This window comes from Aestuariimicrobium sp. p3-SID1156 (genome assembly GCF_025144225.1).
GTDB lineage: Bacteria > Actinomycetota > Actinomycetes > Propionibacteriales > Propionibacteriaceae > Aestuariimicrobium.
In genome coordinates this window covers 1-56,376 of record NZ_JALXXB010000006.1, presented here as the reverse complement: position 1 = coordinate 56,376, position 56,376 = coordinate 1, and the positions used below count along the sequence as shown (strand labels likewise).

The window sequence follows — 56,376 nt, the reverse complement described above, 5'->3', positions numbered from 1 at the left end:
CGCTGGCGCACGTCATCACCGGCCCGGTGCTGGACGAGCCCGGACTCCTGGAGGAATAGGCTTCTCCGCATGATGTGGATCCTTGGCCTGATCGCGGTGGGCATCATCGCCACCGGAGCCTTCCTTGCCTCCGGGAAGTTCGGCGAGATGCCCGACCTCGTCGACGACCACCCGGTACCACGCCTGCCCGAGGGCGAGTTCACTGCCGCGGACGTCCAGGGGTTGCACTTCGGTCGGGCCCTGCGCGGCTACGCACCCCACGAGGTCGACGAGCTGATGGCGCGGGTCGCGCGAAGCCTGACCCAGGACGCCTCCGGGCGTCCAGTACCGGTGACCCCTGCTGAGCTGCACGCTGCGACCTTCGAGGTCGTCACCAGCGGCTACCACATGGGGCAGGTGGACCTGGTCGTGGAGCGGCTGGCCGACCAGCTCGCCGGTGCCACACGACGCGCGAGTTGGAATGATACGGAATAATGGGAGCTGATCGATCTTCGGCTGAAGCAAGGAGTGTGTCCACATGGCAGCAATGAAGCCCCGTACCGGTGATGGCCCGATGGAGGTCACCAAGGAAGGTCGCGGCATCATCATGCGCGTCCCCGTCGACGGAGGCGGGCGGCTCGTGGTGGAGCTCAATGCCGAGGAGGCCACCGCACTCCTGACCTGCCTCAAGGACCCGGAGCTCAAGCTCCCTCAGTGATCTGCACCCACTGACAACAGGTACACGGCGCCGACCATTGCGGTCGGCGCCGTGTCGTGTCCCCGCGCAACCCACGTCAGGCGCGAGTGCGCTTCTGGTGGCGCGCCATGGCGGCCTGGTAGACCTCGACGGTCTGCTGGGCGATCTTCTCCCAGCTGAACTCGGCGATGCAGCGCTCGCGCCCGGCGCGACCCATCTGGTCAGCCCGCTCGGCATCTGTGGTCAGCTCGTTGATGGCGGCGGCGAATCGGCTCTCGAAGTCGGCGACGTAGGCGGCGTCCTCGGCCTTGGCCGGGGTGTACTCGATCAGGCGTCCGGTCTCACCGTCCACCACGACCTCGGGGATCCCGCCGACCGCAGACGCGACGACCGCAGTCTGGCAGGCCATGGCCTCCAGGTTCACGATGCCCAGCGGCTCGTAGACCGACGGGCAGGCGAAAACGGTGGCGTGGCTCAACACCTGGCGTACCGAGCGACGGGGGAGCATCTCCTGCACCCAGACGACATTTCCTCCACGTTCGGCCTTCAGGTCGTCGAAGGCGAGGTGGAACTCCTGGGCGATCTCAGGGGTGTCGGGGGCGCCGGCGAGCAGGATCAGCTGGGTCTTCGGGTCGAACTGGCGCGCAGCCCGGACGAGGTGGATGAGCCCCTTCTGGCGGGTGATGCGACCCACGAAAACGACGCTGGGACGGCTCGGGTCCATCCCGATCTCCTCCAGGACGTCGGTGCCGGTGTCCGGCTGGAACTCCTCGGTGTCGATGCCATTGCGCACCACATGCATCTTGGTGGGGTCCAGGTCGGGGTAGGACGCAAGCACGTCCCGCTTCATGCCCTCACTCACCGCGATCACGGCATCAGCGCCGTCGTAGGCGGTCTTCTCCGCCCAGGAGGACAGGTGGTAGCCACCGCCGAGCTGCTCGGCCTTCCAGGGCCGGTGGGGCTCGAGCGAGTGTGCCGAGACGACGTGGGGGATCGAGCGGAACAGTCCGCCGAGGTGGCCGGCCAGGTTCGCGTACCAGGTATGGGAATGCACCAGGTCGAGCTCCTCGGGGAGGGAGGCGACCATGGACAGGTCAGCACCGAAGACTCGCAGCGCGGGATTGGCTCCCGAGGGGAAGTCCTCGGGGTGGGCAGTGGCACCCTCGCGCGGCTCGCCCATGCACTGCACATCAACCTCGACGAGCTTGCGGAGCTGAGGAACGAGCTGGGCCACATGGACTCCGGCGCCGCCGTAGATGCTCGGCGGGTACTCACGGGTGAGGATCGAAACCTTCATGCCCTGATCGTTCCACACCCGAGCCCGCAGGGGAGGGGGTCAGGGACGACGAAGGGCCCGGGCCGGTGGCCGCGGACCCTGCGTCCAGCGAGCGGGCGCCAGGACTTGCACCCAGTTCTCCCCACGGGAAGTGGGGCGCCTCACTCATAGGCCTCACCCGCATGCGTCACACAGCTGCGACTCCTGTCCACTGTACCTGATACAGGAGGACAGGAGGAGTCCGCGCCTGATCAGGGCAGGACTGAGACGCACGTCATCCCAGCGTGCCGGAGATCTCGTTGGGGGCATGGGGCAGCGTGCCGGTGGTCATGACCTTGTTCACACTGAGCTCGATCGCGTGGACCTTCTTGGTGGCGGGGTCGGTGACGTAGACCCAGTGGCCCTGGGCGTGGATGGTGGGGGAAGGCTTTTCCCACTCCTCCGGCTCGGTGAAGGGCTTGAGGACCTTGATCGACTTGTGGATGTCACCGTGCTCGGGGTCGATCACGTGCAGGGTGCCGTCCTGGGTGAGAACAAGGCCGTGGCCGTCGGCGCTGAACTCGATACCGCGCCAGGCGTAGTGGGTGGGCATGGTGATGACCTTCATGGTGCCGGCCTCGGTGTCGATGACGGCGACCTTCTTGGCCAGGTCCTTCTCGGAGGTCTTGTAGTCGGAGAAGACGTACTTGGAGTCCTTGTGGCCGTACTGGTTGCCCATGCGCGCGAACCCGTCCTTGGCCTTGATCTTGGTGATCGTGTCGCCCTTGATCAGCAGGGTGCCGTCCTCGCAGCCGAAGGTCATCGCCCCGCCCTTGGCCACGGCAGCACCGTGGGTGCCGGGGCAGTCGGTGGACTCGGCCAGCTTCTTGCCATCCCTGTCGATCACGCGGACGCCGTGGGCGCCGTCCTTGCCGGGGATGGTGTGGACGATGTTGCCGCCCTCGAGCATGTAGGCATTGCCGTGGTGGGCCGCGAGCTGGACGGTCTTCTCGGGCTTGGCGTCCTTCTCGAACATGTGCTCGGTGGCGTACACGTCCACGGAGCCGTCACCGTCGTCGAAGACCAAGGTGTGATCGGCGTTGGGGGAGACATGGCCAGCCTTCTTCACGTCGAACTTCTGGCCGGTGAGGGAGGGTTGGAGAACCTTGGAGTGGCCATGGTCGCCGTGGGCCCTGGTGTAGGAGCCGAGGTCGAGGGTCTCCAGGCCGTTGCCGGAGTCCAGCAGCAGGTAGCGGTGCTCGCCGGACTCGCGCAGGCGCAGGTGCTTCGCGGGGTGGGGGATGTCCTTGATCAGCTTCAGGGTCTCGGCGTTGACGACCATGACCCCGCCCTCATAGGTGATGGCCAGGCGGGGCTCGCGCTTGCCGACCTCCTTGCCCTCACCGGGCACCTCGTGGTCATGGTCGTGCTCATGCTTCGAGCTGGCGGCGTGGCTGGGGGAGCTGGAGCCACCCGGCGCGGTGGCCCGGTCCTGAGCGCAGGCGCTCATCACGAGCGCGAGGGCGGCCAAGGAGGCAAGGGTGCGGTAGCGAATGTTCATGATGAGAATCATTATCAAACAATGCCGGTCAGTCAACTCGCCGACAGTGGATCTCGAGCCGGCTGCTGTTCAGGTCACCCCGTCCAGGGGGCCACGATGACGTGTTGGCGAAGAATTGTTGCCCTCCCTTCCCGCAGCACCCTTGCGGTCGGTAGGTTCATGACATGCAGAGTCGCCCGAAGGTCCTGTCGATGGTGCTGGCCGGGGGCGAGGGCAAGCGACTGATGCCCTTGACCGCCGATCGAGCCAAGCCAGCCGTGCCGTTTGGCGGCACCTACCGCCTGATCGATTTCGTCCTGTCCAACCTCGCCAACTCCGAGCTCCGACAGATTGCGGTCCTCACCCAGTACAAGTCCCATTCGCTGGATCGTCACATCTCGCTGACCTGGCGCATGTCAACCCTGCTGGGCAACTACGTCACCCCGGTGCCTGCCCAGCAGCGCCTCGGGCCGCAGTGGTACCAGGGTTCTGCGGACGCGATCCACCAGTCGATGAACCTGGTGCGCGACGAGGACCCGGACTACATCATCGTCTTCGGAGCCGACAACATCTACCGCATGGACGTGGGTGCGATGCTGCAGGCCCACATCGACTCCGGCCTCTCGGCCACCATCGCGGGTATTCGCGTCCCGCGCAGGGAGGCCTCCGCCTTCGGCATCATCGACGCCGACTCCTCGGCGAAGATCAACCAGTTCCTGGAGAAGCCGGCCGACCCGCCAGGTCTGCCCGACTCCCCCGACGAGTCCTTCGCGTCGATGGGCAACTACATCTTCACCCGCAAGGCCTTCGTCGAAGCCCTGGAGGCCGACGCCGCCGACCCGGAGTCCAAGCGCGACATGGGGGGCAACATCGTTCCCTGGTTCGTGCGCAAGGGGCAGGCGCAGGTCTATGACTTCACGCTGAACAATGTCCCGGGCTCCACGGAGAAGGACCGCAACTACTGGCGCGACGTGGGCACCATCGACGCCTACCACGAGGCGCACATGGACCTGGTCAGCGTGAACCCGGAGTTCAACCTCTACAACCCGGAGTGGCCGATCTGGACCCAGCAGGTCCAGGCACCGGGTGCCAAGTTCACCCTGCGCGGTACCGCGGAGGATTCGATCGTCTCCAGTGGCTGCATCATCTCCGGTGCTGATGTGGACCGCGCCGTCCTCAGTCCGAATGTGCGCTGCCAGAAGTACTCCAAGGTCGAGGGTTCGATCCTCATGAACAATGTCGAGATCGGACGCGGTGCGCGGGTCTGCAATGCGATTCTCGACAAGGGCGTCACCCTCGCTGAGGGTGCCGAGGTCGGCCTGGACAAGGACCATGACCGGGCTCGCGGCTTCCACGTCTCCCAGAACGGCATCACCGTGGTGGGCAAAGGAGTGCACGTCCTCGCCGACTGACTCCCATGGCACAGCACAACGCCCGCCCCGTGGGGCGGGCGTTGTCGTTGGTGGTCAGGCCTTGATGGCTGCCAGCAGGCCGGCGCCGACCGGCAGCAGGGCGGAGGTGAACTCCTCGGTGTCCAGGATCGCACCCAGAGCCTCCCGGATGATCACGGCCTCGTCATCCTCATTCTCGGGGTCGGCGACCTTGTTGTCCCACAGGGCATCGTTGAGCACCACCATGCCGCCGTGGCGCAGAAGCCTCAGGGCCTGGGCGACGTATTCGACGTATTCCAGCTTGTCGCCGTTGATGAAGACCATGTCGTAGGCGCCGTCGCGCAGCTTCGGCAGGACGTCCAGGGGCAGGCTGGCAATGAGACGGAAACGCGAGGTCGCGATGCCGGCGGCCATGAAGGCCTTGCGGGCGGCGTCCTGACGATCGGCCTCGGCATCCACGCTGGTCAGGATGCCGTCAGAGACCATGCCTTCGAAGAGCGCAAGGCCGCTGGTGCCCGACCCGGTGCCGACCTCGACGACGTGCTTGGCCGATATGGCGCGCGCCAGGAAACGCAACGCCGTCGCGGTGCCGGTCGACAGCGGGCTGACCCCCAGGTCGGAGGCGGCCTGGCGGCTGGTCGCGATGGAGTCGCCGGGCTCGATGAAATCCTCGGCGTAGCCCCAGGAGCGCTGGTCTGGTCCTTCTGCGGCGGTCTGTGGTGAGCTCACGAGCCCAAGCCTACCGTTAGCATGATCCCCATGACCCATGCCGTCACCGCCGAGATTGTCGCCACCGTCCTGTCCGTTGACGTGGAGGTGGGCGCCACTGTGGGGCCGCTGGACGCCGTGATCGTGCTGGAGTCCATGAAGATGGAGATCCCGGTGCTGGCGGACGTGAGCGGCACCGTGGTCGAGATCTCGGTCAAGCCCGGAGACGTGGTCCACGACGGTGACCCGATGATGATGATCGAGGAAGCATGACATCTCCCCGACTCGGCCGACTGGTCACCGCGATGGTGACCCCCTTCACCCCTGATGGCGCCCTTGACCTGAAGCGCGCCGGCGAACTCGCCACCCGCCTGGTGGACGAGCAGGCCAATGACGCGATCGTTGTCAACGGCACCACCGGTGAATCACCGACCACCACCGAGGACGAGAAGTTCAAGGTCGTGGAGGCAGCCCTCGGGGCCGTCGATGATCGCGCCACCGTCATCGCTGGCGTGGGCAGCTTCGACACCGCCCACACCGTGCGGATGGCCCGCCGAGCAGCCGACACCGGTGCCCACGCCCTGTTGGTGGTCTGCCCCTACTACTCCCGCCCCACCCAGCAGGGAATCGTCGCCCACTTCCGCGCCGTCGCGGAGGCCACCGACCTGCCGGTGATGGTCTACGACATCCCGCACCGCACCGGTGTCTCGATGTCGAGCGAGACCCTGCTCGAACTGGCCGAACTGCCCACCATCGTCGCGGTGAAGGACGCCAAGGGCGACCTGGTGGCATCCAGCCAGGTGATGGCCGAGGTGGCCGCCGCCGGGCTCGAACTGGACTACTACTCCGGGGACGACGCGATCACCCTGCCCCTGCTGAGCGTTGGCGGGGTTGGGGTGGTCGGCACCTCGACCCACTTCAGTGGCCGCGCCATGAAGCAGATCATCGAGCTGGCGGTGCGGGGTGACTTCGCGGGAGCACTCGAAGTCCAGCGTCGATGGCTGCCGGTGTTCACCGGCGTCTTCGCTGCTCCCGGCTGTGCCACCGTCAAGGGCGCACTGGCTGCCGAAGGCTTTGACGTCGGCCCGCTCCGGCTGCCGATGGTCGCCCCCGACGACGTGGTGGTGCAGGGCTTCTGCCAGAAGCTGCGGACCGCGCGTTCCTGAGTCGCGTCCCGCCCATGGCACACTGGGAGCCATGGCGATGGAGGGCAACGACGGCGACGGTTGGGTCGCCCCGACCTGGGAGGAGCTGGTCCGCGACCACTCCGACATGGTCTACCGGGTTGCCTTCCGGCTCACCGGCAACCGCCCGGACGCCGAGGACCTCACCCAGGACGTGTTCGTTCGCGCCTTCAGGTCGATCCACTCCTTCGAGCCGGGGACCTTGACCGGCTGGTTGCACCGCATCACCACCAACCTCTTCCTCGACCAGGCTCGCCGTCGCAAGCGCCTGAGTTTTGACCCGATGGCCGAGGCCGCCGAGAACGTCAAGTCGCGTCATCGCGAGCCCGGCGACGAGATGGTCGACCAATCCCTTGACCACGATGTCGCCCGGGCACTGGCGAGCCTGCCGCCCGACCAGCGCGTGGCGGTCGTCCTGTGTGACATCGAGGGTCTCAGCTACGACGAGATCGCCGACATCCTCGACGTCAAGCTCGGTGCCGTGCGGTCCAGGATCCATCGTGGACGCGAGCGGCTGCGGCGATCCCTGGCCCATCGCAAGCCCGCCGAGGGCCATGGACGCCTGCTCGGTGCTCCGGATGAGCTCCCGGGCCAGGCCGTCGACATTGCGCCAGATCCGACCCTGCAGCAGGTCCTCAAGAGATGATCAGCCGGGACCTGCCCGCTGCCTGCCGGCGGGCTCGCGACCTCGTCGATCAACGCCTGGAAGGCGATCTCGACGCGACCTGCGCCGAGGAACTGAACCGCCACCTGACCGCCTGTGCGTCCTGCCGCGCCCACCAGGAGGGCACCGAATCGGTCGTGGGGCTGTTGCGCCACTGCGCACCGCAGTGCGCAGCCTCGGAGCGGCTGACCCGCCAGTTGCAGGCCATCGCGGGTGATGAGGCCCGTGCACCCCTGTGGATGTCAGCCCAGGAGACGGGCCACCTGCCCAGCCGTCGTCGTCGTCGCCAGCGCCTGGCCGTCGCCGGGTCGATGGCCCTGGTGGCGACCGTGGGCATGCTGTTCACCCTGGGGCTGATCATGGCGCCCCACGTGCCGGTGGTGGCGAACGCACCCCAGACCGGTCACCGTGAGCACGACCTGCGGCTGGGCATTGGTCCGGGCGCGCAGGCGGTGAACGCCGTCCTGGCCAGCGACCAGCAGTCCCGATTGCCGCGCAGCCGGGTTATCGAGCGTCCACAGTTGCTGACGGGGATGCAACCTGCCGACATCAGTCGGTCGGACGCGATGGAACTGCTGGAAGGTGCCCTCTCGCCCCTGGTGGCCTACTCCGGGGTGCAGCGAGTCACGCTGGCCGGGAGGCGCGACCACCTGGTCGCCGAGGTCCGCGTCCAGCAGAAGCCCGGCCACTCGGTTGCCGTCGCCGTGCTGGATCGCTCCGGCCAGGTGATCAGCTCCGGTCTGCTCCCGGTGCGCACCACACCGCTGGGGGTGATGCCGCCTGCGGCAACAACCTTCACCCGGGTCCCCGGCGGCGTGATTGCGGGGCATTCCACGGAACTGCTGGAGGCCAAGCGTTCCGACCGGAGCCTGGTGGCTCGCTGGTGGCTGGTCCCTGAGCTCGGCCTGGTGGCCTGGAACGAGACCTTCGACAGCGCCGGGCGCCTGGTGCGCTCGGCCGGTTTCACCAGCCTGGCGGTGACCTCACCGGCCAGCAGTGGACGCACCCAGCAGGTGCCACTCCAGCTGTCGAGCGCCCCCGCAGTCAGTGCCCCGACCCGGGCGATGTGCGGGGGAGGATTCAACTGCTCCGCCCGGCTGGCCGGTTTCAGGCTCGTGCAGATCAGCACCGATTCCCCGACCCGACCCACCGTGGTCCACGCCGTCTACGCCCGCGGAGATGTCTGGGTGACTGTGATGCAGCAGCGTGGCCGGCTCGGATCCACCGATGGTGCCGGCTATGGGGTGTCCCCTGATCGCTGTTCGCTGGTCTGGCAGTCCGGTGATGTCGTCTACACCGTCACCACCGATGCCGGTCCCTCCGTGGGAGCCAGGGTGGCGGCCGACCTGCCGCACCATGAGCCTGCCGGGTCCGGTCCGATAAGCCGTTCGTGGGCGGGTTTGTCCCGTCTGGTCGGGCGTTGAGAACGCGCTAGGGTGTGACTCGTGGACCTGGGATTCGGCGAGATCGCGATGCTGCTGGTGCTCGGCGTCGTCATGTTCGGCCCCGAGAAAATCCCTCCGCTGGCCCGCAAGGCCGCGCGTGTGGTCCACTTCCTGCGAGGTATCGCCAATGACGCCCAGAATCAGCTTCGCAGCGAGCTCGGCCCGGAGTACGCCGATCTGGAGCTGCGCGATCTGAACCCGCGGGTCTTCGTCAAGAAGCACCTGCTGGGCAGCCTGCAGGAGGATCTGGACGACATCAAGACCGATCTCGAGGGGATCAAGGACGATCTCGCCGCCGAGGGGCGCGACCTCAAGGAGATCGAGAACGCCATCCGCAACACCGAGGGTGCGATCGAGCGGACCGAGGACGCCATGGATGAGACGGTCGGGAACTACTGGACGTCCGCCCCCTTCGACGTCGAGGCCACCTAGATCAGACCGGATTGACGCCCAGCTGCATGCCGGCCAGCCCGCGCTTGCGCTCGTCGACCGTCTTCGCCAGCCCCATCAGCGCCTGCGCGGCGCCGCTCTGTGGATGGCTCTGCACCACCGGGACACCGCTGTCACCGCCGGTGCGCAGGTCGGTCTCCAGTGGGATCTGGGCCAGCAGCGGGATGTCGTAGCCGAGGCGCTCGGTGAGCACCCTGGAGACCTGCTCGCCGCCGCCGGACCCGAAGATGTCAACGCGGTGAGCCTTCTCGCAATGGGGGCAGACGGCCTCGTACCACGCCATGTTCTCCACGACACCGATGACGCGCTGCTGCATGATGGCAGCCATGGTCCCGGCGCGCTCGGCGACCTCGGCAGCGGCCTGCTGCGGGGTGGTGACCACGATCACCTCCGAGTTGGGGATCTTCTGGCCCAGGCTCATCGCCACATCACCGGTGCCCGGCGGGAGGTCGAGGATCAGGTAGTCCAGATCTCCCCAGTAGACATCGGCCAGGAGCTGGGTGAGCGCCCGATCCAGAATCGGCCCGCGCCAGGCGATGACCTGGTCGCGGCTGGGCTTGAGCATGCCAACGCTGATGACCTTCAGGTCGCCGGCGGGGACCGGCATGATCATGTCGTCGAGGGGGGTGGGACGCTGGTCGCCGATCCCCAGCATGTCGGGGACTGAGTGGCCGTAGATGTCGGCGTCGAGCAGGCCGACCTTGCGTCCCATCTCGGAGAGGGCGATGGCCAGGTTGACCGTCACGGAGGACTTGCCCACACCACCCTTGCCGGAGGCCACGGCGATCACCTTGGTGGTGTTGCCGGGCTCGGCGAAGCGGATCGTGCGCTCCGGAACTCCGCCACGCAGCAGGGTACGCAGCGCGGCGCGCTGCTCGTCGTTCATCACGCCAAGGTTCACCACGACGCCGCGGACGCCCTCGACGGCCTCCACCGCCTTCGTGACGTCCTCGCGAATGGGGCCCTTGAGGGGGCAGCCCTCGGTGGTCAGCAGGACAGCGATCGTCACATTGCCCTCGTCATCGACCGCGACGTCGTCAACCATTCCCAGCTCGGTGATGGGACGCTTGATCTCGGGGTCGATGACCTCATGCAGGGCAGCACGGATCCTGGGCAGCAGCGGGTGCTCGTCGGTCATGCCCTCAGGTCTAGGGCCTTTTGAGCCGAGATTCAACTCGAGGGGCGATCCCGGCGCAGTGCGGGACGCTCCAGGTCCTCCTCGCGCCGGTCCAGTTCGGCCAGCAGGTCGCGCAGTTCCGCACGAATTTCCGAACGGATGTAGTCGCGGGTGGCCAGATCACCAATACTCAGCCGGATGCTGGCGATCTCCCGGGCCAGATAGTCGGTGTCCGCCCGGGACTGGGCAGCGACGCGACGGTCCTCCTCCAGGCCCAATCGGTCGCGGGCCTCCTGTCTGTTCTGCGCGAGAAGGATCAGCGGGGCCGAGTACGAGGCCTGGGTGGAGAAGGCCAGATTCAGCAGGATGAACGGGTAGGGGTCCCACTTGTAGCCGAAAAGTCCAATGACGTTGAGCGAGATCCAGGCGATCACGAAGACCGTCATCCAGAGAAGGAAGGTCGGCGTGCCCATGAACCGGGCGACGAACTCGGCGAACCTGCCGAAGGACTCCTCACCCAGCCGGACCTTCGGGAAGCGCCGGACGCTACGTTCCGCGGGCTGGTCGAGCCTGATCTCAGCCATTGGTCTCCGCCTCCATCTGGTCCTCGCGCCAGTCGGTGGGCAGCATGTGGTCCAGGACGTCGTCGACGGTCACCGCGCCGACCAGGCGCTGCTGGTCATCGACCACCGGCGCCACGACCAGGTTGTAGATCGCGAAGTAGCGACTCACCTCCGCCAGTGAGGTGTCGGGGGTGATCGGCTCCAGCTTGGCGTCCACCATCCCGGCCACCGAGACCGAGGGTGGTTCGCGCAGCAGCCGTTGGATGTGGACAGCCCCCAGGTACCGCCCCGAGGGCGTGTCCAGCGGTGAGCGACAGACGAAGACCATGGACGCCAGGGCCGGGGTGAGTTCCTCGTGTCGCACGCGGGCCAGAGCGTCGGCGACGGTGTCATCCACGCCCAGGATCACCGGCTCCGGGGTCATCATGGCGCCCGCCGTGGATTCGGCGTAGACCAGCAGCGAACGGACGTCACGGGCCTCCTCGGCATCCATGCGCTGCAGCAGGTCCTCAGCCAGGTCGGTGGGCAGCTCCCGGATGAGGTCGGCGGCGTCGTCGGGGTCCATCTCCTCCAAAACGTCGGCGGCGCGCTCGGTGTCCAGCTGGCTGAGCAGCTCGACCTGCTCGTCCTCCGGCAGTTCCTCGAGGGCGTCGGCGAGCTGGTCGTCATCCAGGGCCTGGGCAACCTCCATGCGTCGCTCGGGCTCCATGTCGTAGAGCTCGCGGGCGACGTCGGCAGGCTTCATGTCCGACATGGCTGCCACCAGGTGGGAGGTGTCGCGATCCTCGGCACCAGTGATGGCGGCACCGACCTCCGACCAGTTGACGGTGTAGCTGTGCAGGCGCCGGCGCCCGATGCGAAACCGTCCCGCCGCCTGGCTCTCGACCACCGCCACCTCGGCCAGCTCCCAGTCCCGGTTGCGGACCTGGCGCATGGACACGTCCATGATCGACACCTGCTGGCCATTCGGGCCGGCGATGATGCGGTCGAAGAGGTCCTCGATCACCAGGGTTTCGGAGGGACGCTGGATGAAGCGCCGCGTGTCGACGGCGCCGGCGATGACCACCTGCCCGGGGTCGATGGCGTGCACCCGGATCATGGGCACGAAGATGCGTTTGCGAGCGAGCAACTCGACCACGAGGCCGCGGCATTTCGGCGCGCGGCGGCCCTCACGTTCCTGGACGACGACATCGCGCACCTTGCCGATGGAGTCGCCGAACCCGTCCACGACGGGCATGCCCTGGAGCCGGGCGATGAAGATCGAAGAGGCGCTCACAGGGGCAATCTACCGGCCCCTACGCTGGATGCATGAGTCTGAGCCGATCCGCTTCCCCTCGCCCCCAGCGTGCACGTCGCACCGTCCTGGCCGTTCCCGGTTCCAGTGATCGATTCATCGCCAAGGCCCGGGGGCTGGAGGCGGACTGCCTCTTCCTGGACCTGGAGGATGCGGTCGCTCCCGGCGAGAAGGAGGCGGCCCGGCACCGCATCGTCGACGCCCTGAACGCTCCCGAGGGCTGGACCCCGCGTACCCTGACCGTGCGCGTCAACGACTGGACCACCCCCTGGACCACGATGGACACCTGGACGGTGGTGACAGGTGCCGGCGCCCACATCGACTGCCTCGTCCTGCCCAAGGCCACCTGCGCCGCCGACGTGCAGGCCCTGGACCGCGTCCTCACCCAGGCCGAGCAGGCAGCCGGCCTCGACGTGGGCCAGATCGGGCTGGAACTCCAGATCGAGGAGGCCCGCGGCGTGCTCAACGTCGCCGAGATTGCCGCCGCCAGCCCGCGCACCGAGACGCTGGTCTTCGGGCCCGGGGACTACATGGCGTCCATGGGGATGGCCTCGCTGAGCGTTGCCTCCCAGATCCCCGGATATCCCGGGGACCACTTCCACCACGCCTTCTCCGCGATCCTCGTCGCAGCGAGGGCCCACGGGCTGCAGGCGATCGATGGGCCCTATGTCAGCATCCGCGATGTCGAGGGATTCACCGAATCCGCCCGCAAGGTGGCGGCGCTCGGGTACGACGGGAAGTGGGTGCTGCACCCCGACCAGATCGCCGCCGGCAATGCGGTGTTCACCCCCTCGGCGGAGACCCTCGAGCGAGCCCGTCGCATCGTGACTGCCTATGAGGAGGCCACGGGCCTTGCCCAGGGGGCGCGGGGTGCGATCGTCGTGGACGACGAGATGGTGGACGAGGCCGGCCTGAAAGTGGCCCGGGCGCAACTGGCCCGCGTGGGGGGGTAGGACTGGTTAGGCTGTTCGGGTCCGAAGGAGGCAGCATGTCCGTTCCCCCGAATCGCCCTGACCTGAGGCGTGCCCTGATGCTGGAATACCCCCAGCACATTGCCGTCTATGACACCTATGAGGAGGCGGAGAAGGCGGTCGACCACCTGGCCGACAACGACTTCCCGGTCGCCAACCTGTGCATCGTGGGCACCGACCTGAAAACGATCGAACGGGTCCAGGGCCGCAAGACCTGGGGGACCGTGCTCGTCAGCGGGCTGGTCTCGGGCATCTTCACCGGTGTCTTCATCGGCCTGATGCTCGGCCTGTTCAGTCAGGGGGGACTGACCGAGATGTTGCTGGTCGGCATCGTGCTGGGTGCCGGCTTCGGCATCCTGCAAGCCGTCCTGTCCTACGCCGTCGGTGGACGGCATCGTGACTTCAACTCCATCACCCAGACGGTGGCGAGCCGCTACGAGGTGCTCGGCGAGCACAAGGTCGCCCAGCAGGCGCGGGACCTCTTGCAACAGATGCCCGGGGAGCGCGCCCGACTCTGGAACCAGCCCGCCAGCCAGACCACCCCCACGCGTGATCGATGAGCACGGCGATCGAGTGGGATGACCGCTACGACCACCCCAACCACCTGTACGGCTACAAGCCGAACGACTTCCTCAAGGAGCAGGAGATCATGCTACGGCGTGGCTCCCGCGTGCTGTGTCTGGGTGATGGTGAGGGGCGCAATGGCGTCTGGCTTGCCCAGCGCGGGCATCGGGTGACCACTGTGGACTTCTCCGCTGTGGCAGTGCGGAAGGCCCAGGCATGGGCGGCGGAGAAGGGCGTCCAGATCGATGCGCGATGTGCTGACCTGACCGAATGGATCCATGCCCCGGCAGCGAACGGTCCCTGGGATGCGATTGTGTCGATCTTCTGCCACCTGCCCCAGCCGTTGCGGGGGACAGTGAGCCAGTCGCTGGTTCGGCGGATGGCGCCGGGCGCGCGGCTGATCCTGGAGGCCTACACGCCCGCCCAGCTCCAGCTGGGGACCGGCGGCCCGAAGCGGGAGGACGTGCTGATGACGCGCGAACGCGTCCTCAATGACTGGTCAGGACTGGTGCTGGACGTCCGGCTCGTGGAGCGGCGCATCTTCGAGGGCATGGGCCACCAAGGGCTGTCCAGCGTGGTGCAGGTGCTGGGGCAGAAGCGCTAGAGCCACTTGTTGCGGCGGAAGGCGATGAACAGGAACACCATCGTCGTCAGCATCACGCCGAGCACGACGAAGTAGCTGTAGCGCCATCCGAGCTCGGGCATGTACTCGAAGTTCATGCCCCAGATGGCTCCCAGGGTGGTGGGCACCGCCAGGATCGCCACCGCCGCCGAGATCTTGCGCATGTCCTGGTTGTCCTTCATCGACAGGCGCGCCAGGCCCGCCTGGAGGAGGTTGGTCAGGACGTCATCGAAGGAGGCCACCGCCTCACGGATCTCGGTGTGGTGGTCGGCGACCTCCCGGAAGTAGGCCTGTGCCTTGGCTGGTATGCCCGGCATCGATCGGCTGGCCAGGTGCGTCAGCGGCAGCGCCAGGGGGGTCAGCGCCCGACGGAACTCGATGATCTCGCGCTTGAGCTGGTACACCTGCCCCAGCTCGTTGGTGCCGCGCGGGGCGAAAACCGCTTCCTCGATCTCGTTGAGGTCCTCCTCCATGTCGGCGACGACCTGCTGGTAGTCGTCAACGACGCTGTCCAGCACGGCGTAGAGCACGATATGGGGGCCGCGGCTGAGGAACTTGGGTCTCTGCTCGAGGGACGCCCGCAGGTTCTGCAGCGGGGACTGCTCCCCGCGGCGCACCGTCAGGACGAAGTTGGACCCGACGAAGACCATGATCTGGCCGGTGGACACGACCTCGGCGGTTTCGGTGAGTTGATCATGTTCCACATAGGCGATCGTCGAGATGACCATGAACAAGGTGTTGTCGTCGAAGACTTCAAGCTTGCTGCGGGTGTGGCCCTCGACAGCGTCCTCGATCGCGAGCGGGTGCAGGTCGAACTGACGGGCGAAGTGGGCCATGTCGTCATTGGTGGGGTCTTTCAGACCCAACCAGAGGAAGCCGTCGTCGACCTTGGCTCGCGAGATGGCGGTGCCCAGATCATCGACGTCCTGCCGGATGCCGTTGACATACCAGGCCCACGCCACGATCGAGTCCGGGGTGGTGCGCCACTGCTCGGGCCGTCCGTCGGTGGCGGGGGCTGCGGCGCGGACCTTGCGGGTGCCCAGACCGAGGCGGGGCAGCCCGCGCGGCACCGCGCGCTCATCGCTCACAGCAGGCCCGCCATCCAGGCCTCCACCTCATCGGGGTCGCGGGGGAGCTTGTCGGACAGGATCCGGTTGCCGTCCTCGGTGATGACGATGTCGTCCTCGATGCGCACGCCAATGCCGCGCAGTTCTTCGGGGACGAGTAGGTCGGTGGCCTTGAAGTAGATGCCCGGCTCGACGGTGATGATCATGCCTGGTTCGAGGACGCCCTCTCGGTAGTTCTCGGTGCGGGCCTGGGCGCAGTCATGCACGTCGAGGCCGAGGTGGTGACTGGTGCCGTGCACCATCCAGCGGCGGTGCTGGCCGCCCTCGGGGGACAGTGACTCCTGCGGGGTGACCGGCAGCAGGCCCCATTCGTGCAGGCGCTCGGCGATGACCTTGATCGCTGCCGCATGGACCTCCTTGAAGGAGACACCCGGCTTCGCTGCGGCGAGGGCAGCATTCTGGGCGTCCAGCACGGCCTGGTAGACCTTGCGCTGGGCAGGGGAGTAGGTGCCGCTGACCGGCAGTGTCCGGGTGATGTCGGCGGTGTAGAGCGAGTCCAGCTCGACCCCGGCGTCCATCAGGAGCAGGTCGCCCTCTCGCAGGTCACCGTCGTTGCGGATCCAGTGCAGGGTATTGGCGTGGTCCGCGCCAGCGGCGATGGTGTCGTAGCCGACAGCATTGCCGTGGTGGCGGGCGTAGAGCCCGAAGATGCCCTCCACCCAGCGCTCACCGCGACCGCGGCGCACGGCCTCGGGGAGGTCGCGGACGACTGCCTCGAAGCCCTCGGCGGTGGCATCGCAGGCTCGCTGCATCTCCTCGACCTCGAAGGCGTCCTTGACCAGGCGCTGCTCGGAGACGGCGACCGCGAGTTCCTCGTCGAACTCGGTCTGCTCGCTGCGTCCGGCCTCACGGCGGACCCTGTCAACGCGGGCGGCGACCTCGGCGTCAGCCAGTCGCAGGACGCGCAACTGCACCGCATCGGCGTTCTTCGCCAAGTGCTCGTCGAGCTCGCTGATGGGAGCGGCCGGGAAGCCGATCAACGCGGCCATTTCGTCGAGGGATTCCCGCTGGCCCACCCACATTTCGCCATAGCGGGCGTCGGCGTAGAACTCGGGGTCGGTGCGCGGAGCGCGCGGCTTGAAGTAGAGGGTCGGCTCGTGGCCGTTGTCGCTGGGCTCGAGCACCAGCACAGCGTCGGGTTCTCGATCACCGCCCAGCCCGGAGTAGTAGGCGAAGGCAGTGTCGGGGCGGTAGGGGTAGTCGGTGTCGTTGGCTCGCACCTTCAGGCCGCCGGCGGGCAGCACGATTCGGTCCTCGGGAAACTTCTGGGACAGCTTGCGGCGGCGCTCCGGGGTCCAGCTGGCGGCGGGAAGAGCCTGCGGCAACTCGGTGGGGTAGGGCGCCCACCCGGTGGGGATGAACTCGCGAAAAGCTTCTGAGAAGGGATTCTGGCGGTTGGGAAGCTTCGGCTGTTCTTCGCTCATCGCAGCTCCTTGGGTTGGGTCCGGCACGAACTCTCGTCATCATAGGGCCCCACCCCCTCAGGCTCAGGTGTCGTCGACAGCGGGCACGAGCGGATCATCGCGGCGCCGCGGCGAAGGTCGGTAGAGTCGAGCCCACAAGTCACGAATCGCGGGAGACGTTCATGCAGGCAGCACCCTCCGAGCAGGCCAGACTGCTCCACTTGGCCGAGATCGACCTGGCCGTGGAGCAGGCGCGGCATCGTCGCGCCAACCTGCCCGAACTGGCGACGTTGCGCGAACTGGGCGCCAGGCGCAATGCCGTGACCCAACAGCTGGTTGCCGCCGAGACCAGGGTCTCCGACCTCGATGACGAGGTTGCCCGGCTGAACTCGGACCTGGAGCCGGCGAAGGCGCGGCTGGAGCGCAACCAGGCGCGGGTCGACTCCGGGGCGATCGCCGACCCGAAGGCCCTGCGATCGATGCTTGAGGAGCTGGAGCACCTCAGGGGCCGCATCTCCAAGTTGGAGGATGACGAGCTCGACCTGATGCAGAAGGCCGAGGACGCCGGGAAGCATCGCGACCAGGTGGCGGCTGAGCGTGCGTCCATTGATGACACGGCTCGCGGTCTGATCGCTGCCCGGGAGAAGGCCTTCGGCGAGATCGACGCAGAGATCGAGGCCGAGCTCAGCCGGCGCCAGGGAGTCGTGGCGGGCTTGCCGGAGCCGCTGGTCGCCCTCTACGAGAAGATCGCTGCCCGCGCCGGGACCGGTGCCGGTCGACTGCGCGATGGCCGCTGCACCGGCTGTCACGTGGAGGCCAACGCTGCTGACCTGCGCCGCTACCAGCAAACCCCCGCCGACGAGGTGGTCCGCTGCGAGGAGTGCGGCCGCATCCTGATTCGCTGACCTGCTCGTCGCCCCGGTTCGTCAAGAGGAGTACGCCATGCCACGTCGTCACATCCTGGTCGAGGAAAACCTGCCCGAGCCGATCCGTGAGGGTTTCCAGACCCTGCGGGAGAGCCTCGACATTCCCGGGGACTTCCCGCAGGAGGTGCTGGCTGAGGCCGAACGAGTCGCCGCCGAGGGCTACGACCGCTCGCTGGGACACGTGGACAAGACGCAGATCCCCTTCGTCACGATTGACCCGCCCAGCTCGATGGACCTGGACCAGGCCCTGCACATCTCCCGAACCGAGGACGGCGGGTACCTGGTGCACTACGCCATCGCGGATGTGGCGGCCTGGGTGCGCCCGGGAGGGGCGATCGACCAGGAGGCCCGCCGGCGGGGCCAGACGTACTATGCGCCGCACCAGCGCCACAGCCTGCATCCGCCGGCACTCAGCGAGGCGGCGGCGAGCCTGCTGGCCGATGGGACTCCGCGCCCGGCCCAGGTGTGGCAGATCAGGCTCGACGAGGACGGCGAAATCGTCGATTCACGTGTCGACCGCGCACTGGTGGTCTCCACGGCGAAGTTGAACTACGCCGACGTCCAGCACGACATCGATCGCGGTACTGCGCCGGAGTCGCTCATGCTGCTCAAGCAGGTCGGCGGGCTGCGCAAGTTCATTGAGCTGGAGCGCGGCGGCGTCTCCCTGAACCTGCCCGACCAGGAGGTCGAGGCCAAGGAAGATACCTGGGAGCTGGTATACCGTGCGCCCCTCCCTGATGAGGACTGGAATGCCCAGATCTCCCTGATGACCGGTTTTTGCGCGGCTCGGATGATGGTGGAGGCCGGAGTCGGGCTGTTGCGGACCCTCCCGCCGCCGGACGACGGCACGATCAAGGCCTTGCGTCGGGTCGCGCACAGCCTGCAGCTGCCCTGGCCCCGCAAGGTGGACTACGCCGGATTCGTGCAGTCCCTGGACCCCCGGCGGCCGCAGGACCAGGCGATGATGATGGCCTGCGTCCGGTTGTTCCGTGGCGCCCGGTACACCGTCATCGAGCCCGGGTTGACGCCGGACCAGCTCGTGCACGGCGCCCTGGCTGCCAACTACGCCCACGTCACCGCGCCGCTGCGCCGCCTGGTCGATCGCTTCGCCGGTGAAGTCTGCGTCGCGCTGTGTGCGGGCACGCAGGTCCCCGAGTGGGTGGTCGAGGCGCTCCCGACACTGCCGGAGATCATGAACGAGTCCGATCGGCGCGCGAAGGCCTTTGAGCGGGGCACCACCGACCTGGTTGAGGCCATGGCGTTGGAGCGCCGGGTCGGAGAACGGTTCACCGGTGTGGTGGTGAGCGTGGATAAGAAGCGACCCGGCCAGGGGGTCATCTCGTTGACCGAGCCCGCAGTCGAGGGCCCGGTGAAGGGTTCGGCCCTGGAACTTGGTGACGAGGTCCACGTTGAGCTGGTCTCGGTCGACCTCCGTGCCGGGAAGGTGCGCTTCGAAGCCCGCTGACGGCTGCGAGCCCCAAACCTACCCATCTTTGTCAGCCCTACCCGCCATGACGGGTGGGGCTGACAAAGATGGGTAGGTCTACACGGGTGTGGGGCTCGGTGCACGCGGAACGGAGCCTGGGGCGTCCGGCCGGTCAATACCGAGGAGAGGACGAGTCGGCCTGTAAGCCGGGTTCTGTGGTCGGTGATCATCCATCTGCGACCGTTGTTGCCAACGACCTTCCGCGTGAGCGGTGCGACCTACCCGGACGCTCGGGCGGGCAGCCCTCGAACACGTCCTGTCTGGTCTTGCTCCGGGTGGGGTTTGCCGAGCCACCCCAGTCACCTGGGGTGCTGGTGGTCTCTTGCACCACCGTTTCACCCTTACCGACCGTGGTCGGCGGTCTGTTTTCTGTGGCACTGTCCCGCGGGTCACCCCGGGTGGGTGTTACCCACCACCCTGCCCTGTGGAGCCCGGACTTTCCTCAGCAGCCCCGAGGGGCGCCGCGATCACCCGGCCGACTCGTCCAGACATCCAGTGTACGACGTGTCCCGGGGTGGACTGCCCAGCCGCCAGGTTCGCAACCTGTCCGCGCCCTGGGCGCGGAGCAGAAAGCGGCCTACTGCGCCGACCGGCTCAGGGGAGCTTCGGCGCCGGCCCATTGGGGGCCGGCGTCATCCCGTCCATGGGAAGGGTGAGCACCTCGGCGCCCTGGGGGGTCACCACGATCGTCTGCTCGAATTGGGCCACCCGGGACCGGTCGCGGGTGAGCACGGTCCAGCCGTCGTCCCACTGCTCACTGCTGGGGTTGCCGATGGCCAACATCGGCTCGATGGTGAAGGTCATCCCGACCTCGATGGGGGTGTCCAGTCGCGGCTCGTCGTAGTGCAGGATGACCAGCCCCGAGTGGAAGGCGCTGTGCACCCCGTGGCCGGTGTACTCACGAACCACGCCGTAGCCGAAGCGCCCGGCGTAGCTCTCGATGACGCGTCCGATGACCGACAGGGGACGCCCGGGCTTCACTGCCCGAATGCCCCGGTTCATGGCCTCCTGGGTGCGCTCGGCCAGGAGCCGTGACTGCTCGTCGACCTCGCCGCAGTAGAAGGTGGCGCAGTTGTCGCCGTGCACCCCGTTCTTGTAGGCGGTGACGTCGACCTTGACCAGGTCCCCCTCCTCCAGCGGACGCCCATCAGGGATGCCATGGCAGATCACTTCATTGACGCTGGTGCAGCACGACTTGGGAAAACCCCGGTACCCCAGGGAGGAGGGGTAGGCACCGTGGTCCAGCATGAACTCATGGGCAATGGCGTCCAACTGATCGGTGGTGACACCCGGTGCGATGGCCTTGCCGGCTTCATGCATCGCCTGGCAGGCAATCCTGCTCACCTCACGCATGGCCTCGATCGTCTCGGCGCTCTGCACATGTCGGCCCATGTACGGTGTGGGTGCAGGCTTCCCAACGTAGGGGGGCCGCGTGATCGAACTCGGCACCGGACGCATCGGGCTGACGGGGTAGGGCTTGATCGGACTGCTCACTGCATCGACTCTAGCGGGGAGAACAAGCATGACCGACGACCATGGGGGCGAGTACTACTGGTGCCTGACCCACCATCGCGTGGAGCCCTATGACGGCTGCAAGGCCGCTGATCGGCTGGGCCCGTACAAGAGCCCCGAAGAGGCGCAGCACGCCCTCGAGCGCGCAGAGGCACGCAACGAGGCCTGGGAGACTGATCCCACGTTCAACGACCTCGAGGAGGAAGAGGAGAAGCGGAAGGAGCGCGAGGAGGGCGCCTGGGGCCCCTTCCGCATCTGACCCTCTCAGATCCTGGCCAGGCGCTCCCAGACGCGGTGATGGCCGAGCAGCTCCAGCACCTGTTCGGTCACGCCCGTCGCCTCGGGGGCGACCACGATGCCGGCATCCTCACCGGCGATCCCGGCAGCCTCGACCACGTCACCGGCCTGCCCCACGGCGCCCAGCGGCTTGCCGTGGCGATAGGCCTCCTCCACCAGCAGCTGCACGCGAGGGTCCACCTCCGCCGGCCCGAAGGAGGACAGCAGCACCAGCGCGTCGAACTCGATCGACGAGGCCGAGAAGAAGGTCTTGTCGGCGGAGAAGTCCCCACCTGCGCACTCCACGCGTCCCGCGTGGGGGCCCACCACCAACGGCATCGCACCGGCCTGCGTGACGGTGTCGACCACCGCTTCCAAGTCGGTCAGGCTGGTGGCCCCGTCGGCCAGGATCCCGACGCGTCGCCCGGCGACCGGGTAGGCCTCCTCACGAACCTGGCGCAGCGCCGGTGAGGGAGGCATCTCCACGATCTCCACGTCCTCCAGCGGCGTGGGCACCTCGAGGCCGAGACGCTTGGCGACCTCGGTGCCCAGGTGCTCGTCGATGGTGACCAGCAATTTCACCTGTCGCTCCCGGATCTGGGGCCAGGTGACCTTGGACAGTTCGAAGGCGTACCCGCCGATGACATGGTCCTGTTCCACCGGGGTCAGGGACCGGAAGAACATCCGGGGCTGGGAGAAGTGGTCATCGAAGGACGCCGAGTGCTCGCGGACCATGCTGCCCTCTACGACCTGCGGGTGGTCGATGAAGGCGCTGACGTCCTCCCCGGCCTTGAACGGGCAGCCGCCATCGAGCGAGTTGGGCCGGTAGGGCGCCTTGCCGGCCGGCACTGCGTCCTGGTGGAACCCGTCGCGCAGCATGTCGTTGATCGGGGCATGCGGGCGGTTGATGGGGATCTGGCTGAAGTTCGGCCCACCCAGCCGGGTGATCTGGGTGTCCAGGTAGCTGAACAGGCGGGCCTGCAGCAGAGGGTCATTGGTGACGTCGATGCCCGGCACCAGGTGGCCGGGGTGGAAGGCCACCTGTTCGGTCTCGGCGAAGTAGTTGGTCGGGTTGGCATCCAGCACCATCGTGCCGATGATCTCGACCGGGGCCAGCTCCTCGGGGACCAGTTTGGTCGGGTCGAGCAGGTCGATGCCCTCGAACATCTGCTCCTCGTTGTCGGGGAAGACCTGGATGCCCAGGTCCCATTCGGGGAAGGCACCGTTCTGGATCGCATCGGCCAGATCGCGCCGCTGGAAGTCGGGGTCCTTGCCCGCAGTCAGCTGCGCCTCCTCCCACAGCTGGGAGTGCACACCCGCCTTCGGCTTCCAGTGGAACTTCACCAGGCTGGTGCTGCCGTCCTCGGCGATGAAACGGAAGGTGTGGATACCGAAGCCCTCCATCGTGCGCAGCGAGAGCGGCAGCGCTCGGTCGGACATGTTCCACAGTGTGTGGTGCTGGGCCTCGGTGTGCAGGGAAACGAAGTCCCAGAAGGTGTCGTGAGCACTGGCCGCCTGCGGGATCTCACGGTCGGGCTCGGGCTTGCCGGCGTGGATGATGTCGGGGAACTTGATCCCGTCCTGGATGAAGAAGACCGGAATGTTGTTGCCGACGAGGTCGTAGACACCCTCGCTGGTGTAGAACTTCGTGGCGAACCCGCGGGTGTCGCGCGGGGTGTCGGCCGAGCCACGCGATCCCAGCACGGTGGAGAAGCGGACGAAGACCGGGGTCTCCACGCCGGGCTTGAGGAACTCGGCGCGGGTCAGCGTGCTGGCAGCACCATTGCTGGTGAACCGGCCGTGGGCACCGGCACCGCGCGCATGCACCACGCGCTCAGGGATGCGCTCGTGGTCGAAGTGCATGATCTTCTCGCGCAGGTGGTGGTCCTGCAGCAGTGTGGGGCCGCGGCGCCCGGCCTTGAGGCTGTGGTCGGTGTCGCGCAGGCGCAGCCCCTGGGCCGTGGTCAGCCACGGTCCCTGCTGGGCGCGGTCCGAAGGGGGACGCCCGGCGTCCACGCCGGTCGCAGTGCGCATCTGGGGCGCCAGCTGGTCTCCGGGGGCGGGCAGCGGCTCTCGGGGGGTGGTGGGTTCCTCGACCGAGGGGGCCGGGACGTCCAGGGGCTTTTCGTGGGCTTCGACATGGGGCTTGTGATTGCTGGTCATGGTCATCACCGTAGGAATTCCTCCTCATCACGGTGCCAACGGTGGCGCGGTCCAACCCTTGGGGGTGGGGTGGGGCACAATGACCACATGGATCGCCAGACCGACTTCGTCCTGCGCCAGATGGAAGAGCACGACATCCGGTTCGTTCGGCTCTGGTTCACCGATGTGCTGGGTTTCCTGAAGTCGGTGGCGATCGCTCCCGCCGAGCTCGAGGGCGCCTTCGCCGAAGGAGTCGGTTTCGACGGATCGGCGATCGAGGGCTATGCGCGCGTCTACGAGTCCGACATGGTCGCCAGGCCCGACCCGAGCACCTTCCAGCAGCTGCCGTGGCGACAGCAGGCGCGTGGCACCGCGCGGATGTTCTGCGACATCGCACTGCCCGACGGTTCGCCCAGCTTTGCCGACCCCCGTGGAGTGCTCAAGCGCGCGCTCACCCGGGCCTCCGACATGGGTTTCACCTTCTACACCCACCCCGAGATCGAGTTCTTCCTGCTCGAACAGGGTCGTCCCGGCGCGAACCCGGTCCCGCTGGACCACGGCGGCTACTTCGACCACACCACCCTGGGGCAGGGCACCGACTTTCGCCGTGATGCCATCGAGATGCTGGAACAGATGGGCATCGCGGTGGAGTACAGCCACCACGAGGCTGCCCCCGGCCAGCACGAGATCGACCTCCGCTACGCCGATGCGCTCACGATGGCTGACAACATCATGACCCTCCGCTGCGTGATCCGGGAGGTGGCAGCCGCCAAGGGCATCCACGCGTCCTTCATGCCCAAACCCTTCACCGAGTACCCGGGTTCGGGCATGCACACCCACGTCTCGCTGTTCGAGGGCGACACCAATGCCTTCTACGACGCGACCCACGAGGCACGTCTGTCAGCAGTGGGACGCCAGTTCGTCGCCGGGGTCCTGCGTCATGCGACTGAGATCAGTGCGGTGACCAATCAGTGGGTGAACTCCTACAAGCGCTTGGTCGAGGGCGGCGAGGCACCGGCCTACTCGTGTTGGGGTCGCAACAACAGGTCGGCCCTGGTGCGTGTCCCCATGTTCGGGATCGACAAGCAGTCCTCAGCGCGGGTGGAGATCCGCTCGCTGGATTCGGCGTGCAATCCCTACCTGGCCTATGCGGTGATCCTGCGAGCCGGCCTGGCCGGCATCGAGGGGCAGTACGAGCTCCCCGACGAGGCCGACAATGATGTCTGGGCGTTGACCGGACGGCAGCGGATGGCGATGGGTATCGAGCCGCTGCCGCACAACCTGGACGAGGCGGTGCGCGCGATGGAGAACTCCGAACTGGTGGCCGACACGCTGGGTGAGCACCTCTTCGAGCACTTCCTCACCAACAAGCGGGCCGAGTTCGAGGAGTACCGCGCCCAGGTGACCCCCTTCGAGTTGGAGCGCTACCTCCGCACCCTCTGACGGGGATCAGCGCAGCAGGTTGGTCACCGGCAGCATGCCGGGCAGGACGTCCACCTGCGATCCGGACGCGCTGACGCGGTGGGCGGCCAGCTCTGCCGACCATTCACGAAGGCCGGTGGCGAGGCTGACGAAGGTGAGCGGGTCCATCTCGACCACATTGGGGGGAGTGCCGCGGGTGTGCTCCGGGCCGCGTCCCAGGGCGCCCAGCTGCACGGCGGTCGCCGGCGGGACGCGCAATTCGATCGTGGAGCCGGGGTGCCGGGTGGCCAGCACCGAGGCAAGCGCCCGCGAGGACTCGGTGAGTGCCGCCTCCAGCGTGGAACAGCGGAAACGCAGCGCGCACACGACCGCCTCGATCAGCACCCCGCGCAGGTAGTCGACCAGTCGTACCGTGCCGAACAGGCTGTCCACGGTGGCGGGCAGCTGCCCCGGGAGCAGCTCGGCGCGCAGGTCCATCAGGAGCCGGGAGGCCTGCGGGGCCAGGGTCTCGGCGGTGTCGGCGCCAACGACGGTGCGGACCAGCTCGCGCACCGTGGTCTCGGCGTGGAAACGGCTGGTCAGGTGGTCATCGAGCGAAACGGCCCGGGAGTTCGTCGGGCAGCTCAGGGTCTGCAGGGCATCGGTCAGCAGGAAGAGCACCTGGCCCACGCGGTCCCTCGCCGTCGAGGGCGGAAGCTGGGGCGTCGCCTTCAGCTCGTCCCTGGGAATCAGCTCCTGGACCTGGTCGACCAGGGCCTGGCAGATGCGCTTCAGGGTCGCATCGTTCCTGGCCACCATGATCGTCACCCCCGCACACTAGCCCCGCTGCATGGCCGGACCCTTACGCGAGGGTTACGGCAAGCTGACACATTACAGTGGACTCGTGGCAGAGATCTCCCAGGCGGAGCTGATCAGGTACGGGTTTGCCCAGACCCCCGCCGCCCGCGCCTGTCTGGCTCGCCTCCGCGACGCCGAGGACTGGCTGCCCCTGCTGAGCCAGTCCGCCGACCCCGACCTGGCGGTCGCGAGCCTGGCGCAGTTGAGCGAGCAGGCCCCCGACGAACTCTCGGGCATCAAGGGGGACGCCGAGGCCATGCGTCGGCTCGTCCTGCTGCTGGGGTCATCCCAAGCTCTCGGCCAGCACCTGTCGCGTCGCCACGATGACCTGACCATCTTCCAGGACGAGCCGCGGCAACGCACCCGCCAGGAGCTCCTCCAGGAGGCCCTGGCGGCGGTTTCCGATGAACAGAAACCGCTGGACCACCTGCGCTGGTTCAACCGCCGCGCCCTGACCCGGGTGGCCGTGCGCGACCTGACCTCGGATGACCCGCAGGAGCTGCTGCCCTCGATCGCCGAGGAACTGGCCGATATCGCCGACGCGGTGGTGAATGCCGCCCTGGAGATTGCCCGCGCCGAAGTGCCCGACCATGACCGTGCCCGGCTGGCCATCCTGGCGATGGGCAAGTGCGGCGCGCGCGAGCTGAACTACATCAGCGACATCGACGTCCTCTTCGTGGCCGAACCCGCCGACGAACACACCACACCCGAGCAGGCGGTGCAGATCGCGACCCGCGTGGCGGCAGCAGTGATGCGGAACTGCTCCACCTTCACTGCGGCGGGGAGCATCTGGCAGGTCGACGCCGCGCTGCGTCCCGAGGGCAACGCCGGCCAGCTGGTCCGGACCCTGTCGAGCATGAAGGCCTACTACGAGAAGTGGGCGAAGAACTGGGAATTCCAGGCCCTGCTCAAGGCCCGTCCGATGGCTGGGGACCTCGACCTGGGCCACCAGTTTTGCGACATGGTGGCGCCGATGGTGTGGTCGGTGGCCGGACGCCCCCACTTCATGGCCGAAACCCAGTCCATGCGTCAACGGGTGATCTCGCTGATCCCTGCCAAGGAGCAGGGCCGCGAGATCAAGCTGGGCGCCGGCGGCCTGCGCGACACCGAGTTCACCGTCCAGATGCTGCAGCTGGTGCATGGCAAGGGGAATGAGAGCCTGCACCTGCGCGGCACCTTCGAGGCACTCGCCCAGCTCGTCGACGATGCCTACGTGGGTCGCGCGCAGGGGGAGGAGATGGGCGAGGCCTACCGATTCCAGCGCCTCCTGGAACACCGGGTGCAGCTGTACCGGATGCGGCGTACCCACCTGATGCCCGACGACGAGGCAGGCCTGCGCCGGTTGGCGCGTGGGCTGGGATTCCGTACCCGCGAGGAGCTCCTGGACGCCTGGCGGTCCTCAGCCAGGACGGTGCAGCGGCTGCACCAGCAGGTCTACTACTCACCCCTGCTGGAATCTGTCGCCGGCATCAGCGGCGATGCGCTGCGTCTCGCCCCTGAAGCCGCGCGCGACCGCATGACGGCGCTGGGCTTTGCCGATCCAGATGCTGCCATGCGCCACATCCAGTCGCTGACCTCCGGGGTTGGGCGGGCGGCCGGAATCCAGCGACAGCTCATGCCCGCCATGCTGGGCTGGTTCGCGCAAGCACCCAACCCGGACGCCGGGCTGTTGGCCTTCCGCCAGCTCTCCGAGTCGCTGAAGGATTCGCCGTGGTACCTACGGGCGCTGCGCGACGAGGGCGAGATGGCAGCCCTCCTGGCCCGGCTGCTTGCGAGCTCCCGCTATGCGGTGGACCTGCTCAAACGCAACCCCGAGAGCGTGCAGATCCTGGCCAGCGAGGCCAACCGTGGGCCACTGGGCTTCGATCGGATCCTGGGCGCGATGACCTCGGCGACCAACCGGCACGACACCGACCAGGAGGCTGCCCACGCCATCCGGGCGGTGCGGCGCCGTGAACTCTTCAGGGTGGCAGCGGCCGATGTCAGCGAGGGGCTCGACATCGAGCAGGTCGGCGAGGCGTTGGCCGACATCGCCTCGGCGACCCTGCAGGCTGCCCTGGACCTGGCCGCCCGCGAGGTACCCGGGGCGCCCGAGATCGGCATCATCGCCATGGGCCGCTGGGGTGGACGCGAGCTCGCCTACGGTTCGGATGCCGATGCGATGCTCGTCATCCCCGACACCGATGACCCGGACGCCGCGCGACTGGCCGGGCAGGTCATCACCCGCCTGCGGAAATTCCTCTCCGCTCCCGGCCCTGACCCCGCGCTCGAGGTCGACATCGACCTGCGGCCTGAGGGCAAGGGCGGGCCGATGGTGCGCACCCTGGGCTCCTACAAGGCCTACTACCAGCGCTGGTCGGACACCTGGGAGGCGCAGGCCCTGGTCCGGGCTGGGTACGGCGCCGGGCCTCGGGATCTGGTGGAGGAGTTCCTGGCCGCCATCGACCCGATCCGCTACCCCGACGGGGGTGTCAGCCGGGCCCAGATCACCGATATCCGCAAGCTCAAGGCCCGGATGGAGGTCGAGCGGATGCCCCGCGGCGCCGACACCAAGCGGCACCTCAAGCTGGGCGAGGGTGGCCTGTCCGATGTGGAGTGGACGGTGCAGGTGCTCCAGATGCAGCACGGCGCCCGAATCCCGGCGCTTCGCACGACCCGCACCCTGGAGGCGCTGGGCGTGCTGCGCTCCGAGGAACTGCTCACCGCCACCGAGGAGCAAGCCCTGCGCGAGGCGTGGGTGTTGGCGTCCCGGATTCGGAATGCGAACATGCTCAACAGGGCGCGCGACCCCGACACCATGCCCTCGGATGCCCGTGAGCGGGGCAATGTGGGCTATTTGCTCAGGCGTCCCCCGGGCACCAGCGCCGAACTCGTGGACGACTACCTGCGCGCGGCGCGGCGGGCGTCCGCAGTGGTGGAGAAGCTGTTCTGGGCGAAGAAGTAGCCCTCAGAGATAGAGCTCGACCTGGACCAGGTCGACGTCCTCCCGGGCGCTGAGGCGCAGGGCGGTCAGGTCGAGGGCCTCCCCGCTGATGTGCAGCAGGTAGGCCTGGGACTGGTCAGCCCACTTCGCCCGGCGGGGCTGGGAGTGGGCGCGGTGCCATTCGCCGTTCTCGGTGCGGTACTCCACCAGCACGGGAGCGGTGCCATCCGCGCGGGGGGTGAGGGTGTAGATGGACGCGGTGACCGTCTCCGGCCACTCCAGCTCGACCACCTCGCCGGCGGCCAGGCTCGCGCCTTCGCCCTCGTCGTCGATGAGCCCCTGGGCACCCTTCGGGGAGATCGTGGCGCGGCCGGTCAGGTCGTCATGCCAGCGGTGGCCCTGGAGCTGTCCGCCGAGGGAGACCGGGCGGGTGTCGCGGGCCCAGTCCGAGGGTTCGGGGCCGAGCTCGACGTGAAGGTGGAGATCGCCCTCGTGCAGCATCCAGGTGGGGATGGTGACGTGGTCCCAGCCCTCGCCGTTGACGGTCACCCACTGGATGTAGCGGTGGTGGATGTTCCCGGCGGTGACCTCCAACAGGGTGTCGTCGTCGCGGCGGAAGGCGAAGCGTTCGAAGAGCGGGGCAGTGATCACCATCTCCCCCGACCCCACCGAGAGCGGGTAGAGCCCCGCTGCGCTGAGCAGCCACCACGCCGACATCTCGCCATTGTCCTCGTCACCGGGGTAGCCCTGGCCGATCGCCGATCCGGTGAAGCAGCGCTCGAGGATCTCGCGGGTGAGCCACTGGGTGCGGTGGTGGTGGCCGGTGACGGTGAACATGTAGGGGATGTGGTGGGCCGGCTGGTTGCTCATCGCCACCTGCCCCAGGCGCAGGGCCCGCGCCTCGGTCATCTCGTGGATGACGCCCCCGTAGTGGCGGCCGACGCGTCCGCTGGCGGATTCGGGAGTGGAGAGCGCCTGCTCGAGCTTGGCGGCCAGCTCGTCCTCCCCGCCGTACAGCTCGGCCAGGCCCTCGGCGTCGAAAGGGGCGTGGAAGGCCATCCCCCACGCAGTGGCTTCGGTGTAGTCCCGGCCCCACAAGCTGGGGTCGAAGTCGTCGACCGACTCGCGGAACCGGCCGTCGGGCCGGCGGGCGCGGAAGAAGCCAGTGGCCCCGTCGAAGAGCTGCTGGTAGCCCGAGGCCCGGTGCCGGAACCACACCGCGTTGGCGCGGAACTCATCGATCCGGTCGGGTTGGGCCTGGGTGGTGGGGGACAGGGCGTCGGCGGACTTGTTGGCCAGCCGAGTGGACCAGGCGGCGATGGCGGCATCGGAGTTCGCATTGTCCATCGACCAGCTCAAGCCCTCGTGGACGTCGGTGTCGACGTACCTGCGGAACCGGGCCCGCGCGATGCCCTTGCGTCCGGTGGCGGTCTGCTCGGAGGGGACACAGGCATTGCGCAGCGCGGAGTCGAAGGCGTCCACCTCGTTGAAGGAGATGCCGTGGGAGTTGGCGTCGGAGAAAATGGCATCCGAGCTGGTGCCGACCATGACGTCGCAGTAGCCGGGGGCCGACCAGCGAGCCATCCAGCCGCCGTCCTGGTACTGCTGCAGGATGCCGTCGAGCAGTTCGGTGGCCAGCTTCGGGGTGAACAGGTGGAAGGCGGGCCAGCAGGTGCGGAAGGTGTCCCAGTAGCCGTTGTTGACCTGGAGCTTGCCCGGGACGATCTCGGCGCCGGTGCGGTGCTTCTGCTCGTCACCGGCGAGGGGGCGGAAGGGTGAGGCATAGCCCCAGTCCTGCTTGCCGGGGGTGCGGGAGAGGTTCTCGTGGTGGGCATTGGGCCAGGCGTGGAGCCGCGCGAGGTTGGAATAGGCGCTGACCCGCTGGTCGTGGGTGCCGCCGGTGACCTCGAGTCGGTCCAGGATCGCGGTCCACTGCCGGGCGGCGTCCTCGCGGACCTGGTCGAAGCTGGTGCTGCCGATTTCCTCGGTAAGGGTGTGGCGGGCCTGTTCGGTGGAGATGAAGCTGACCGCCAGCGCGACCTCCAGAACCTCGCCCTCGCGCAGCTGGACGGCGGCTGCTTGCGATCGGGGGACTTTCAGACGTGCCCAACGGGGCCAGCGGCGCGTGATGGCGCGACCAAGGTTGGTGGGCAGTTCAGGGATGCCTTCGCGGGTGGAGGCGTCGACGATGTCGACCGGCTGGCGGGTCTCGCCATGGACATAGCCGGGCAGGGTGGGGAGGCCGTCGAGTTGCCAGTCCGCGGGCGGGTCGATGCGGGCGGTGAAGGCGATGCGCCCGTCGTGGAGGCGAGTCAGTTCCAGGTCGCCGCCGCCGGGCTGGTCGAACAGGACGCCTCGCCGTTCCGCGCGGGCCCCGGAGAAGTCGAAGCGGAACAGGCCGGCGCGTGAGGTCGGCACCATCTCCGCGACCACCCCATCCTCCAGGCGGACGCGGTAATGGTGCGGCTGGTCCAGTTCGTCATCGTGGTTGAAGTGGCGTTCACGGGCCAGCGGGTCAATGGTGGGGTGCCCGGTCCAGCTCATCAGCTGGAAGGCGGTGCGGTCACCCATCCAGGGGCTGGGGCAGTGGCTGACCGCGAGGGCCTGCAGCGCGGGGCGGGGGTCAGGGTCGGTGGGCCGTCCGTGCCAGCTGTAGAGCCAGCGGTGGGAGCGGGCGTCGGTGATCGGGGTGAGGAAGTTGAAGCCGTGCGGGACGCAGGTGAGCGGGAAGGTGTTTCCGCGACTGATGGAGCCGCCGCCGGTCTGGTGGGTGCCCCGGGTGGTGTGCACCAGCTCCAGGGGGCTTGTGTGGGGGTTGGGGGCGGGAAGGGGCCCGACGGGCTGCACCCAGCCGCTGCCGCGTTGGCCCTCCGGGCCGGACAGCTCGATGCTGATCCGCTGCCCGGCGAGGTCACGCAGGTCAAGGTCGATGAGGTTCCACTGGTCGGTGACGCGGGGGCCCGGATTCCCCTCGTGGATGACCACATGGTGCTGGTCGCGCAGCTCGAGGCGCTCGCCGGACTCGGTGACCGCTGTGATGCCGATCGCCGCCGAGGAGTACACCGGCAACGGGTCCGGCTCGGCGTCCTCGAAGAGCAACTCTGGGTACAGCCCGACCCGGTAGAAGCTGTCCGGTTCGACCGTGAAGGGCTCGACCAGCCGCTGGCTCCCGGCGTCCCGGAACTCGAAGCGGAGCACGGGGGAGCCGGGGAACAGGCCGACGTGCGGCGTGGAACCGGAAGGATCAGCGGGGCCGTCAGCCGGGGTGAGCCTCATGGCTCCCAGTGTAGGGAGGGGGTCCGACCGGAGAGGTGCTCGCTGAGCCCATGCTGGAAGAGCTCACCGCGTTGCGTCGCAGCAGGCCGCCCCCGGAGACGCACATCCCCTACTTGCGCGGGCAAGTAGGGGATGGCGGGCGGGATCGTCAGATGGTGTAGTACAGGTCGAACTCGTAGGGGTGCGGGCGCTGACGGATGGCGTCAATCTCGGCGCGCTTCAGAGTGATCCAGGTCTCGATCAGGTCGGGGGTGAACACGTCACCCGCGAGCAGGAACTCGTGGTCGGCCTCCAGGGCGTCCAGCACGGCGCCCAGGTCGGCGGGCACCTGGTCGACCTCGGCGTGCTCCTCCGGGGGGAGCTCGTAGAGGTCCTTGTCGATGGGGGCCGGCGGCTCGATGCGGTTCTCGATGCCGTCCAGCCCGGCCAGCAGCATGGCGGCGAAGGCCAGGTACGGGTTGGAGGACGGGTCGGGGCAGCGGAACTCGACGCGCTTGGCCTTCGGGTTCGAGCCGGTGATCGGGATGCGCATGCAGGCCGAACGGTTGCGCTGGCTGTAGACCAGGTTCACGGGGGCCTCGAAGCCGGGCACCAGTCGGTGGTAGGAGTTCACCGAGGGGTTGGTGAAGGCCAGCAGCGCCGGGGCGTGCTTGAGGATGCCGCCGATGTACCAGCGGGCCGTGTCGGAGAGGCCGCCGTACCCGTTCTCGTCGTAGAACAGCGGGGTCCCGCCGTTCCACAGCGAGCTGTGGACGTGCATGCCCGAGCCGTTGTCGCCGAAGATCGGCTTCGGCATGAAGGTGGCGGTCTTGCCGGCCTCCCAGGCGACGTTCTTGACGATGTACTTGAACTTCATCACGTTGTCGGCGCTGACCAGCATGGTGTCGAAGCGCCAGTTGATCTCGGCCTGGCCAGCGGTGCCGACCTCGTGGTGGGCGCGCTCGACGACCAGACCGCTCTCCTCACAGACCTTGACGATCTCGTCACGCAGGTCGGCGAAGTGGTCCATGGGTGCGACGGGGAAGTAGCCCCCCTTGATCTTGACCTTGTAGCCACGGTTGCCGCCGTCCTCGACGCGGCCGGTGTTCCAGGCTCCCGCCTCGGAGTCGATGGCGAAGAAGGCACCCTGGGTCGAGGTCTCGTAGCGGACGTCGTCGAAGACGTAGAACTCCGCCTCGGGGGCGAAGAAGGCGGTGTCGGCCAGCCCGGTGCTGCGCAGGTACTCCTCGGCCTTGCGGGCGATGTTGCGCGGGTCGCGGCTGTAGGGCTCCTTGGTCAGCGGGTCGTGGACGAAGAAGTTCACCACCAGCGTCTTGGCCTTGCGGAAGGGATCGAGGAAGGCGGTGGTCGGGTCGGGCAGCAGGGCCATGTCGGACTCGTGGATCTTCTGGAACCCGGTGATGGAGGAGCCGTCGAAGGCGAGGCCGTCTTCGAAGACTGCCTCGGAAAAGCTGCCGGCGGGGACGGTGAAGTGCTGCATCACCCCGGGCAGGTCGCAGAAACGGATGTCAATCATTTCGACGTTCTCGTCACGTATATAGGCGAGAAGGTCGTCGGCTCCCTTGAACATATGTCCTCCAGTTGGTGAGTGTGTCAACGAACCCGGCCGAATGGGCCGCCCGATGACTACGCCGTAGCCTAGTGATCATGGCGGAGGCGGAAAACATGACGGCGCACGGCGAGAATGATTGTTACCCAGGCGAAAGCATCGGCCTGCCCGAGGCCGGCAAGGGCTCCCTTGCCCCTTGGCGCCACCGCATCGCCGCGCTTCTGGTCGACTGGGCGGCATCAATGGCCGTCGCCGTGGGCGCCTTCGGCTACGGAGTCCTGCGTGAGCATTCCTGGCGGGCCCAGATGCCGCTGCTGGTCTTCTTCATCGAGTCCGCGGTGCTGACCACGTTGCTGGGCGGCTCCTTCGGCCAGATGCTGGCGCGCATCGGCGTCGCCCGAGTCGATGGACGCCCCATAACGTGGTGGCAGGCCATCGCCCGCAGCGCCCTGAAGTGCCTTGTCATCCCCGTCATGGTCGTCGGCGCCGAGCGCCGGCACCTGGCCGACCTCGCCCTGGGCACCGTGGTCGTCAACCGCCGATGAGCTCTCTGGACGTCGTCGTCTGTGGCCGTGGGGTTCCCAGCCCCGACTCGCCCCTGCTCGGCATCTTCGAACTCGACCAGGCCCATGCCCTGCAAGGCGCCGGACTGTCGGTGGTCTACGCCGCTCTCGACGTGCGCTCAATTCGCCATCGACGCCCGTTCGGCATCCGGCGCCTGGACGTCGATGGCGTGGAGACGGTGGTGCTGTCCTTCCCGATCGGGCGCATCCCGCGCGAGCTGAACCGTCGTCTGATGGCGCTGCTCTGGGATGCCCTGTTCGCTGCCATCCAGCATTCCCACGGACGCCCGGAGCTGCTGCATGGTCACTTCCTCCCCTGGGCCGCGGCCCTCGCTGGGCGCCGGCGCTGGCGCCAGCTACCGCTGGTGGTGACCGAGCACTGGTCGCGGCTGGGCGCAGACATCCCCGCCGACATCCGCACCCTCGGCCGCCACGCCTACCGGAACGCCACGGCGGTACTGGCGGTCAGCAGCCCGCTGGCCACAGTGATCGAGCGCGAGTTCGGGGTGGAGGCACAGGTCGTACCCGACATCGTCGACACCGCCGCCTTCGGTGCCCTGGCCGACAAGACCCGCGAGCCCGGGCTGCGGCTGGTGGCCACCGGCAACCTCATCGCCCGCAAGAACATCGACGGGCTGCTGCGTGCCTTCGCATCCGCCACCCCCGCCGAGGCGACGCTCACGGTCATCGGCCAGGGTCCTGAGCGTGGCTCCCTGGAGCAACTGGCCCAGGAATTGGGCGTCAGCCAGCGCGTCCGATTCCTCGGACGGTTGACCCGTGGGGAGATGGCCGCCGAGTACGCCAGGGCGTCCGGGTTCGCGCTGGTCAGCCATCGCGAGACCTTTGGCGTGGTCTGGGCCGAGGCGCTCGCGGCTGGCCTGCCGGTGCTGGCCACCCGCTGCGGTGGCCCGGAGGACTTCGTGACCAGCATGAATGGCGTCCTGGTGGAGGACACCCCCGAGGGCATCGAGGCAGGCATCGCCGAGCTCTGCGAGGGCATCGTGAACAGCCGCTGGAGCCGCGAAGAGATCTCCCGTGAGGTGGCACAGAAGTTCTCCGCGCCGACCGTGGCGGCGTCCCTCGTCGAGGTGTACGCGGGGCTGACCGCGCGGCTACGATGACGCATCGGTGGCGGCAAGGTCTCGATGTGATGCATGGGCATATCGCGCAGGCATGTCACTGAGGAGGATCAATGAAGGCGCTGGTCAAGACACAACCCGGCCCCGGCCTGGAGATGCTCGACATCCCCGAGCCGACGGTCGGCCCCAACGACGTGCTGATCAAGGTGATGCGGACCGGCATCTGCGGCACGGACCTCCACATCGACACGTGGGACCCCTGGGCAGCTGCAGTGGTGCAGACCCCGCGCGTGATCGGGCACGAGTTCTGCGGCGAGATCGTTGAGCTGGGCTCCCTGGTCACCGGGCTGGAGGTCGGTATGTTCGTCTCCGGCGAGGGCCACTACGTCTGCGGACGCTGCCGCGCCTGCCTGGCCGGGCGTCGCCACCTGTGCGCCAACACCCAGGGGATCGGCTACCACGTCGACGGGGCCTTCTGCGAGTACTTCGCGATGCCGGCCGCCAACGTGTGGGTGCACACCAATCGCGACCTGGACCCCGACGTCGCCGCGATCTTCGACCCGTTCGGGAATGCCGTCCACACCGCCCTGCAGTTCCCTGCGCTGGGGGAGGACGTGCTGGTCTCCGGCGCCGGGCCGATCGGCATCATGGCCGCCCTGGTCGCCCAGTTCCAGGGTGCTCGCAACGTCGTGCTCACCGACCTGTCCGATGAGCGGCTGGCGCTGGCCGAGTCGCTGGGGCTCGAGCACACCGTCAACGTCGGACGCGAGCAGCTGCGCGACACCTTCCATCGCTTCGACATGCGCGAGGGCTTCGACATCGGTCTGGAGATGTCGGGCTCCGGAGCGGCCCTGGAAACCATGATCAACACCATGACCCATGGCGGCCGCATCGCCCTGCTGGGGACGCCGACCCGCAAGCTGGAGGTCGACTTCTCCACCATCATCTTCACCATGCTCACCATTCAGGGCGTCACCGGCCGCCAGATCTTCGAGACCTGGTACGCGATGGCTGCGCTGCTGCGTTCTGGACTCGACATCAGCGGCGTCATCACCCACCGCTACCCGGCCACCGAGTTCCGGGAGGCCTTCGCCACAGCCGGCAATGGTCGGTCTGGCAAGGTGGTCATGTCCTGGGACAACCTCTGAGGAGACATCGTGTACGGATCGCTGCAGCAGGACCTCGTCACTCGCATCGCCGAACTCAAGGAGCAGGGCCTCTACAAGGCCGAGGCTGCCCTGACCAGCCCGCAGTCCGCCGAGATCACCGTCGAGGACGGGCGTGAGGTCATCAACCTGTGCGCCAACAACTACCTCGGCCTGGCGGACTCCCCGGTCCTCATCGAGGCCGCGAAGAAGGCCCTGGACGAGCGGGGCTTCGGGATGGCGTCCGTACGGTTCATCTGCGGCACCCAGACCCTGCACCAGCAGCTCGAGCGGGCCATCACCGAGTTCCTGCACCCGGAGGACCCCGAGAACTGGGACACGATCCTCTACTCATCGTGTTTCGACGCCAACGGTGGGCTGTTCGAGGTGCTGTTCTCCGCCGAGGACGCCATCATCAGTGACGAGCTGAACCACGCTTCCATCATCGACGGTGTGCGGCTGTCCAAGGCCCGACGACTGCGCTACCGCAACCAGGACATGGCCGACCTGGAGGTCCAGCTGCAGGCGTCCCAGGACGCGCGGCACCGCGTGATCGCGACTGACGGCGTCTTCTCGATGGATGGCTTCGTGGCTCCGCTGCCCAGGATTGTCGAGCTGGCCGAAAAATACGACGCGCTGGTCATGGTCGATGACTCCCACGCCGTGGGCTTCGTGGGCGAGCGCGGGGCAGGCACCCCGGAAAGGTTCGGGGTTGCCGACCGTATCGACGTCGTCACCGGCACGCTGGGCAAGGCGTTGGGTGGAGCCTCGGGTGGCTACACCTGCGCCCGCAAGGAGATCGTGGAGATCCTGCGCCAGGCCTCGCGTCCCTACCTGTTCTCCAACTCGCTGGCGCCGGCGATCACCGGCGCCTCGATTGCGGCCATCGAGCTGCTGGAATCCAGTTCGACGCTGCGCAAGCAGCTCAACGAGAACACCGCCTACTTCCGTCGTGAGATGGCGGCGCGCGGGTTCGAGATCCCCGAATCCGATCATGCGATCTGCCCGGTGATGGTCGGGGATGCCCAGGTGGCGGGACGCATGGCGGAGGCGATGCTCGATCGCGGCATCTACGTGCGGGCCTTCAGCTACCCCGTCGTGCCCAGGGGCAAGGCCCGGATCCGCACCCAGATGTCGGCGTCCCTGACGCGTGAGCAGCTGGATCGTGCGATCCAGGCCTTCGAGGAGGTACGCGCCGAGATCGACACCCGTCGCTGAATCCGCCTGACGCGTGCGCCACATGCCACCGTGCCGTGGCATGCTTCCCCTCGTGCGTCACACCGTTACGGCCAGAGGGGCGTTTCGCAATCCCGTGGTCATGCTGGGGGCGATCGTGGTGGTCGTCACTGCCTGGGCGGTGGTCGCGTTCCATCTGGGTGCAGGAGGAGAACCGCAAGCCCGGGACCGCCGAGTGGTACGTCCCCTACGAGGTCCAGCTCAACCCTGACCGTCTGGGCGCCTACACCACCCAGCCGTCCGTGGTACGCGGTGAGCCGGTGACCCTGCGCATCCAGAATGCCCTGGGGGGACGCCAACGAGTTCGCGCCTATCGCATGGGCTACTACGGCGGCAAGGGTGGGCGGCTGGTCGCGTCCTCGGACTGGATGCCAGCGACAAGCCAACCCGATCCGAAGCTGGTGGCGTCCCAGAACGGTCGACCAGCTACGCCCTGGACGCGAAGGGAGTGCCTCGCCAGCCGGTGGAATTGGACGGGGACTGGTCGAAGGTCAGGCTGATCGGGTGAGCCTCAGCCGACGACCTCGGCGGCCTCCAGCCATTCCATCTCGAGCGCCTCGACCTGGTCAGCCAGCTCGGTGTCCTTGGCCTGGAGGCGGGCCAGCTCAGCGTAGTCGGACGCCTTCTCGCCCATCTCGGCATGAATCTTTTCCCGCTGGATGGCGATCTTGGCGAGCTGGCCCTCGATCCGCGCCAGGTCCTTCTTGGCCTGCCGGATCTCGGCTGGGGAGGCGGCGGGCTCGGACTGTGCTGCCTCAGCGGCAGCAGACTGCGAGTGTGCGCGCGACTTGCCTGTGGGGGGACGCTCCTGGCTCCGGCGGTGTTCCAGGTACTGCTCGACGCCGCCGGGCAGCATCACGCAGCGTCCGTCGCCCATCAGGGCGTAGGTGACGTCGCAGACGCGCTCCAGGAAGTAGCGATCGTGGCTGACCACGATGAGGGTGCCGGGCCAGCTGTCGAGGTAGTCCTCGAGCACGGTGAGGGTGTCGATGTCGAGGTCGTTGGTGGGCTCGTCGAGCAGCAGCACGTTCGGCTCGCCCATCAACAGGCGCAGGAACTGCAGTCGTCGTCGCTCACCACCGGACAGTTCGCCGATGCGGGTGACCAGCCGGGTGCCTGTGAAGCCGAAGTCCTCCAGCAATGAGGACGCTGTGGCTTCGCGTCCGGTCGCCAGCTGGGTGTCCATCTTGAGGCGGTTGACCGACTCCAGCACGCGTTCATTGGGGTCGAGGTCGTGACCGGTCTCGGTGACGTCCTGGGTGAGGTGGGCCAGGCGGAGGGTCTTGCCGTGCTTGACCTTGCCGGAGGTGGGGGAGAGCGCCCCGGACATCAGCTTCAGCAGGGTGGTCTTGCCGGCACCGTTGACGCCGACCAGCCCGATGCGCTGCCCGGGTCCGATCGACCAGGTGAGCTTGCGGAGGAGTTCACGGTCGGGTTCGCCCTCGCGCCCGGTGAGGGTGAGGTCGACGTCGGTCAGGTCGATGACGTCCTTGCCCAGGCGGGTGACGGCGAACTGCTCCAGGGCGAGGCGGTCGCGCGGCGGCGGTTCGCCCTCGATCAGCTGGTTGGCGGCATCGATGCGGAACTTCGGCTTGCTGGTGCGGGCCGGGGCGCCGCGACGCAGCCAGGCGAGTTCCTTGCGGAGCAGGTTCTTGCGGCGGGCCTCGGTCGCCTGGGCCTGCCGGGCGCGTTCGGCGCGGGCGAGCACATAGGCCGCGTAGCCTCCGTCGTAGGCGTCCACCACGCCGTCATGCACTTCCCAGATGCGGGAACAGACGGCGTCAAGGAACCACCGGTCGTGGGAGACGACCAGCATCGCCGTGCCGCGTTCGGCGAGGGTGCGCAGGTGGGTGGCGAGCCAGGCAACGGCCTCCACGTCGAGGTGGTTGGTGGGCTCGTCCAGCACCAGCAGGTCGTGATCGCCGAGCATGAGGGCGACCAGCCCGACGCGACGGCGCTCGCCTCCGGAGAGCCGGGCGGTGTCGGCGTCCAGGTCGATGTCGGCCAGCAGCTCGCTCACCACGGCCCGGCGGTAGGGGTCGGCGGCCCAGACATGGTCGGGTTCACCACCGACGATGAGGTCCCGAACAGTGCGCCCGGGGACGACCTGCTCAGCCTGCGCCAGCACGCCGATGGAGACCGAGCCGGTGCGGGTGACGCGTCCGGAATCAGGTTCGAGCGAACCCGTCAGGATGCGCAGGAGGGTGGACTTGCCGTCCCCGTTGCGTCCGACGACACCGATGACCTCACTGGCGCCAACGCCCAGACTGACGCCGTCGAGCAGCGTCCGGGTCCCGAAGGCCTTGGTGACCTGTTCGGCGTTGACGAGGTTGGGCGCCACAGATCAGCGGCCCCGCATGGCCTGGCGGGCTCCGCGGACGTTGACCGGGCCCTGGGGTACGGGCAGGCGCTTGCGCATGGCGTCGATGGCTGTGAGACGCTTGCGCACCTCGGCGACCTGGGCGGCGTCCATGGTCTTGGGCATCTTCTTGATGTGGTCGGCGAGGCGATCCAGCGGGACTTCGCCCTCACGCTTGCCCATGACGATGGTCTTGGCCTTGACGCCGTAGGCGACCTGCTCGTGGCGCTTGACCTCGGTGGCCAGCAGCTTCCTGACCCGGTTCGGGTCACCCTCACCGATCAGCAGCAGGCCGGCCGGGCCGAGCGCGCGGTGGACGACGTCCATGTCACGGGTGGCGTTGATGGCCGGATTGATGACCCACTTCTTCTTGTCCAGCATGCCCAGGGCGACCTCGGCCGAACCGGGCTGGCCCTCGAATTTCTTGTAGGTGGCGCTCTTGATGCGACGCAGGAAGAACATCATCGACAGGGTGATGCCCAGCATGATGCCGATGAGGACCCACAGCACGGTGGGCCGGAGCAGGATCCCCAGGACGATGCCGAGCACGACGCCACCGACCAGCGGGCCGACCAGCCACCACTTCAGCTGCGGGTCGATTTGCGAGGCCATCTTGTAGGTCTCGCGGAGCTGGCGCATCTGCCCCCAGTCGCGGGGGTCGTCGGAATTCTTCCTGCGTTCCTTCTCGGCCCGGGCCTCGGCCTTCTGCTTGGCCTCGAGTTCCTTGGCCTTCTCGCTGCGCGCCATCAGTGCGTTCCTTGGTGCTGGTGGTGGGTGGGGATCAGAGTGCCACGGGGGTGCCGCGCGATTCCATCGCCTGGCGGTAGAGGCGACCGGCGCGGTAGGAGGAGCGGACCAGAGGCCCGGACAAGACGCCGGAGAAGCCGAGCTCGAGGGCCTCCTCCTCGAGCTCGGTGAACTCCTGGGGAGTGACCCAGCGGTCGATGGGGTGGTGCATCGCGCTGGGGCGCAGGTACTGGGTGATGGTGAGCAGCTCGGTGCCGGCGTCATGGAGGTCCTGCATCGCCTGGCTGATCTCCTCGCGGTTCTCGCCCATGCCCAGGATCAGGTTGGACTTGGTGACCAGCCCGAAGTCACGAGCCTTGGTCAGCACGCCCAGGGAACGCTCGTAGTTGAACGCCGGCCGGATGCGCTTGAAGATGCGGGGGACGGTCTCCAGATTGTGGGCGAAGACCTCCGGACGCGACTCGAAGACGGTGTGGAGTGCGCTCTCCTCCCCGCGGAAGTCGTCGACGAGCAGTTCGACGCCGGTTCCCGGGTTGAGCTCGCGGATCTGCCGGCAGGTCTCGGCGAACAGCCAGGACGCGCCATCGGGCAGGTCGTCTCGGGCGACACCGGTGACTGTGGCGTACTTCAGGCCCATCTCGCGCACGCTCTCGGCGACGCGGCGGGGTTCGTCCTTGTCGTAGCCCTGGGGGCGTCCGGTGGCGATCTGGCAGAAGTCGCAGCGTCGGGTGCAGGCGTCGCCGCCGATGAGGAAGGTGGCCTCGCGGTCCTCCCAGCACTCGAAGATGTTGGGGCAGCCAGCCTCCTGGCAGACGGTGTGGAGCCCGCCGTCCTTCACGCGATTCTTCATGTCGCGGTACTCAGGCCCCATTTTGGCCGTCGTCTTGATCCACGACGGTTTCTTCTCAATCGGGGTCTGGGAGTTCTTGGCTTCGATCCGCAGCAGGCGGCGTCCCTCCGGTGCAACAGTCACCCCGCGAGTCTACCCCCTCCCGCCATGGGCTCCTTGCCCTCCGCCTCTGCCCGCTTGTCCGCGCAACGAGGATGTGCAGCGCTCCCGGGCGGGCAGATCATCTCCACGTGGTCAGCGGGAAGTGGCCTCGAGGTCTGGTGACGATTCATAGGGTTCGAAACGCAGCATCTCGGTGAGGAAGGGTTCAAGTGCGCGGCCGGCTTCCTCCAGGGTCGGTGCCCAGCCCTCCTGCCCGGGACGCCGGAGCTCGCCCGGTCCGCTGAGTTCTGCGCCGACCGACGTCACGCCGGCGTCACTGATCCCGCACGGCACGATGTTGTCGAAGCCGCCGATGGTGTTGGACAGGTTCAACGCGAACCCGTGGATCGTGGTGCGGCGGCTGACCCGGATCCCGATGGCGCAAATCTTGCGCTCGGGGCGGGGGCCGCGCGGGTCCTCCGGACCAGTTGCAGCCAGCCAGACCCCGGTGCGATCTCGGACGCGTCCGGTCTGCAGGCCGAGCGTGGCCAGATAGCGAATGATCGCCTCTTCGACGCGACGCACGTAGTCCACGACCCCGACCCGGTCGGGGAGGTGGACGATGGGGTAGCCGACGAGCTGGCCGGGGCCATGCCAGGTGATCTTGCCCCCGCGGTCCACGTCGACGACCGGGGTGCCGTCGAAGGGACGCTCATGCGGTTCGGTCTTGCGTCCTGCCGTGTACACCGGCTCGTGCTCGACGTAGAGCACCTGGTCAGGAGTTTCATGCGAGGCGACGCGTGCCTGTACCTCGCGCTGGTAGTCCCAGGTCGGCAGGTAGGGGGAGAGCCTGGGCGGGTCCTCGGTGAAACCCAGGTACTGGAACTCGAGGCCCTCGGGGTGCTGCACGCTCTGCTCGCTCACCCGGATGAGCCTACTCCGCGCGTCACGCCACGGGCCACGCCGACGATCCCGGCCCTGGGTGGGCACAGCAGGGGGCCCGGTCCACATGGACCGGGCCCCGATTCAGCTACTCAGCAGAACTGCGAACTCAGAGTTCGCTGGCGAAGTCGCCGTCTTCCAGGCGGGCCTTGACGGCCTGCAGGAAGCGGGCGGCGTCCGCGCCGTCGACCAGGCGGTGGTCGTAGCTCAGCGACAGGTACATCATGTCGCGGATTGCGATGGTCTCCCCGCCCCACTTGTCCTCCAGCACCACCGGACGCTTCACCAGCGCGCCGGTGCCCAGGATCGCGACCTGGGGCTGGTTGATGATCGGGGTGTCGAACAGGGTGCCGGCCGACCCGTAGTTGGTGATGGTGAAGGTGCCACCGGACAGGTCATCCGGGGTGACCTTGTTGTTGCGGGTGCGATCGGCCAGGTCACCGATCTTCTTGGCCAGACCGGTGATGTTCAGGTCACCGGCATCCTTGATGACCGGGACCAGCAGGCCCTTCTCGGTGTCGACCGCGATACCGATGTGCTCGGCATCGGAGTAGGTGATGGTGCCGGCCTCTGTGTCGATGGTCGCGTTGACCTTCGGGAACTGGCGCAGCGCCTCCACGGTGGCCTTGGTGATGAAGGGCAGGTAGCTCAGCGAAGCGCCGTTGCGCTTCTTGAACTCGTCCTTGTGCTCACGGCGCAGGTGCGAGATGGCGGTCAGGTCGACCTCCACGGTCGCGGTGAGCTGGGCCGAGACCTGCAGCGACTCCACCATGCGCTTGGCGATGGTGGCGCGCAGGCGGGTCATCTTCTCGGTGGTGCCACGCTTGCCGGACTGGTCGGACGCCGCAGCGGCGGCGGGGGTCGGGGCAGCAGCCGCGGGAGCAGCAGGCGCCGAGACAGCCTTCTTCTTCTCCTCGGCAGCAGCGAGGACGTCCTGCTTGCGGATGCGTCCACCCACGCCAGTACCTGTCAGGGACGACAGGTCGATGTCGTGCTCGGCAGCGAGCTTGCGCACCAGCGGGGTCACGTACACCGAGTCGTCGCCAGCGGCGCGACGTGCAGCGGGAACCTGCTCCTCGGACTCGGACGGGCGGGTCTCGGGCGCCTTCGGGGTCGGGGCAGGTGCCTGCTCCGTGGCGGGCTCTGCCTGCTTCGGCTCGGGCTTGGGCTCCGGCTTGGTCTCCGGCTTGGGCTCAGGCTTCGGCTCGGGCTTGGGTTCCGGCTTTGGCTCGGGCTTGGGTTCCTCCTGCGTCGGGGCCTCCTGCGTCGGGGCGGCGTTGGCGTCACCGATGATGGCGAGCACGGCGCCGACATCGGCGGTCTCGTCCTCCTGGACGCGGATCTCGAGCAGGGTGCCGGCGACGGGCGAGGGGATCTCGGTGTCAACCTTGTCGGTCGACACCTCCAGCAGCGCCTCGTCAGCCTCGACGGTGTCACCCACGGCCTTCAGCCAGCGGGAGACGGTGCCTTCGGTGACCGACTCGCCCAGGGCGGGGAGGGTGACCTCGGTGCCCTCGGCGGCGCCACCGCCGGAGGAGGACTCCTTGGGGGCGGCGTCGGTGCCGGCCGGCTCGTCGGCGTCAATGACCTGGGGGTTGTTCTCCTCGGTGGCCCGCTGGGCGGCGTCCTGGGAGCTGTCCTCGGAAGGGGCGTTCTCGGCGCGCTGGTCAGCCTGCTCCTCAGGCTGGGCATCGGCACCGGCCTCTCCGGCCTCACCGATGATGGCGAGCACGGCGCCGACCTCGGCAGTCTCGTCCTCCTGGACGCGGATCTCGAGCAGGGTGCCGGCGACGGGCGAGGGGATCTCGGTGTCAACCTTGTCGGTCGACACCTCCAGCAGCGCCTCGTCAGCCTCGACGGTGTCACCCACGGCCTTCAGCCAGCGGGAGACGGTGCCTTCGGTGACGCTTTCGCCAAGGGCGGGCAGGGTGACTTCAGTCGACATGACGGGGAGGCTCCTTTGCTGAGTGTGTCGTTCGCCAGCCTATCCCCTGCCTTGGGCCTCGTGCACCGCTCCAGCCGATTGAGCCCTCGACCTCTCCCGCAGAGGGTTCGGAAACGGTTTACTGTGGTGGAACGGGTCGCCTGCGAAGCTCACGAAGGAACAACGACGTGTCACGAACCATCATTCCTCTCACTCCTCGCCAGCCCTTCGGCCCCGAGGCCCTGGCCAACTGCCAGCAAGCGCTGGCAAGCGGACGCCTGTCGTCGGTGGACGGACCGTTCACCTCCGAGCTCGAGCGCCGCTTCGCGCAGTTCTACGGAGCCGAGCACGCAGTGTCAGCATCATCGGGGACGGCCGCCATCCACTCGGCCGTGGCGGCCCTCGGCCTCGAGCCCGGCACCGAGGTCATCGTCGGCCCGATCACCGATGCCGGCTCGATCACCCCGCTGCTCTACGAAGGGCTGATCCCGACCTTCTGCGACCTCGACGAGCACCTCGCGATGACGCCCGAGACGATACGCCCCGCGATCACCGAGCGCACCGGCGCCATCATGATCATCCACCTGTTCGGGGGAGTTTCGGACTCTGCAGGCATTCGACGTCTCGCCGACGAGCACGGCCTCCGGGTGCTGGAGGACTGCAGCCAGGCGCATGCCACTCGCCTGGGAAGTCGTCATGTCGGCACCTTCGGTGACATCGGCATGTTCAGCATGCAGCAGAGCAAGCACCTGACCAGCGGGGACGGGGGCGTCTGCATCACCGACGACCCCGACCTCGCCCAACGACTGCGGCTCTTCCGCGACAAGGGATGGGACCGCAGCGCCACCGCGAAACGCTCCTACCCAATGCTGGGCCTCAACTACCGCATCACCGAGCTGCAGTCCGCCGTCGCGCTCCCGCAGCTCGACACCCTCGAGGCCGTCGTGGCGCGACGGCGCGAGCTGGCCGGGCGACTGGACGCAGCCCTCTCCACGGTCCCCGGATTCTCCCCGTGGGTATCGCCGCCCGCGGGGGAGGCCTCCTACTGGTGCTACCCCTTCTTCGTCGAAGCCGATCGCCGCGACCCGATCGCCGCCCGTCTCACCGAGCGAGGGATACCGGTGACCCCCGGTTACATCGGCGCCCCCATCTTTGAATGCCTGGTGGCCACGCAGGACCGCCAGACCTTCGGCGACTCGCAGTACCCCTTCACCCTCGCCCGCCCCGACTTCGACTACGGCGACGTCGACCTCCCGGTCACCCGCGATGCCCTCTCCCGCGTGATCGTCTTCTGGCTCCATGAACACCTGACCGACGCCGAGGTGGACGCGGTGGCCGAGGCCGTCCGTGAGGCGATCGCCGAGGATGAACGATGACCGAGGAGTGCTGGGACGTCGACCTCCTGGTCGGTCGGGAACCCTCCACTGCCGTGCGGGTGACGCCGGAGGAGCTGGCGGAATGGGCGTCTGGCGCGGGCGTCCGGGGCGGCATCCTGGGCAGCCTGCGGGCGGTCCACTTCGACGCCGCCAGCGGGAACGATGAGGCTCGTCGGGTGGCAGAAGAACTCCAACGTCGGATTCCAGGCATCGTCCCTGCCGTCACGCTCGAGACGCGGGATTGGCTCGGAACCCGAGCGATCCTGCGGCAAACACCGCCAGGCAGCGTCGTCCGGCTCGCCCCGGAACACCAGGACTGCCAACCGACCCACCCCGGGTTCAGGGCGATCATCACCGAATGCGTGGAGCGCGAGATGGTCATCCTCTGCGAAGGCGACCTGCGCCGATGGGGGCCGGCTCTCGCGGGGCGTGGCGCCGCTGTGGTGTTCCTGGACGCGCACTTCTACCACCTGGGCGATCTGGTCGCCCTGTTCAGCGAGGAGCCCGGTTTCCACACCTCCACGCGCCTGCTGAACGGTCCCGACTCGCTGGAGATCGTCCGCGATGAACTCGGTGTCGAGCGTCTGGTGTTCGGTTCCCGGGCCGGTCTCCACGAGGGCGCCTCGGCACTGGCCCGACTCAGGACGAGCACTCTCTGCCCGGCCGACCGTGCGGCTGTGGCCGCCGGCAACCTGCGTCGGCTGCTGGGGCTCGACCAGGAAGCAGACCTGTCATGATCGTCGACGCCCACGCCCACTGGGGCCCGTGGTTCTTCTCCATGGAGACCGGTTCCGTGGCGCTCAATTCCAAGCTCATGGATCGCTTCGACATCGGCTGGCAGCTGGTCAGCGCGATCGAGGCGATCACCTATGACGCCCCGGCCGGGAATCGGTCCCTCGACCAGGTGTTGTCCGCCGATGGTGCTGATCCGCGCCTGTTCGGCCTGGTCACCGTCGACCCCCGCGAACTCGGCGCTGCGCGCGAGGACCTGCAGCGACTGTCCCGCCCGCAGTGGGTTGGGGTGAAGATCCACACCCACTACTCGGCCACGCCGATCAGTTCTGCCCCCATGCAGGCAGCCGTGGAGCTGGCAACCGAGTTCGGGTTGCCGGTTCTGGTGCACACCTGGGGTGAGGACCTGCTCGACCTGGCAGCGCTGGCCGCCCGCGTCCCCGGCAGCCGCCTCATCGCCGGCCACATGGGTGCGGGAGCCTGGCGTCGCATCCCCGAAGCGCGCGAGATCAGTGACCGGATCTGGTTCGAACCGTGCTGGTCGCAGCCCGAGGCCAGCCGCCTCCGGTGGGTGCTCGACCAGATCGGTCATGACCGGCTGGTGTTCGGCACCGACGCCACGCTGATCGACCCGTCGGTCACCCTCGGCGCGGTGCAGGCTGCTGGGCTCACCCCGGGGGAATGGGACGCGGTCATGCGTGTCAATGCGATCAGCCTGTTCGACCTGCCCACCCCTTGAAAGACCTCTTGACAGGCATAGTAAACGTATTCTTATACTTCGTCATGGCAACCACTGTTGGCGCATCGACGCGCACCGGGCCCCATCCGTTGGCCCTTCTGATGGCTGTACTGGTCGGGTTGGCGAGTGTCGCAGCCCCCCTCACAGCCCACGCTGCCACCACGGTGACGCAGCTTCCGTCCCTTCCGCTCACCTCCGTCACGGCGCCCGGGTCCGTGACCGGCACCGGCCCCAACGGCGAACCAACGATCTACTGGATGTCGTCAGGCAACCCGGCGATCTTTGCGGGCACCCATGCCAGGACGGGGGAGGTGCTGGTCTCCATGCCGGTGCCCACCGCCCAGGGGTCCTGGACTCTGACTCGCCACAAGAGTGGGGACATCTACATCGGCAGCTACGGTGAGGGCCGCCTGTTCCGCTACGTCCCCGGCGCCACCGCGCTGGAGGACCTGGGCGAGATGGCGCCCGGGGAGACCTTCATCTGGTCGACCACCCAGGACGAGAATGGCGTCATCTACTCCGGCACGGGCCAGTTCGGCGGGCACGTCGTCAGCTACGACCCGGCCACCGGTGCCAAGCGCGACTACGGCACCTGGGGCGACAATGACCGGCCGATCATCCAGCGCGGGATTGCCGCTGGTCTTGGACGCATCTGGGTCGGTTCGGGGCCCACCCCCCAGCTGACCGAGATCGACATCGCCACAGGGGCCCGCACGAACATCCCGTTGCCCGACGTGCAGGGCCAGAACTATGTGATGGACCTGGACCTGCGCGGTGAGCTGCTCTTCATGCGCGCCAGCACCAGTGGCTCCCCGATGCCGCTGCACGTCTACGACGTCAAGGCCGGGAAGTGGATCGAGTCCATCGACAATGCCGCTGGGCTTCGGGTGTCCGAAACATCCCCCGACGGCCGCTACATCTACTTCGTCCGCAACAACACGCTGCATCGCTACGACCTGGAGCAGCGGGCCTGGGAAGCCACCTCGTTCAGTGGAATGGGCGACATGCGCGCTTTCGGCTGGCTGGACCTCCAGGATCCGGCCTGGCCGGGCATGACACTGGTGGGCGCCAAGCACACCGGCGCTGTCTGGCGGTGGAACCCCACCACCGGCAAGGGCGATTCCTACATGTCCGACGTCCCGGGTGCTCCCGCGAATCTCCGCTCCGCCACCGAGGGGCCCGACGGCAGGATCTATTTCGGTTCCTACCTGGGTGGCGGTCTGGCGAGTTATGACCCGCGCACCAATGCCACCGAGTTCATCTACCGCATCCCGCAGGCCGAATCGATGACGAGCCACGACGGGGCCGTCTACGCCGGCGGCTATCCCCGTGCGGAGGTCTGGCAGTACCGCCCCGACCAGCCCACGGTCGCGGGCCAGAACCCCAAGGTGGTCCTCAACCTCTATGACCAGGGCCAGTCGCGCATCTGGGCGATGGCCTCCGCGGGCCGCTACCTCGCCGTGGGTACGGTTCCGCACAACGGAGCGACGGGCGGCCTCCTTGCCCTGGTCGACCCGCGCACCGGTGAGAACTGGACGGTCAAGGTCGCAGGGGGGCAGTCGGTGGTGGGCCTGGTCCACCGAGACGGAATCCTCTACGGAACCACCTCGGCCTTCGGCGGATCCGGTGCCCCCCGCCCGACGGACATGAACTCCCATGTCTTCGCCTACGACATCGAGAAGCGCACGATGCTCTGGATGATCAACCCGAAGCAGGGCGAGGGTGCCCTGGGCGAGCTGGCCTTCGACAAGGCCGGAAACCTGTGGACCGCCGGACCCACCAGCGTCCACAAGCTCGACCCGGCGACCGGCGCGCTGCTCGCCACCCGCACCTACGAGCCCTTCCCGTGGAACACGGTCGAGTACGTCTGGGTGGGTTCACACCTGTGGACTGACCCCCAGACCGACAAGCTCATGGTGACCGCCCAGGGAGCGGCCTACGAGGTCGACCCCCTCACCCTGGAACGCACTCGGGTGTTCCGACCCGTCTCGGTGGCCTTCACGACCAACTCCGGCGTGAACTACGCCCTGCGGGACATCAGGGCGTGGCAGTGGACCACCCATGCACCCGTGGCTGCCACCCTCACCGTGGAACCCACCGTGAGGCTGGGAGCCTCGACCACGATCAAGGTCGAGGGTCTTGGGGCGAACGAGCCGGTCACCCTGCGCCTGCGTCCCAGCGGAGACCTGCTGGCGAATGTGGTCGCGGACGCCCAGGGAAGGGTGAGCTACACCCACACCGTGCCCCTGGCGGCATCCCTCGGCGCGGGAGCGGTGGAGGTCGAGAGGCCGCTCACCAGGGGCATCCTGCGGAAGACCTGGACCACCGCGGAACAGGCCTGCACCCGCACCATCACTGGCTCTGCCAAGGGAATCGTCGTCCGCTCCGGTGAGGTGGTGTGTGTTCGGGACGCTGCTGTGCGCGGTGGGATCACGGTCCTCGCCGGGGGGCAACTGTTCCTGGAGAACAGCGGCGTCCGTGGAGAGGTCAATGCCAGCGGTGCCGATGCCGTCGTGATCACCGGCTCCTCGGTACGGGGCAGCATCATCCTGACCGGGGTGCGTGACTCGTTGGTCAAGGATTCCACGGCCACCGGCCGGATCATCCGCTGACGACAGAACTCAGCCCCGCACCTCGACAGCCAGTCGGGGTGCGGGGCTGAGTCGCGTTTCCGGGATGTGGTTCAGGCGTTCAGCCAGCGGTCCCGGTTCTCGGCGATGAACTCCTCATCGAGCAGCCAGGGGTGCTCCGAGCGGACGCGCCGGATCAGCTCCGACTGGCCGGCTGACACCCGCTCCGACTCGGAGAGGCAGGTGGCGGAGGCTGCGATGCCCTGCTGGCGGAGCACCTCGTTGACCCCGGCGACGCAGCCGGCGAAATTGTTGGCCACGTCGAAGACGGCCGCGTTCACCTCGGTCAGGTCCTGGCCGAGCGCCAGGAGTTCGGCGGGCACCTGATCGCCGCACTCGAGGGACTGGTGGGTCAGGCTCACTGCGGCTCGGGTACCGACGGCGAACTGGCCGAGCAGGCCGCCCTGGACGCGCAGCTCCCTGACCTCGCCGCCGACGTCGAGCCGGTGGGGGGTGACCAGGTCGGCGATGATCGAGTCATCGTTGCCGGTGAGCAGCGCCACCTGGTCCCAGCGGTCAGAGCGCAGGATCGAGCGGGCGACATCCCGGGTGCGGTACCGGTCGAAGGGGGCGGCCTTGATGCCGGCCACTGTGTCGACGTCGACCAGTTCGCTCCAGAAGGTGTCTGGCAGGTGCACACCACCGACCGATTCCTGAAGGTAGAAGCCGATGGTTGGCATCACCTCCCCGACAGCGCGGGCCCGTTGGAGCAGAGCTTCCGGAGTCACCTGGGCCATACCGCTGGAGCAGAGCAGGGCTGCGGCGAAGCCGAGCTCGGTGGCGACCGTGGCTTCTGCGTGGGCCTGGGGGACGTCCCCGCAGATCCCGGCCACCAGGGTCACCGGCCGATCGGCGGTGGACACCTCGTCGCGGACCAGGGTCCAGAGTTCCCGCAGCGCGACCGGATCGTCGTGCAGCTCGAACTGGGTGGTGTGGACGCCGACGGCCAGCCCGTCGACCCCGGCGTCCAGGTAGTAGCGCAGCAGGGCGCGCTGACGGGCCCAGTCAATGCGTCCCGAGTCGTCGAGGAGCAGAGGGGTGGCCGGAATGGCGCCGGCGAGATTGACTTGATCGTTCATCAAAACTTCCCGTCACGAGTCTGGAATTTGGTGGCCTTGCCCAGCTGGGCGCCTCCGCGATTGATCCACTCAGCCACCCAGGCGAGTGCCTGTTGCAGCGGCACGGTGGGGTAGCCGTAGAGCCCATGGCAGAGCGCGGCATTGCTGAGGAGGGCCTCGGGGGCCTCGGTGCCGGTCAGCGTGAGCTCCCGTCCGAGCAGGTCCGCGAGCTGGGTGGCCAGGGAGCGGGTGGAGGCGGTTTCGGGCCCGGTACCGTTCAGCACGAAGGGCGGCGTTCCGGCCTGGGCGATGCTGCGGATGCTCCACTCCGTGGAGTCGCGCTGCCAGACCAGGTTCACCGCACCCATGGTCACGTCGACCGGTTCACCGGCCATGATCGTGGACGCGATGTCGGCGAGCACCCCGTAGCGCAACTCGACGGCGTAGTTCAGGCGATAGATCGACACCGGCGTCCCCCAGGCGTGCGCCGCATGGGTGAAGGCCTGCTCGCGCGCCAGACAGCTCTGCGCGTACGCCCCGACCGGGCCGACCGGGTCGGACTCGCGGCAACCGCCGCTGGTGGGGTCGACGAAGGGATACACATTGCCCGAGCCGTAGACCACGGTCGGGACGCCCCGATAGCGGGCTGCCGCCATGCCCGGTACGACGGCGTTCATCCACCAGGTCAGGTGCTCGTTACCGCTGGTGCCGAACTTGTTCCCGGCCAGGAAGAACATCGCGCCCGCGTCGGGCAGGCCCTCCCAGCAGCCGGGGTCGGACAGGTCGGCGCTGATGGGCTCCACGCCCCAACCCGCCACGCGGTCGCGGACCTCGGCATCGGACCAGCGGGACACCGCGAGCACGCGTCGGCTCGACCCCGCCTCGTCGAGGGCCCGCTGGATCATGCGCACCAGCGTCGGACCGACCTTGCCGCCAGCGCCGAGGACCACGATGTCACCCTCGGTGGTGGCCAGCGCCTCCCCGACTGCGGCGGAGGGCCGAGAGAGCTCGTCCTCCAGTGCCTCGACGGTGGCGGGGAATCCTGTCATCAGATCATTCATGGTTGCTCCTCGAGCGGGGGTCGGAAAGGACGCGGGAGAATGCCTCAGCGGTCTGGTCTGCCACCTCGGGGTCTGCCATCAGCAGGTTCTGGCGCAGCCACAGGGTGGAGGCACAGAATCGGTCGGTGCCCGGGGCGGGCAGACAGCGGGACACCTCAGCGATCGCCGGGATCCGGTGGAGGCCGGGGTAGCCGGCATCGGTCGGGACCCCTTCTGCGGCGAGGGCCTGCAGCACCCAGTCCTTGGTCGTGCCGTCGGCTGCGGTGGGGTCGCTGTCGGGGTTGAGGTCGATCATCGCCAGGTGGCGCGTGTCGCGGGTGGTGCCCTCGGGGCAGGGCGCCACCCTCGCCGGGACGCCTCGCCGGGCCAGGCCGTCGCTGAAGGCGTCCACGAAGGCATTGCGGCGCGTGATCTGCTCGTCGAGTCGGTCCAGCCAGGGCAGCAGGATCGCAGCCTGGAACTCGGTCATGCGCAGGTTCCAGCCGATGCGCTCATGGCCGTACCACGCGCCCCGGCGGCTGCGTCCGACATTGCACACCGACCACAGCAACTCGCCCAGTTCGGCGTCGGGGGTGGTGAGGATGCCGCCCTCGCCGGCGGTCATCGCCTTGGAGGACTGGAACGAGAAGGAGGCCGCGTCACCCAGGCTGCCCGCGGGACGACCACGGTAGCTGGCGCCGTGGGCCTGGGCCGCGTCCTCCAGCACCGGGAGGCCGCGCTCGCGCGTGATCGGAAGGATCTGGTCCATGTCGCAGGGCGACCCGGCGATGTGCACCACCATGACGGCCCGGGTCTTCTCCGAGAGAGCCTCCTGCAGCGTCTGGGCGCTCAGGTGGCCATCGTGGGGGTCCACATCGGCGATGACCGGGGTGGCTCCGAGCATGGCCACAGCGGTGGCGGACGCGACGAAGGTGTAGGCAGGGACCACCACCTCATCACCCGGCCCGACTCCCCAGGCGGCCAGTGCGGCCGAGAGCCCCACGGTGCCGTTGACGGTGGTCACTCCCGAGACGCAGCCGTGGCGCTCTGCGAAGCGCTGGGCGAAGGTGTGGCAGAGCTCTCCGGAGGTGGCACCCCAGCGCCCCGACCGCAGCACCTCCTCCTGCAAGGCCCGTTGCTCCTCGGTCGCCGGCGGCGGCCACGATGGCCAGGGGGAACCCTCGCCGAGAGGGAAGAGTGGGGCAGCGCCGTCGATGGCGAGCGGGGGCGTCACGGTTGTCCTCCTGGGGGTAGCAATCGGTGTCCGAGAATGCGGGTGAGGTTGCCACCGGCAACTGCGGCACGGTCCGAGGGGGAGAGGTCGGCTGCCAGCAGCCGACCCACTGCGGTCCGCGGATCGAGGAAGAGGGCATCGCTGCCGTAGAGCACCTTCTCGGCCCCGGCCTCTGCGACCACGCGGGCGAGCCAGCGCCGGGTCAGGCGTGAGCTGCCGGTCTCGAACCACAGGTTGTCGACCTCGGCCGCGAGCCGGGCGGCGCGAAGCAGCCCGTACTGCCACAGACCACCGTGCCCCGCCAGCAGTGGCATGCTCCAGCGTCGCGCCACCGTCGCCGCGACCGTCGGATCGCTGAACAGCGAATCGGTCTGGGTGTGTGCCAGCACGGGAACGCCGCGTTCGCTGGCCAACGCGAACAGGGGTGCGTAGGCGGGGTCGTCCAGCCCCACCTGGTGGGTGTCGGGGTGCAGCTTGACACCCCACACCCCGGGCAGGTCGAGCTGATCCCGCAGCTGCGCCAGGGACTGCGGGTGGTGGGGGGAATGGACCAGCCACACGTACAGCCGCCCCGGGTGCGCCCGGGCAGCCTCCAGGGCGAGGCGGTTCCCGGTGTCGGTGTCGTGGCCGACCCCCACCATGTGGGAGATGCCGGCCGCCTCCACGCCGAGGTCGGAGAGGATGCGGGCCAACCAGTCGGCGTCCGGGCGGGGGATCAGGAAGTCACCCCAGCTGCCGATGTGGGCGTGGGCGTCGAGGATCCTCATGCCCCCACCCCCAGGAGTCGGGCCGCGTTGCCGTGGGCGATGCGCTCCACCTGGTCACGGGGCAGGTCGAGGTGGCGCAGCAGCCAGGTGGCGCCGGCGTCGTCATTGACCGGCCCCCCGGTGCCGAAGACGAGCCGCTCAGCGCCCGCCACCGCAGCGAGCCATTCCACCCCGCCGGAGGTGTTGAGTGTGCCCACCTCGGCGAGGACGTTCGGGGCCGCTTCCAGCAGCTCGGCGGTGCGGCGCAGCTCCCGGTAGCCGGGGTTGAGCGCCACCACGGTCAGCTCGGGGAAGCTGCGAGCGAGGGCGCGGATGCCACCGAAACCGACCTCGGAGACGTCGAGTGAGACGGCACATCCGGCGTCTGCCAGCGTCCCCCACCAGGCCATGGCGGGGGGTGAGTCCAGGCTCCAGCGGTGGCGTCCGGGGCAGGCACGCACCATCCGGACGCCAGCAGCCACCAGCTGGTCGGGGTCTGCGGGCCACCCTCCACCCGGGGCGGCGGGAAGGATGAGCGGCACCACATGCACGCGGCCCTCGACCCAGCCGGCCAGCGGGGACGGAAGGGGAGCGTGGGTCGCGTCGCGTCCACTGGGATCACCGCACCACTGCCAGGACAGCACCGCCGAACAGGAGGTGACCCCGAGCTCGTCGAGGTCGCCGATCAGGCCGCCCACCGTGTCGGTGGGGACCTGGTCGTCCATCAGCGGGCCAAGGATTCGGTGCAGGTCGTGGATCACCAGGCCGTCATCCATGCCGATCATCCCTTGATGCCGGTGGATGCCACCGAGGCGACGATGTGGCGCTGCAGGAGCAGGAAGATCACCAGGCACGGGATGACCGTCACCAGCGCACCGGCCATGACCTGGGCCTGGGGCACGGTCTCGGTATTCAGCGTCGCCAGACCCACGGTCAGCGTCCGCATGTCGTCCGTCTGTGCCATGACCAGCGGCCACAGGAAGTCGTTCCAGTGCCACAGGAAGACGAAGATGCCCAGGGTGGCCAGGACCGGACGGGTGAGGGGGAGCACGATCTGCCAGAACGTGCGCCACTCACCGGCCCCGTCGACTTTGGCGGCGTCGAACAGCTCATCGGGCAGGTCGCGGATGAACTGGCGCATCAGGAAGACCGCCTGGCTGTTGGCCAGGGTGGGCACGATGAGGCCCCAGTAGGTGTCCACTCCCTCCAGCCGCGAGATCAGCACGAACATCGGGATGAGCGTGGCCTGGACAGGCACCATCAGCGTGGCGAGGAAGGACCAGAAGATGAGGTCGCGGCCCGGGAAGCGCTTCTTGGCGAAGGCATAGCCGGCCATCGAGGCGGTGAGCAGGATGATGACCACCGAGACCGCGGCGTAGAGGAAGGAGTTCCACGTCCAACGCAGGAAGTTGCCGGCGGTCAGCGTGGTGCGCAGATTCTGCAGGGTGAGGCTCTCGGGCCACTGCTGGGGGATGGTCGGCGCATTCGGCGGGCTGACCGCCAGCACGATGACCATGACGAACGGCAGCACCGTGGCGATGCTGAACAGCAGGGCAATCAGGTGCGCCCAGGTCAAGCGGTGGGTACGCATCTCAGCCCTCCGCCCGGTCAAGGAGTGCACGCTGGACCAGCGAGATCAGGAACACGATCATGAACAGGACAACTCCCACGGCCGAGGCGTAGCCGAAGTTGAAGAATCGGAAGCCCGACTCGTAGAGGTGGTAGACGAGGCTGTAGCTGGCGCGGGCCGGTCCACCGCCGGTCATGACGTAGACCGTGTCGAAGACCTGGAAGGCGCCAATGGTCTCGATGACCAGCACGAAGAACAGTGAGGGCTTCAGCAGCGGCAGCGTGATCTTCCAGAACCGTTGCCAGGCGGAGGCACCGTCGGTCATGGCCGACTCGTAGAGCTCACCGGGGATCGTCTTCAGGCCGGCCAGCAGGATCAGCATCGAATAGCCGAACCCGCGCCACACCGAGACCGTCGCCAGGCTGGCCAGGACCGTCACCCGGGAGCCGGTGAGGAAGCCGATGGCGGGGGCGCCGAGGTTGGTGAGCATTTCGTTGAGTGGGCCCTGCACGTTGAAGATCCAGCGCCAGATGATGCCGGCGAGCACGAAGGAGGTGACATAGGGCAGGAACAGCGCGCCGCGGAAGAAGGAGGAGCCCCACACGATCCGGTTCAGGACCAGCGCGGTGACCAGGGCCGTAACCACCATCAACGGAACATAGATGGCGGCGTAGATGAGGGTGGTGGCCAGGGCGTTGCGGGCGACCTCGCTGCCCAGGAACTTGGTGTAGTTCTCGAAGCCGACCACGTCGTACTCGCCGTTGAGCTTGTAGTTGGTGAAGCTGAGACCCACCGCCCCCAGGGTCGGGACGAACCGGAAGATGATGAACAACACCAGCATCGGGGCCACGAACAACAATCCGGCGACGGCGCCATCACGGCTGACGACGCGTGGGCGGCGGCTGGCCTGCAGGGTGCCTGGGGTGGGGGGCATGGCTTCCTTCATGGGGGGACGTGGCGGTGGTGGTGGAGGGCGTGTCGCGGCCCGGGCCGCGACAACGG

51 protein-coding genes and 1 other RNA gene (1 of these 52 only partly in view) are annotated in these 56,376 nt (G+C 68.1%); 26 read left to right on the top strand and 26 right to left on the bottom strand.

Annotated features, from left to right (window positions below):
- The 3 genes in view from M3G03_RS08495 to M3G03_RS08485 are tightly spaced (at most 43 nt apart) and all read left to right on the top strand, a layout consistent with a single transcriptional unit that may run on beyond the window.
- Positions 1-59, top strand: the final stretch of a protein-coding gene (locus M3G03_RS08495; RefSeq protein ID WP_259809266.1) for a TIGR00730 family Rossman fold protein. 736 nt of this gene lie to the left of the window's left edge; only the last 59 of its 795 coding nucleotides appear in the window; the start codon falls outside the window, past its left edge; it ends in the stop codon at positions 57-59.
- A gap of 10 nt (positions 60-69) precedes the next feature.
- Positions 70-474 carry a DivIVA domain-containing protein gene (locus tag M3G03_RS08490; RefSeq protein ID WP_259809265.1) on the top strand — a complete coding sequence of 135 codons (405 nt, stop codon included), beginning with the start codon at positions 70-72 and terminating at the stop codon, positions 472-474.
- A 43-nt stretch (positions 475-517) separates the two neighbouring features.
- Positions 518-697, top strand: coding sequence for a DUF3117 domain-containing protein (locus M3G03_RS08485; RefSeq protein WP_207474911.1), 180 nt, complete (start codon positions 518-520; stop codon positions 695-697).
- 76 nt (positions 698-773) lie between these two features.
- Here the strand turns inward: M3G03_RS08485 and glgA are convergent, their stop codons facing one another.
- Both glgA and M3G03_RS08475 read right to left on the bottom strand, forming a co-directional pair.
- The gene (gene glgA / locus M3G03_RS08480; RefSeq protein WP_259809264.1) at positions 774-1,973 is read right to left on the bottom strand and encodes a glycogen synthase; all 1,200 of its coding nucleotides are present in this window, start codon (positions 1,971-1,973) and stop codon (positions 774-776) included.
- 253 nt (positions 1,974-2,226) lie between these two features.
- Entirely contained in the window at positions 2,227-3,492 is a 1,266-nt protein-coding gene (locus M3G03_RS08475) for a hypothetical protein (RefSeq protein ID WP_259809263.1), read from the bottom strand.
- A gap of 164 nt (positions 3,493-3,656) precedes the next feature.
- Between M3G03_RS08475 and glgC the strand changes: the two genes are divergently transcribed.
- Entirely contained in the window at positions 3,657-4,883 is a 1,227-nt protein-coding gene (gene glgC, locus M3G03_RS08470) for a glucose-1-phosphate adenylyltransferase (RefSeq protein ID WP_259809262.1), read from the top strand.
- Between the two features lie 54 nt (positions 4,884-4,937).
- Here glgC and M3G03_RS08465 read toward each other — a convergent pair whose 3' ends face one another.
- Positions 4,938-5,591 carry an O-methyltransferase gene (locus tag M3G03_RS08465; RefSeq protein WP_259809261.1) on the bottom strand — a complete coding sequence of 218 codons (654 nt, stop codon included), beginning with the start codon at positions 5,589-5,591 and terminating at the stop codon, positions 4,938-4,940.
- A 30-nt stretch (positions 5,592-5,621) separates the two neighbouring features.
- On the opposite strand from M3G03_RS08465, the gene M3G03_RS08460 reads away from it, so the two are divergent.
- From M3G03_RS08460 to M3G03_RS08440, 5 genes are read left to right on the top strand one after another with little or no spacing between them, the layout of a single operon-like run.
- On the top strand, positions 5,622-5,843 hold the full coding sequence (locus tag M3G03_RS08460) for a biotin/lipoyl-binding carrier protein (RefSeq protein ID WP_259809260.1): 222 nt from the start codon (positions 5,622-5,624) through the stop codon (positions 5,841-5,843).
- Positions 5,840-6,736, top strand: coding sequence for a 4-hydroxy-tetrahydrodipicolinate synthase (dapA, locus tag M3G03_RS08455; RefSeq protein WP_259809259.1), 897 nt, complete (start codon positions 5,840-5,842; stop codon positions 6,734-6,736). Before M3G03_RS08460 ends, dapA begins: the two co-directional genes overlap by 4 nt.
- 31 nt (positions 6,737-6,767) lie before the next feature.
- On the top strand, positions 6,768-7,400 hold the full coding sequence (gene sigE, locus M3G03_RS08450; RefSeq protein ID WP_259809258.1) for an RNA polymerase sigma factor SigE: 633 nt from the start codon (positions 6,768-6,770) through the stop codon (positions 7,398-7,400).
- Positions 7,397-8,842 carry a zf-HC2 domain-containing protein gene (locus tag M3G03_RS08445; protein WP_259809257.1) on the top strand — a complete coding sequence of 482 codons (1,446 nt, stop codon included), beginning with the start codon at positions 7,397-7,399 and terminating at the stop codon, positions 8,840-8,842. Before sigE ends, M3G03_RS08445 begins: the two co-directional genes overlap by 4 nt.
- A gap of 21 nt (positions 8,843-8,863) precedes the next feature.
- Positions 8,864-9,295, top strand: a complete 432-nt coding sequence (locus tag M3G03_RS08440; RefSeq protein ID WP_259809256.1) for a sec-independent translocase — start codon at positions 8,864-8,866, stop codon at positions 9,293-9,295.
- 1 nt (position 9,296) lies between these two features.
- On the opposite strand, the gene M3G03_RS08435 is transcribed toward M3G03_RS08440, so the two are convergent.
- Genes M3G03_RS08435 through M3G03_RS08425 form a run of 3 tightly spaced genes read right to left on the bottom strand, consistent with a single transcriptional unit; the run spans position 9,297 to position 12,269 of the window.
- On the bottom strand, positions 9,297-10,451 hold the full coding sequence (locus M3G03_RS08435) for an Mrp/NBP35 family ATP-binding protein (RefSeq protein ID WP_259809255.1): 1,155 nt from the start codon (positions 10,449-10,451) through the stop codon (positions 9,297-9,299).
- Positions 10,452-10,483: 32 nt separating this feature from the next.
- Positions 10,484-11,014 (bottom strand): DUF1003 domain-containing protein, encoded by a 531-nt coding sequence (locus tag M3G03_RS08430; protein WP_259809254.1) that lies wholly within the window; start codon positions 11,012-11,014, stop codon positions 10,484-10,486.
- Positions 11,007-12,269 carry a magnesium transporter MgtE N-terminal domain-containing protein gene (locus M3G03_RS08425; protein WP_259809253.1) on the bottom strand — a complete coding sequence of 421 codons (1,263 nt, stop codon included), beginning with the start codon at positions 12,267-12,269 and terminating at the stop codon, positions 11,007-11,009. The genes M3G03_RS08430 and M3G03_RS08425 overlap by 8 nt, the downstream gene beginning before the upstream one ends.
- A gap of 32 nt (positions 12,270-12,301) precedes the next feature.
- Between M3G03_RS08425 and M3G03_RS08420 the strand changes: the two genes are divergently transcribed.
- Genes M3G03_RS08420 through M3G03_RS08410 form a run of 3 tightly spaced genes read left to right on the top strand, consistent with a single transcriptional unit; the run spans position 12,302 to position 14,426 of the window.
- Positions 12,302-13,240: a CoA ester lyase gene (locus tag M3G03_RS08420; RefSeq protein ID WP_259809252.1), complete on the top strand. Its 939-nt coding sequence runs from the start codon at positions 12,302-12,304 to the stop codon at positions 13,238-13,240.
- 35 nt (positions 13,241-13,275) lie between these two features.
- Positions 13,276-13,818: a general stress protein gene (locus M3G03_RS08415; protein WP_259809251.1), complete on the top strand. Its 543-nt coding sequence runs from the start codon at positions 13,276-13,278 to the stop codon at positions 13,816-13,818.
- A complete protein-coding gene (locus M3G03_RS08410) occupies positions 13,815-14,426 on the top strand; it encodes a cyclopropane-fatty-acyl-phospholipid synthase family protein (RefSeq protein ID WP_259809250.1) in 612 nt (203 codons plus the stop codon). Before M3G03_RS08415 ends, M3G03_RS08410 begins: the two co-directional genes overlap by 4 nt.
- Here M3G03_RS08410 and M3G03_RS08405 read toward each other — a convergent pair.
- Entirely contained in the window at positions 14,423-15,532 is a 1,110-nt protein-coding gene (locus M3G03_RS08405; RefSeq protein WP_259809249.1) for a magnesium and cobalt transport protein CorA, read from the bottom strand. The two genes, M3G03_RS08410 and M3G03_RS08405, sit on opposite strands and share 4 nt — an antisense overlap.
- On the bottom strand, positions 15,529-16,995 hold the full coding sequence (locus M3G03_RS08400) for an aminopeptidase P family protein (protein ID WP_259809248.1): 1,467 nt from the start codon (positions 16,993-16,995) through the stop codon (positions 15,529-15,531). Before M3G03_RS08400 ends, M3G03_RS08405 begins: the two co-directional genes overlap by 4 nt.
- A gap of 161 nt (positions 16,996-17,156) precedes the next feature.
- Here M3G03_RS08400 and M3G03_RS08395 point away from each other — a divergent pair, with 161 nt between their 5' ends.
- Both M3G03_RS08395 and M3G03_RS08390 read left to right on the top strand, forming a co-directional pair.
- Entirely contained in the window at positions 17,157-17,879 is a 723-nt protein-coding gene (locus M3G03_RS08395) for a zinc ribbon domain-containing protein (protein WP_259809247.1), read from the top strand.
- 37 nt (positions 17,880-17,916) lie between these two features.
- Positions 17,917-19,365 (top strand): RNB domain-containing ribonuclease, encoded by a 1,449-nt coding sequence (locus M3G03_RS08390; RefSeq protein WP_259809246.1) that lies wholly within the window; start codon positions 17,917-17,919, stop codon positions 19,363-19,365.
- A 147-nt stretch (positions 19,366-19,512) separates the two neighbouring features.
- Here the strand turns inward: M3G03_RS08390 and rnpB are convergent.
- Together rnpB and map are read right to left on the bottom strand one after the other, a co-directional pair.
- Positions 19,513-19,869: RNase P RNA component class A (gene rnpB / locus M3G03_RS08385), an RNA gene on the bottom strand.
- Positions 19,870-19,980: 111 nt separating this feature from the next.
- A complete protein-coding gene (gene map / locus M3G03_RS08380; RefSeq protein WP_396121928.1) occupies positions 19,981-20,844 on the bottom strand; it encodes a type I methionyl aminopeptidase in 864 nt (287 codons plus the stop codon).
- Positions 20,845-20,908: 64 nt separating this feature from the next.
- On the opposite strand from map, the gene M3G03_RS08375 reads away from it, so the two are divergent.
- On the top strand, positions 20,909-21,157 hold the full coding sequence (locus tag M3G03_RS08375) for a hypothetical protein (protein WP_259809244.1): 249 nt from the start codon (positions 20,909-20,911) through the stop codon (positions 21,155-21,157).
- 5 nt (positions 21,158-21,162) lie between these two features.
- Here M3G03_RS08375 and M3G03_RS08370 read toward each other — a convergent pair whose 3' ends face one another.
- Complete coding sequence (locus M3G03_RS08370; protein WP_311197520.1) at positions 21,163-23,337, bottom strand: catalase; 2,175 nt, start codon at positions 23,335-23,337, stop codon at positions 21,163-21,165.
- A 120-nt stretch (positions 23,338-23,457) separates the two neighbouring features.
- Here M3G03_RS08370 and M3G03_RS08365 point away from each other — a divergent pair, with 120 nt between their 5' ends.
- Entirely contained in the window at positions 23,458-24,759 is a 1,302-nt protein-coding gene (locus tag M3G03_RS08365) for a glutamine synthetase family protein (protein ID WP_259809341.1), read from the top strand.
- Between the two features lie 6 nt (positions 24,760-24,765).
- Here the strand turns inward: M3G03_RS08365 and M3G03_RS08360 are convergent, their stop codons facing one another.
- The gene (locus tag M3G03_RS08360) at positions 24,766-25,536 is read right to left on the bottom strand and encodes a sterol carrier family protein (RefSeq protein ID WP_259809340.1); all 771 of its coding nucleotides are present in this window, start codon (positions 25,534-25,536) and stop codon (positions 24,766-24,768) included.
- Positions 25,537-25,621: 85 nt separating this feature from the next.
- Between M3G03_RS08360 and M3G03_RS08355 the strand changes: the two genes are divergently transcribed.
- The gene (locus M3G03_RS08355; RefSeq protein ID WP_259809243.1) at positions 25,622-28,519 is read left to right on the top strand and encodes a bifunctional [glutamine synthetase] adenylyltransferase/[glutamine synthetase]-adenylyl-L-tyrosine phosphorylase; all 2,898 of its coding nucleotides are present in this window, start codon (positions 25,622-25,624) and stop codon (positions 28,517-28,519) included.
- A 3-nt stretch (positions 28,520-28,522) separates the two neighbouring features.
- Here M3G03_RS08355 and M3G03_RS08350 read toward each other — a convergent pair whose 3' ends face one another.
- Entirely contained in the window at positions 28,523-31,774 is a 3,252-nt protein-coding gene (locus tag M3G03_RS08350) for a GH92 family glycosyl hydrolase (protein ID WP_259809242.1), read from the bottom strand.
- 148 nt (positions 31,775-31,922) lie between these two features.
- Positions 31,923-33,344: a type I glutamate--ammonia ligase gene (gene glnA, locus M3G03_RS08345; RefSeq protein ID WP_259809241.1), complete on the bottom strand. Its 1,422-nt coding sequence runs from the start codon at positions 33,342-33,344 to the stop codon at positions 31,923-31,925.
- A 77-nt stretch (positions 33,345-33,421) separates the two neighbouring features.
- On the opposite strand from glnA, the gene M3G03_RS08340 reads away from it, so the two are divergent.
- The 5 genes from M3G03_RS08340 (at position 33,422) to M3G03_RS08320 (ending at position 37,846) form a co-directional block, all read left to right on the top strand.
- Complete coding sequence (locus M3G03_RS08340) at positions 33,422-33,868, top strand: RDD family protein (protein WP_259809240.1); 447 nt, start codon at positions 33,422-33,424, stop codon at positions 33,866-33,868.
- Complete coding sequence (locus M3G03_RS08335) at positions 33,865-35,007, top strand: glycosyltransferase (protein WP_259809239.1); 1,143 nt, start codon at positions 33,865-33,867, stop codon at positions 35,005-35,007. The genes M3G03_RS08340 and M3G03_RS08335 overlap by 4 nt, the downstream gene beginning before the upstream one ends.
- A gap of 71 nt (positions 35,008-35,078) precedes the next feature.
- On the top strand, positions 35,079-36,113 hold the full coding sequence (gene tdh / locus M3G03_RS08330; protein WP_259809238.1) for an L-threonine 3-dehydrogenase: 1,035 nt from the start codon (positions 35,079-35,081) through the stop codon (positions 36,111-36,113).
- Between the two features lie 9 nt (positions 36,114-36,122).
- On the top strand, positions 36,123-37,328 hold the full coding sequence (locus M3G03_RS08325) for a glycine C-acetyltransferase (RefSeq protein WP_396121926.1): 1,206 nt from the start codon (positions 36,123-36,125) through the stop codon (positions 37,326-37,328).
- 158 nt (positions 37,329-37,486) lie between these two features.
- Positions 37,487-37,846, top strand: coding sequence for a hypothetical protein (locus M3G03_RS08320; RefSeq protein WP_259809237.1), 360 nt, complete (start codon positions 37,487-37,489; stop codon positions 37,844-37,846).
- Between the two features lie 11 nt (positions 37,847-37,857).
- Here the strand turns inward: M3G03_RS08320 and M3G03_RS08315 are convergent, their stop codons facing one another.
- From M3G03_RS08315 to sucB, 5 genes are all read right to left on the bottom strand, one after another.
- Positions 37,858-39,687, bottom strand: a complete 1,830-nt coding sequence (locus M3G03_RS08315) for an ABC-F family ATP-binding cassette domain-containing protein (protein WP_259809236.1) — start codon at positions 39,685-39,687, stop codon at positions 37,858-37,860.
- A gap of 3 nt (positions 39,688-39,690) precedes the next feature.
- Positions 39,691-40,452, bottom strand: coding sequence for a DUF4191 domain-containing protein (locus M3G03_RS08310; RefSeq protein WP_259809235.1), 762 nt, complete (start codon positions 40,450-40,452; stop codon positions 39,691-39,693).
- A 34-nt stretch (positions 40,453-40,486) separates the two neighbouring features.
- The gene (gene lipA / locus M3G03_RS08305; protein ID WP_259809234.1) at positions 40,487-41,425 is read right to left on the bottom strand and encodes a lipoyl synthase; all 939 of its coding nucleotides are present in this window, start codon (positions 41,423-41,425) and stop codon (positions 40,487-40,489) included.
- 111 nt (positions 41,426-41,536) lie between these two features.
- Complete coding sequence (gene lipB / locus M3G03_RS08300; protein WP_259809233.1) at positions 41,537-42,307, bottom strand: lipoyl(octanoyl) transferase LipB; 771 nt, start codon at positions 42,305-42,307, stop codon at positions 41,537-41,539.
- Between the two features lie 127 nt (positions 42,308-42,434).
- Positions 42,435-44,270, bottom strand: a complete 1,836-nt coding sequence (gene sucB, locus M3G03_RS08295; RefSeq protein WP_259809232.1) for a 2-oxoglutarate dehydrogenase, E2 component, dihydrolipoamide succinyltransferase — start codon at positions 44,268-44,270, stop codon at positions 42,435-42,437.
- 167 nt (positions 44,271-44,437) lie between these two features.
- On the opposite strand from sucB, the gene M3G03_RS08290 reads away from it, so the two are divergent.
- From M3G03_RS08290 to M3G03_RS08275, 4 genes are read left to right on the top strand one after another with little or no spacing between them, the layout of a single operon-like run.
- Entirely contained in the window at positions 44,438-45,625 is a 1,188-nt protein-coding gene (locus M3G03_RS08290) for a DegT/DnrJ/EryC1/StrS aminotransferase family protein (RefSeq protein ID WP_259809231.1), read from the top strand.
- The gene (locus tag M3G03_RS08285) at positions 45,622-46,362 is read left to right on the top strand and encodes a hypothetical protein (RefSeq protein ID WP_259809230.1); all 741 of its coding nucleotides are present in this window, start codon (positions 45,622-45,624) and stop codon (positions 46,360-46,362) included. Before M3G03_RS08290 ends, M3G03_RS08285 begins: the two co-directional genes overlap by 4 nt.
- Complete coding sequence (locus tag M3G03_RS08280; protein ID WP_259809229.1) at positions 46,359-47,096, top strand: amidohydrolase family protein; 738 nt, start codon at positions 46,359-46,361, stop codon at positions 47,094-47,096. The genes M3G03_RS08285 and M3G03_RS08280 overlap by 4 nt, the downstream gene beginning before the upstream one ends.
- 44 nt (positions 47,097-47,140) lie before the next feature.
- Positions 47,141-49,708: an SMP-30/gluconolactonase/LRE family protein gene (locus tag M3G03_RS08275; protein ID WP_259809228.1), complete on the top strand. Its 2,568-nt coding sequence runs from the start codon at positions 47,141-47,143 to the stop codon at positions 49,706-49,708.
- Positions 49,709-49,779: 71 nt separating this feature from the next.
- Here M3G03_RS08275 and M3G03_RS08270 read toward each other — a convergent pair whose 3' ends face one another.
- Genes M3G03_RS08270 through M3G03_RS08240 form a run of 7 tightly spaced genes read right to left on the bottom strand, consistent with a single transcriptional unit; the run spans position 49,780 to position 56,308 of the window.
- The gene (locus tag M3G03_RS08270; RefSeq protein WP_259809227.1) at positions 49,780-50,805 is read right to left on the bottom strand and encodes a dihydrodipicolinate synthase family protein; all 1,026 of its coding nucleotides are present in this window, start codon (positions 50,803-50,805) and stop codon (positions 49,780-49,782) included.
- A complete protein-coding gene (locus M3G03_RS08265) occupies positions 50,805-51,845 on the bottom strand; it encodes an NAD(P)-dependent oxidoreductase (protein ID WP_259809226.1) in 1,041 nt (346 codons plus the stop codon). Before M3G03_RS08265 ends, M3G03_RS08270 begins: the two co-directional genes overlap by 1 nt.
- The gene (locus M3G03_RS08260; protein ID WP_259809225.1) at positions 51,838-53,058 is read right to left on the bottom strand and encodes a DegT/DnrJ/EryC1/StrS aminotransferase family protein; all 1,221 of its coding nucleotides are present in this window, start codon (positions 53,056-53,058) and stop codon (positions 51,838-51,840) included. The genes M3G03_RS08265 and M3G03_RS08260 overlap by 8 nt, the downstream gene beginning before the upstream one ends.
- The gene (locus M3G03_RS08255; RefSeq protein ID WP_259809224.1) at positions 53,055-53,825 is read right to left on the bottom strand and encodes an amidohydrolase family protein; all 771 of its coding nucleotides are present in this window, start codon (positions 53,823-53,825) and stop codon (positions 53,055-53,057) included. Before M3G03_RS08255 ends, M3G03_RS08260 begins: the two co-directional genes overlap by 4 nt.
- The gene (locus tag M3G03_RS08250) at positions 53,822-54,589 is read right to left on the bottom strand and encodes an amidohydrolase family protein (RefSeq protein ID WP_259809223.1); all 768 of its coding nucleotides are present in this window, start codon (positions 54,587-54,589) and stop codon (positions 53,822-53,824) included. Before M3G03_RS08250 ends, M3G03_RS08255 begins: the two co-directional genes overlap by 4 nt.
- Positions 54,586-55,395 (bottom strand): carbohydrate ABC transporter permease, encoded by an 810-nt coding sequence (locus M3G03_RS08245; protein WP_259809222.1) that lies wholly within the window; start codon positions 55,393-55,395, stop codon positions 54,586-54,588. The genes M3G03_RS08250 and M3G03_RS08245 overlap by 4 nt, the downstream gene beginning before the upstream one ends.
- Position 55,396: 1 nt before the next feature.
- Entirely contained in the window at positions 55,397-56,308 is a 912-nt protein-coding gene (locus M3G03_RS08240) for a carbohydrate ABC transporter permease (RefSeq protein ID WP_259809221.1), read from the bottom strand.
- Positions 56,309-56,376: the final 68 nt, after the last annotated feature.

Excerpts from the sequence above, each read along its gene's own strand:
- M3G03_RS08240 (WP_259809221.1), bottom strand. The coding sequence starts at position 56,308 with ATGCCCCCCACCCCAGGCACCCTGCAGGCCAGCCGCCGCCCACGCGTC.
- M3G03_RS08365 (WP_259809341.1), top strand. The coding sequence starts at position 23,458 with ATGGAAGAGCACGACATCCGGTTCGTTCGGCTCTGGTTCACCGATGTG.
- M3G03_RS08255 (WP_259809224.1), bottom strand. The coding sequence starts at position 53,825 with ATGAGGATCCTCGACGCCCACGCCCACATCGGCAGCTGGGGTGACTTC.
- M3G03_RS08400 (WP_259809248.1), bottom strand. The coding sequence starts at position 16,995 with ATGAGCGAAGAACAGCCGAAGCTTCCCAACCGCCAGAATCCCTTCTCA.
- M3G03_RS08375 (WP_259809244.1), top strand. The coding sequence starts at position 20,909 with ATGACCGACGACCATGGGGGCGAGTACTACTGGTGCCTGACCCACCAT.
- sigE (WP_259809258.1), top strand. The coding sequence starts at position 6,768 with ATGGCGATGGAGGGCAACGACGGCGACGGTTGGGTCGCCCCGACCTGG.
- M3G03_RS08415 (WP_259809251.1), top strand. The coding sequence starts at position 13,276 with ATGTCCGTTCCCCCGAATCGCCCTGACCTGAGGCGTGCCCTGATGCTG.
- M3G03_RS08270 (WP_259809227.1), bottom strand. The coding sequence starts at position 50,805 with ATGAACGATCAAGTCAATCTCGCCGGCGCCATTCCGGCCACCCCTCTG.
- M3G03_RS08475 (WP_259809263.1), bottom strand. The coding sequence starts at position 3,492 with ATGAACATTCGCTACCGCACCCTTGCCTCCTTGGCCGCCCTCGCGCTC.
- glnA (WP_259809241.1), bottom strand. The coding sequence starts at position 33,344 with ATGTTCAAGGGAGCCGACGACCTTCTCGCCTATATACGTGACGAGAAC.
- M3G03_RS08410 (WP_259809250.1), top strand. The coding sequence starts at position 13,815 with ATGAGCACGGCGATCGAGTGGGATGACCGCTACGACCACCCCAACCAC.
- M3G03_RS08460 (WP_259809260.1), top strand. The coding sequence starts at position 5,622 with ATGACCCATGCCGTCACCGCCGAGATTGTCGCCACCGTCCTGTCCGTT.
- M3G03_RS08245 (WP_259809222.1), bottom strand. The coding sequence starts at position 55,395 with ATGCGTACCCACCGCTTGACCTGGGCGCACCTGATTGCCCTGCTGTTC.
- glgA (WP_259809264.1), bottom strand. The coding sequence starts at position 1,973 with ATGAAGGTTTCGATCCTCACCCGTGAGTACCCGCCGAGCATCTACGGC.
- tdh (WP_259809238.1), top strand. The coding sequence starts at position 35,079 with ATGAAGGCGCTGGTCAAGACACAACCCGGCCCCGGCCTGGAGATGCTC.
- M3G03_RS08390 (WP_259809246.1), top strand. The coding sequence starts at position 17,917 with ATGCCACGTCGTCACATCCTGGTCGAGGAAAACCTGCCCGAGCCGATC.
- glgC (WP_259809262.1), top strand. The coding sequence starts at position 3,657 with ATGCAGAGTCGCCCGAAGGTCCTGTCGATGGTGCTGGCCGGGGGCGAG.
- sucB (WP_259809232.1), bottom strand. The coding sequence starts at position 44,270 with ATGTCGACTGAAGTCACCCTGCCCGCCCTTGGCGAAAGCGTCACCGAA.
- map (WP_396121928.1), bottom strand. The coding sequence starts at position 20,844 with ATGCGTCCGGTGCCGAGTTCGATCACGCGGCCCCCCTACGTTGGGAAG.
- M3G03_RS08310 (WP_259809235.1), bottom strand. The coding sequence starts at position 40,452 with ATGGCGCGCAGCGAGAAGGCCAAGGAACTCGAGGCCAAGCAGAAGGCC.
- M3G03_RS08485 (WP_207474911.1), top strand. The coding sequence starts at position 518 with ATGGCAGCAATGAAGCCCCGTACCGGTGATGGCCCGATGGAGGTCACC.
- M3G03_RS08420 (WP_259809252.1), top strand. The coding sequence starts at position 12,302 with ATGAGTCTGAGCCGATCCGCTTCCCCTCGCCCCCAGCGTGCACGTCGC.
- M3G03_RS08340 (WP_259809240.1), top strand. The coding sequence starts at position 33,422 with ATGGCGGAGGCGGAAAACATGACGGCGCACGGCGAGAATGATTGTTAC.
- M3G03_RS08490 (WP_259809265.1), top strand. The coding sequence starts at position 70 with ATGATGTGGATCCTTGGCCTGATCGCGGTGGGCATCATCGCCACCGGA.
- M3G03_RS08265 (WP_259809226.1), bottom strand. The coding sequence starts at position 51,845 with ATGAATGATCTGATGACAGGATTCCCCGCCACCGTCGAGGCACTGGAG.
- M3G03_RS08285 (WP_259809230.1), top strand. The coding sequence starts at position 45,622 with ATGACCGAGGAGTGCTGGGACGTCGACCTCCTGGTCGGTCGGGAACCC.
- M3G03_RS08335 (WP_259809239.1), top strand. The coding sequence starts at position 33,865 with ATGAGCTCTCTGGACGTCGTCGTCTGTGGCCGTGGGGTTCCCAGCCCC.
- M3G03_RS08250 (WP_259809223.1), bottom strand. The coding sequence starts at position 54,589 with ATGATCGGCATGGATGACGGCCTGGTGATCCACGACCTGCACCGAATC.
- M3G03_RS08435 (WP_259809255.1), bottom strand. The coding sequence starts at position 10,451 with ATGACCGACGAGCACCCGCTGCTGCCCAGGATCCGTGCTGCCCTGCAT.
- dapA (WP_259809259.1), top strand. The coding sequence starts at position 5,840 with ATGACATCTCCCCGACTCGGCCGACTGGTCACCGCGATGGTGACCCCC.
- M3G03_RS08445 (WP_259809257.1), top strand. The coding sequence starts at position 7,397 with ATGATCAGCCGGGACCTGCCCGCTGCCTGCCGGCGGGCTCGCGACCTC.
- M3G03_RS08430 (WP_259809254.1), bottom strand. The coding sequence starts at position 11,014 with ATGGCTGAGATCAGGCTCGACCAGCCCGCGGAACGTAGCGTCCGGCGC.
- M3G03_RS08280 (WP_259809229.1), top strand. The coding sequence starts at position 46,359 with ATGATCGTCGACGCCCACGCCCACTGGGGCCCGTGGTTCTTCTCCATG.
- M3G03_RS08370 (WP_311197520.1), bottom strand. The coding sequence starts at position 23,337 with ATGACCAGCAATCACAAGCCCCATGTCGAAGCCCACGAAAAGCCCCTG.
- M3G03_RS08350 (WP_259809242.1), bottom strand. The coding sequence starts at position 31,774 with ATGAGGCTCACCCCGGCTGACGGCCCCGCTGATCCTTCCGGTTCCACG.
- M3G03_RS08395 (WP_259809247.1), top strand. The coding sequence starts at position 17,157 with ATGCAGGCAGCACCCTCCGAGCAGGCCAGACTGCTCCACTTGGCCGAG.
- M3G03_RS08275 (WP_259809228.1), top strand. The coding sequence starts at position 47,141 with ATGGCAACCACTGTTGGCGCATCGACGCGCACCGGGCCCCATCCGTTG.
- M3G03_RS08360 (WP_259809340.1), bottom strand. The coding sequence starts at position 25,536 with ATGGTGGCCAGGAACGATGCGACCCTGAAGCGCATCTGCCAGGCCCTG.